The 55995-nt window shown below is 42.3% G+C and carries 63 protein-coding genes and 1 pseudogene (2 of these 64 running past the window's edge); 26 read left to right on the plus strand and 38 right to left on the minus strand.

Going from position 1 to position 55995, the window contains the following annotated elements; all coding sequences use genetic code 11:
- Nucleotides 1-751, minus strand: the 5' portion of a protein-coding gene (locus U859_RS0115440; protein WP_025144253.1) for a carboxymuconolactone decarboxylase family protein. It extends 302 nt beyond the left edge of the window; 751 of the gene's 1053 nt are visible here — the first part of the coding sequence; the start codon lies at nt 749-751; its stop codon lies beyond the left edge, outside the window.
- Between the two features lie 157 nt (nt 752-908).
- Nucleotides 909-1262, minus strand: a complete 354-nt coding sequence (locus U859_RS30470; RefSeq protein ID WP_205314405.1) for a hypothetical protein — start codon at nt 1260-1262, stop codon at nt 909-911.
- A gap of 186 nt (nt 1263-1448) precedes the next feature.
- On the opposite strand from U859_RS30470, the gene U859_RS0115450 reads away from it, so the two are divergent.
- Nucleotides 1449-2345: a helix-turn-helix domain-containing protein gene (locus U859_RS0115450; protein ID WP_025144254.1), complete on the plus strand. Its 897-nt coding sequence runs from the start codon at nt 1449-1451 to the stop codon at nt 2343-2345.
- Nucleotides 2346-2834: 489 nt separating this feature from the next.
- Here the strand turns inward: U859_RS0115450 and U859_RS0115455 are convergent, their stop codons facing one another.
- Nucleotides 2835-3083, minus strand: a complete 249-nt coding sequence (locus U859_RS0115455; RefSeq protein WP_025144255.1) for a DUF3253 domain-containing protein — start codon at nt 3081-3083, stop codon at nt 2835-2837.
- 117 nt (nt 3084-3200) lie between these two features.
- Between U859_RS0115455 and U859_RS0115460 the strand changes: the two genes are divergently transcribed.
- The 8 genes and pseudogenes from U859_RS0115460 (at nt 3201) to U859_RS0115500 (ending at nt 10916) form a co-directional block, all read left to right on the plus strand.
- Nucleotides 3201-3602, plus strand: a complete 402-nt coding sequence (locus U859_RS0115460; RefSeq protein WP_025144256.1) for a DUF5655 domain-containing protein — start codon at nt 3201-3203, stop codon at nt 3600-3602.
- 380 nt (nt 3603-3982) lie between these two features.
- Nucleotides 3983-4324 carry a hypothetical protein gene (locus U859_RS32385; protein WP_025144257.1) on the plus strand — a complete coding sequence of 114 codons (342 nt, stop codon included), beginning with the start codon at nt 3983-3985 and terminating at the stop codon, nt 4322-4324.
- 158 nt (nt 4325-4482) lie between these two features.
- Entirely contained in the window at nt 4483-5865 is a 1383-nt protein-coding gene (locus U859_RS0115475; protein ID WP_162799942.1) for a hypothetical protein, read from the plus strand.
- Nucleotides 5866-6282: 417 nt separating this feature from the next.
- Nucleotides 6283-7038, plus strand: a pseudogene (locus U859_RS32220) (epoxide hydrolase family protein); the annotation flags it as partial.
- Between the two features lie 320 nt (nt 7039-7358).
- Nucleotides 7359-7481: a hypothetical protein gene (locus U859_RS32490; RefSeq protein WP_262496797.1), complete on the plus strand. Its 123-nt coding sequence runs from the start codon at nt 7359-7361 to the stop codon at nt 7479-7481.
- Between the two features lie 96 nt (nt 7482-7577).
- Nucleotides 7578-9317 carry a glycoside hydrolase family 15 protein gene (locus U859_RS0115490; protein ID WP_025144259.1) on the plus strand — a complete coding sequence of 580 codons (1740 nt, stop codon included), beginning with the start codon at nt 7578-7580 and terminating at the stop codon, nt 9315-9317.
- Between the two features lie 9 nt (nt 9318-9326).
- Nucleotides 9327-10148 carry an SDR family NAD(P)-dependent oxidoreductase gene (locus U859_RS0115495; protein WP_205314407.1) on the plus strand — a complete coding sequence of 274 codons (822 nt, stop codon included), beginning with the start codon at nt 9327-9329 and terminating at the stop codon, nt 10146-10148.
- A 6-nt stretch (nt 10149-10154) separates the two neighbouring features.
- On the plus strand, nt 10155-10916 hold the full coding sequence (locus U859_RS0115500; RefSeq protein WP_162799943.1) for an alpha/beta fold hydrolase: 762 nt from the start codon (nt 10155-10157) through the stop codon (nt 10914-10916).
- A 55-nt stretch (nt 10917-10971) separates the two neighbouring features.
- Here U859_RS0115500 and U859_RS0115505 read toward each other — a convergent pair whose 3' ends face one another.
- The 6 genes from U859_RS0115505 to U859_RS0115530 all read right to left on the minus strand — a co-directional run bounded on the left by U859_RS0115505 (nt 10972) and on the right by U859_RS0115530 (nt 17008).
- Entirely contained in the window at nt 10972-11871 is a 900-nt protein-coding gene (locus U859_RS0115505) for an SDR family oxidoreductase (RefSeq protein ID WP_025144262.1), read from the minus strand.
- 742 nt (nt 11872-12613) lie between these two features.
- Complete coding sequence (locus tag U859_RS0115510) at nt 12614-13651, minus strand: zinc-dependent alcohol dehydrogenase family protein (RefSeq protein ID WP_025144263.1); 1038 nt, start codon at nt 13649-13651, stop codon at nt 12614-12616.
- A 58-nt stretch (nt 13652-13709) separates the two neighbouring features.
- On the minus strand, nt 13710-14063 hold the full coding sequence (locus tag U859_RS0115515) for a VOC family protein (protein WP_240183060.1): 354 nt from the start codon (nt 14061-14063) through the stop codon (nt 13710-13712).
- 466 nt (nt 14064-14529) lie between these two features.
- The gene (locus U859_RS0115520) at nt 14530-15267 is read right to left on the minus strand and encodes a DUF92 domain-containing protein (RefSeq protein ID WP_025144265.1); all 738 of its coding nucleotides are present in this window, start codon (nt 15265-15267) and stop codon (nt 14530-14532) included.
- A 251-nt stretch (nt 15268-15518) separates the two neighbouring features.
- Nucleotides 15519-16346 carry a transporter gene (locus tag U859_RS0115525; RefSeq protein WP_025144266.1) on the minus strand — a complete coding sequence of 276 codons (828 nt, stop codon included), beginning with the start codon at nt 16344-16346 and terminating at the stop codon, nt 15519-15521.
- Between the two features lie 401 nt (nt 16347-16747).
- Nucleotides 16748-17008, minus strand: a complete 261-nt coding sequence (locus U859_RS0115530) for a response regulator (RefSeq protein WP_084153079.1) — start codon at nt 17006-17008, stop codon at nt 16748-16750.
- A 334-nt stretch (nt 17009-17342) separates the two neighbouring features.
- Between U859_RS0115530 and U859_RS0115540 the strand changes: the two genes are divergently transcribed.
- Nucleotides 17343-17699 carry a PleD family two-component system response regulator gene (locus U859_RS0115540; RefSeq protein WP_025144268.1) on the plus strand — a complete coding sequence of 119 codons (357 nt, stop codon included), beginning with the start codon at nt 17343-17345 and terminating at the stop codon, nt 17697-17699.
- Between the two features lie 993 nt (nt 17700-18692).
- Nucleotides 18693-18923: a hypothetical protein gene (locus U859_RS0115550; RefSeq protein ID WP_162799944.1), complete on the plus strand. Its 231-nt coding sequence runs from the start codon at nt 18693-18695 to the stop codon at nt 18921-18923.
- Between the two features lie 610 nt (nt 18924-19533).
- Here U859_RS0115550 and U859_RS31615 read toward each other — a convergent pair.
- Together U859_RS31615 and U859_RS0115560 are read right to left on the minus strand one after the other, a co-directional pair.
- Complete coding sequence (locus tag U859_RS31615) at nt 19534-19728, minus strand: hypothetical protein (RefSeq protein ID WP_051584710.1); 195 nt, start codon at nt 19726-19728, stop codon at nt 19534-19536.
- Nucleotides 19729-20184: 456 nt separating this feature from the next.
- Entirely contained in the window at nt 20185-20541 is a 357-nt protein-coding gene (locus U859_RS0115560) for a PleD family two-component system response regulator (protein WP_025144271.1), read from the minus strand.
- Nucleotides 20542-20760: 219 nt separating this feature from the next.
- Between U859_RS0115560 and U859_RS0115565 the strand changes: the two genes are divergently transcribed.
- The 3 genes from U859_RS0115565 to U859_RS0115570 are packed head-to-tail and all read left to right on the plus strand — an operon-like array spanning nt 20761 to nt 22865.
- Nucleotides 20761-21456 carry an AraC family ligand binding domain-containing protein gene (locus tag U859_RS0115565; RefSeq protein WP_162799945.1) on the plus strand — a complete coding sequence of 232 codons (696 nt, stop codon included), beginning with the start codon at nt 20761-20763 and terminating at the stop codon, nt 21454-21456.
- A 12-nt stretch (nt 21457-21468) separates the two neighbouring features.
- Complete coding sequence (locus tag U859_RS32660; RefSeq protein ID WP_410477227.1) at nt 21469-21642, plus strand: helix-turn-helix domain-containing protein; 174 nt, start codon at nt 21469-21471, stop codon at nt 21640-21642.
- A gap of 8 nt (nt 21643-21650) precedes the next feature.
- On the plus strand, nt 21651-22865 hold the full coding sequence (locus U859_RS0115570; RefSeq protein ID WP_025144273.1) for an FAD-dependent monooxygenase: 1215 nt from the start codon (nt 21651-21653) through the stop codon (nt 22863-22865).
- Nucleotides 22866-23352: 487 nt separating this feature from the next.
- On the opposite strand, the gene U859_RS0115575 is transcribed toward U859_RS0115570, so the two are convergent.
- The 4 genes from U859_RS0115575 to U859_RS0115590 all read right to left on the minus strand — a co-directional run bounded on the left by U859_RS0115575 (nt 23353) and on the right by U859_RS0115590 (nt 27689).
- Nucleotides 23353-23715 (minus strand): response regulator transcription factor, encoded by a 363-nt coding sequence (locus tag U859_RS0115575; RefSeq protein WP_025144274.1) that lies wholly within the window; start codon nt 23713-23715, stop codon nt 23353-23355.
- 59 nt (nt 23716-23774) lie between these two features.
- Nucleotides 23775-25931 carry an ATP-binding protein gene (locus U859_RS31125; protein ID WP_025144275.1) on the minus strand — a complete coding sequence of 719 codons (2157 nt, stop codon included), beginning with the start codon at nt 25929-25931 and terminating at the stop codon, nt 23775-23777.
- Nucleotides 25932-26106: 175 nt separating this feature from the next.
- The gene (locus U859_RS0115585; RefSeq protein WP_025144276.1) at nt 26107-26712 is read right to left on the minus strand and encodes an RNA polymerase sigma factor; all 606 of its coding nucleotides are present in this window, start codon (nt 26710-26712) and stop codon (nt 26107-26109) included.
- Nucleotides 26713-26858: 146 nt separating this feature from the next.
- Nucleotides 26859-27689, minus strand: coding sequence for an alpha/beta fold hydrolase (locus U859_RS0115590; RefSeq protein ID WP_025144277.1), 831 nt, complete (start codon nt 27687-27689; stop codon nt 26859-26861).
- 514 nt (nt 27690-28203) lie between these two features.
- On the opposite strand from U859_RS0115590, the gene U859_RS0115595 reads away from it, so the two are divergent.
- Both U859_RS0115595 and U859_RS0115600 read left to right on the plus strand, forming a co-directional pair.
- A complete protein-coding gene (locus U859_RS0115595; RefSeq protein WP_025144278.1) occupies nt 28204-28761 on the plus strand; it encodes a ferritin-like domain-containing protein in 558 nt (185 codons plus the stop codon).
- A 31-nt stretch (nt 28762-28792) separates the two neighbouring features.
- Nucleotides 28793-30349 carry an alpha-amylase gene (locus tag U859_RS0115600; protein ID WP_240183062.1) on the plus strand — a complete coding sequence of 519 codons (1557 nt, stop codon included), beginning with the start codon at nt 28793-28795 and terminating at the stop codon, nt 30347-30349.
- Between the two features lie 863 nt (nt 30350-31212).
- Here U859_RS0115600 and U859_RS0115605 read toward each other — a convergent pair.
- The 4 genes from U859_RS0115605 to U859_RS31130 all read right to left on the minus strand — a co-directional run bounded on the left by U859_RS0115605 (nt 31213) and on the right by U859_RS31130 (nt 34067).
- Nucleotides 31213-32289, minus strand: coding sequence for a DUF932 domain-containing protein (locus U859_RS0115605; protein WP_025144280.1), 1077 nt, complete (start codon nt 32287-32289; stop codon nt 31213-31215).
- Nucleotides 32290-32293: 4 nt separating this feature from the next.
- Nucleotides 32294-32473: a hypothetical protein gene (locus tag U859_RS0115610; protein ID WP_025144281.1), complete on the minus strand. Its 180-nt coding sequence runs from the start codon at nt 32471-32473 to the stop codon at nt 32294-32296.
- A 56-nt stretch (nt 32474-32529) separates the two neighbouring features.
- Entirely contained in the window at nt 32530-33159 is a 630-nt protein-coding gene (locus U859_RS0115615) for a hypothetical protein (RefSeq protein ID WP_025144282.1), read from the minus strand.
- Between the two features lie 275 nt (nt 33160-33434).
- The gene (locus U859_RS31130) at nt 33435-34067 is read right to left on the minus strand and encodes a UPF0758 domain-containing protein (RefSeq protein WP_051584712.1); all 633 of its coding nucleotides are present in this window, start codon (nt 34065-34067) and stop codon (nt 33435-33437) included.
- Nucleotides 34068-34220: 153 nt separating this feature from the next.
- Between U859_RS31130 and U859_RS32010 the strand changes: the two genes are divergently transcribed.
- Nucleotides 34221-34628 carry a hypothetical protein gene (locus U859_RS32010; RefSeq protein WP_025144285.1) on the plus strand — a complete coding sequence of 136 codons (408 nt, stop codon included), beginning with the start codon at nt 34221-34223 and terminating at the stop codon, nt 34626-34628.
- Nucleotides 34606-35403, plus strand: a complete 798-nt coding sequence (locus U859_RS0115635) for an outer membrane beta-barrel protein (protein WP_025144286.1) — start codon at nt 34606-34608, stop codon at nt 35401-35403. The genes U859_RS32010 and U859_RS0115635 overlap by 23 nt, the downstream gene beginning before the upstream one ends.
- Nucleotides 35404-35418: 15 nt before the next feature.
- Here U859_RS0115635 and U859_RS0115640 read toward each other — a convergent pair whose 3' ends face one another.
- From U859_RS0115640 to U859_RS0115660, 5 genes are read right to left on the minus strand one after another with little or no spacing between them, the layout of a single operon-like run.
- Nucleotides 35419-35919 (minus strand): hypothetical protein, encoded by a 501-nt coding sequence (locus tag U859_RS0115640; RefSeq protein ID WP_025144287.1) that lies wholly within the window; start codon nt 35917-35919, stop codon nt 35419-35421.
- Nucleotides 35916-36539, minus strand: a complete 624-nt coding sequence (locus U859_RS0115645) for an alpha-ketoglutarate-dependent dioxygenase AlkB family protein (protein ID WP_025144288.1) — start codon at nt 36537-36539, stop codon at nt 35916-35918. The genes U859_RS0115640 and U859_RS0115645 overlap by 4 nt, the downstream gene beginning before the upstream one ends.
- 43 nt (nt 36540-36582) lie before the next feature.
- Complete coding sequence (locus U859_RS0115650; RefSeq protein WP_084153084.1) at nt 36583-37263, minus strand: SOS response-associated peptidase; 681 nt, start codon at nt 37261-37263, stop codon at nt 36583-36585.
- Between the two features lie 22 nt (nt 37264-37285).
- Nucleotides 37286-38530 (minus strand): Y-family DNA polymerase, encoded by a 1245-nt coding sequence (locus tag U859_RS0115655; RefSeq protein WP_025144290.1) that lies wholly within the window; start codon nt 38528-38530, stop codon nt 37286-37288.
- Nucleotides 38514-38942, minus strand: coding sequence for a LexA family protein (locus tag U859_RS0115660; protein WP_025144291.1), 429 nt, complete (start codon nt 38940-38942; stop codon nt 38514-38516). The genes U859_RS0115655 and U859_RS0115660 overlap by 17 nt, the downstream gene beginning before the upstream one ends.
- 193 nt (nt 38943-39135) lie before the next feature.
- On the opposite strand from U859_RS0115660, the gene U859_RS0115665 reads away from it, so the two are divergent.
- The 4 genes from U859_RS0115665 to U859_RS0115680 all read left to right on the plus strand — a co-directional run bounded on the left by U859_RS0115665 (nt 39136) and on the right by U859_RS0115680 (nt 42226).
- Complete coding sequence (locus U859_RS0115665; protein ID WP_025144292.1) at nt 39136-39456, plus strand: hypothetical protein; 321 nt, start codon at nt 39136-39138, stop codon at nt 39454-39456.
- A 196-nt stretch (nt 39457-39652) separates the two neighbouring features.
- Nucleotides 39653-40579, plus strand: coding sequence for a tetratricopeptide repeat protein (locus U859_RS0115670; protein ID WP_025144293.1), 927 nt, complete (start codon nt 39653-39655; stop codon nt 40577-40579).
- Complete coding sequence (locus U859_RS0115675; RefSeq protein ID WP_162799947.1) at nt 40479-41594, plus strand: hypothetical protein; 1116 nt, start codon at nt 40479-40481, stop codon at nt 41592-41594. Before U859_RS0115670 ends, U859_RS0115675 begins: the two co-directional genes overlap by 101 nt.
- Before the next feature lie 41 nt (nt 41595-41635).
- Nucleotides 41636-42226 (plus strand): hypothetical protein, encoded by a 591-nt coding sequence (locus U859_RS0115680; protein WP_025144295.1) that lies wholly within the window; start codon nt 41636-41638, stop codon nt 42224-42226.
- A gap of 101 nt (nt 42227-42327) precedes the next feature.
- Here U859_RS0115680 and U859_RS0115690 read toward each other — a convergent pair whose 3' ends face one another.
- From U859_RS0115690 to U859_RS0115705, 4 genes are all read right to left on the minus strand, one after another.
- Nucleotides 42328-42552, minus strand: a complete 225-nt coding sequence (locus U859_RS0115690) for a hypothetical protein (RefSeq protein WP_025144296.1) — start codon at nt 42550-42552, stop codon at nt 42328-42330.
- Between the two features lie 99 nt (nt 42553-42651).
- Complete coding sequence (locus U859_RS0115695) at nt 42652-43455, minus strand: ImmA/IrrE family metallo-endopeptidase (protein WP_025144297.1); 804 nt, start codon at nt 43453-43455, stop codon at nt 42652-42654.
- Nucleotides 43424-43777, minus strand: a complete 354-nt coding sequence (locus U859_RS0115700) for a hypothetical protein (RefSeq protein ID WP_025144298.1) — start codon at nt 43775-43777, stop codon at nt 43424-43426. Before U859_RS0115700 ends, U859_RS0115695 begins: the two co-directional genes overlap by 32 nt.
- Complete coding sequence (locus U859_RS0115705; RefSeq protein ID WP_025144299.1) at nt 43764-44429, minus strand: sigma-70 family RNA polymerase sigma factor; 666 nt, start codon at nt 44427-44429, stop codon at nt 43764-43766. The genes U859_RS0115700 and U859_RS0115705 overlap by 14 nt, the downstream gene beginning before the upstream one ends.
- A 214-nt stretch (nt 44430-44643) precedes the next feature.
- On the opposite strand from U859_RS0115705, the gene U859_RS0115710 reads away from it, so the two are divergent.
- From U859_RS0115710 to U859_RS0115725, 4 genes are read left to right on the plus strand one after another with little or no spacing between them, the layout of a single operon-like run.
- Nucleotides 44644-45657: a CBASS oligonucleotide cyclase gene (locus U859_RS0115710; RefSeq protein WP_025144300.1), complete on the plus strand. Its 1014-nt coding sequence runs from the start codon at nt 44644-44646 to the stop codon at nt 45655-45657.
- Nucleotides 45658-45669: 12 nt separating this feature from the next.
- Nucleotides 45670-46158, plus strand: a complete 489-nt coding sequence (locus U859_RS0115715) for a hypothetical protein (protein ID WP_025144301.1) — start codon at nt 45670-45672, stop codon at nt 46156-46158.
- Nucleotides 46158-47033, plus strand: coding sequence for an AAA family ATPase (locus U859_RS0115720; protein WP_025144302.1), 876 nt, complete (start codon nt 46158-46160; stop codon nt 47031-47033). The genes U859_RS0115715 and U859_RS0115720 overlap by 1 nt, the downstream gene beginning before the upstream one ends.
- A 2-nt stretch (nt 47034-47035) precedes the next feature.
- Nucleotides 47036-48832 carry an SAVED domain-containing protein gene (locus U859_RS0115725; protein ID WP_025144303.1) on the plus strand — a complete coding sequence of 599 codons (1797 nt, stop codon included), beginning with the start codon at nt 47036-47038 and terminating at the stop codon, nt 48830-48832.
- Nucleotides 48833-49079: 247 nt separating this feature from the next.
- Here the strand turns inward: U859_RS0115725 and U859_RS0115730 are convergent, their stop codons facing one another.
- From U859_RS0115730 to U859_RS0115775, 10 genes are all read right to left on the minus strand, one after another.
- Complete coding sequence (locus U859_RS0115730; protein ID WP_162799948.1) at nt 49080-50738, minus strand: hypothetical protein; 1659 nt, start codon at nt 50736-50738, stop codon at nt 49080-49082.
- Between the two features lie 12 nt (nt 50739-50750).
- Complete coding sequence (gene traM, locus U859_RS0115735) at nt 50751-51392, minus strand: conjugative transposon protein TraM (RefSeq protein ID WP_025144305.1); 642 nt, start codon at nt 51390-51392, stop codon at nt 50751-50753.
- A gap of 192 nt (nt 51393-51584) precedes the next feature.
- Complete coding sequence (locus U859_RS0115740) at nt 51585-51848, minus strand: hypothetical protein (RefSeq protein WP_025144306.1); 264 nt, start codon at nt 51846-51848, stop codon at nt 51585-51587.
- Nucleotides 51849-51855: 7 nt separating this feature from the next.
- Entirely contained in the window at nt 51856-52071 is a 216-nt protein-coding gene (locus U859_RS0115745) for a hypothetical protein (RefSeq protein ID WP_025144307.1), read from the minus strand.
- Entirely contained in the window at nt 52068-52685 is a 618-nt protein-coding gene (gene traK / locus U859_RS0115750) for a conjugative transposon protein TraK (RefSeq protein ID WP_025144308.1), read from the minus strand. Before traK ends, U859_RS0115745 begins: the two co-directional genes overlap by 4 nt.
- Nucleotides 52686-52723: 38 nt before the next feature.
- Nucleotides 52724-53911 carry a conjugative transposon protein TraJ gene (gene traJ / locus U859_RS0115755; protein WP_029985824.1) on the minus strand — a complete coding sequence of 396 codons (1188 nt, stop codon included), beginning with the start codon at nt 53909-53911 and terminating at the stop codon, nt 52724-52726.
- A gap of 16 nt (nt 53912-53927) precedes the next feature.
- Complete coding sequence (locus U859_RS0115760; protein ID WP_025144309.1) at nt 53928-54551, minus strand: hypothetical protein; 624 nt, start codon at nt 54549-54551, stop codon at nt 53928-53930.
- Complete coding sequence (locus U859_RS0115765) at nt 54544-55191, minus strand: hypothetical protein (RefSeq protein ID WP_025144310.1); 648 nt, start codon at nt 55189-55191, stop codon at nt 54544-54546. Before U859_RS0115765 ends, U859_RS0115760 begins: the two co-directional genes overlap by 8 nt.
- Nucleotides 55178-55912 carry a conjugal transfer protein TraI gene (locus tag U859_RS0115770; RefSeq protein ID WP_240183063.1) on the minus strand — a complete coding sequence of 245 codons (735 nt, stop codon included), beginning with the start codon at nt 55910-55912 and terminating at the stop codon, nt 55178-55180. The genes U859_RS0115765 and U859_RS0115770 overlap by 14 nt, the downstream gene beginning before the upstream one ends.
- Nucleotides 55913-55933: 21 nt before the next feature.
- A protein-coding gene (locus U859_RS0115775; RefSeq protein ID WP_025144312.1) for a hypothetical protein crosses the window boundary here: on the minus strand, nt 55934-55995 show its end. 316 nt of this gene lie beyond the right edge of the window; 62 of the gene's 378 nt are visible here — the last part of the coding sequence; the start codon falls outside the window, past its right edge; it ends in the stop codon at nt 55934-55936.

Below are 55995 nucleotides of genomic sequence, written 5' to 3' on the forward strand. Positions count from 1 at the left end.
TCTCAGAAATGCGTACCATCATCTCTGGTTTAACTAGGGGAACCAACTGTTTTCCAATTAGTTGTCTAACCGTGTTTGCCTGGGTAATGCTTACTTGTATTTCAACCAGATTTGCAAGCTGTTCCAGTTGGGCCACTGTAATGCCTGTATTTTTCCCCATGTTGATATGGGACTGCAATTGACCATCAACACCCGGTATCGAGGCCAAAGCAGCAATGGTGACCAGCTCTCTTTGCTGATAGCTCAGCACATCACTCACAAAAATATCGGCAAACAAATGTTCCTTTAAAAAAGCATCTATCCGGGGCGCAAACTCTCCAAAACCCGGTGCGGGTTTTAATTGTGCCGTTCGGGTAAGTTCTTCCAGCATCTTTCTCCCTTGTTCATATTTATCAGAAGGAGTATTTATAACGATGATTTTTTTGCCGTCAACATCCTTTATGCCTTTAGCTTTTCTTTCCTCAACAACAGTCTTAAATGTATTAATTGCATTTAAACTTCGTGGAAAACCGCAATAAGCATACAGTTGTACCAACTCCTCTTTTATTTCATTAATAGTCAACCCGTTATCCAATCCCTTATTTAATTGGATTTTAAGCGGTTCAAGTTTTCCTACAGCCGTTAATGCAGAAATCTTTATCAGGCTTTGCTGTTGAATATCTAAACTATCTTTACTCTGTGCATTCATAATTGTTGTAGTTAAAAAAACGACAAATAGCGTCATCATCCATTTCCACTTCTTTGTTACCATTATTTTTTAATTTGATCATTAGCTTCATTGAAAATTTCATCTGTTACAGGTTCAAGCCAAACGTTTTCATTGATTGTGGGATTACAAGTTATGCCTAAATGTGAAAACCAGCTTTTTGCCGTTGCTCCATGCCAATGCTCCACATTAGCTGCAATTTCTACAACATCACCGACTTCAGGTGTCGCGAAGGTTTCCCTCTCTCCTGGTAAAGTCCTTCACCCCCTACTACAATTAAAATCTGTCCACCAGTGTGCTTGTGCCAATTATTTCTACAGCCAGGTTCAAAGGTTATATTAGCAAGGGGAACGTTCAAATCCTTGTTAGTTGTAAGTGTTGCCAGATAAGATCTGCCTGTAAAATATTGCGCAAATCCCGCATTTTCTTCCCCAGGAGGGAAATCGCTGATTTTTGGAATTTCTATATTCATTTTTTCTGTTTTTTTATTGTTACATGATAGCATTGCCAGTAAATAGCAAACAATGATTAATATTTTTTGAAGGTTCTTATTCATTTTAATTTAATTGACAGTTTCCAACGCTTCGGTTCCTCAACGTTTATATAACTACAAAAGTCAATAGTACAAATGTCGCCAGTATGCTTAGCTTCGGCGTTATACATACTACGGTATTATTTACCACTTTTACTGATATCGCATTGGCATTAGTGCTCAATAGTTTAGGTTTATTAAGTTTGTACTATGAAAGACGTAGAAAGGATTGATACGGTAAGGCAATACAACGAATCTATGGGTGTGAATACGCTGCATCCATTGGTAAGCGTGGTTGATTTTGATGAGATCCCAACTTATCATCAATTTCAAAGATATATGGGCATCTATGCTGTATTCCTGAAATACATCAAATGTGGGGATATGCGATACGGCTGTCAACCGTATGATTATGAAGATGGCACCCTTGTGTTTATTGCACCCGGCCAGGTGTACGGGATAGACAGTAAAGGGGAAATCATCAAACCATCAGGTAAAGCGCTGGTATTCCATCCCGATCTCATTGTCGGTACCCATCTTGGCAACCACATTAAGGATTATTCATTTTTCTCCTACGATGTTAATGAAGCGCTCCACCTTTCAAAAAAAGAAAGAGAAACGATTAATGATTGCTTTGCAAAGATCGCATCTGAAATCGACTCCAATATCGACAAACACAGCAAGACACTAATTGTATCAAATATTGAGCTTTTTCTTAACTATTGTATGCGTTTCTACGACCGTCAGTTTATCACTCGCACCAATGTTAATAACGATGTGCTTGTACGGTTCGAAAACCTATTAAACGGCTACTTCAAATCTGACCTGCCTCACAGTTTGGGCTTGCCAAATGTTGCCTGGTGCGCCGATCAACTGCATTTGTCGCCAAATTACTTTGGAGACCTGATTAAGAAGGAAACTGGGAATACTGCATTGAACTACATCCAATCAAGGATCATCGAAGAAGCAAAAAACAAGATATTTGATCCTAGAAAATCTATAAATACTATCTCCTCCGATCTCGGCTTCAAATACCAACAACACTTTACCCGCCTTTTCAAACAAAGGACAGGAATGACACCCCTTGAGTATAGGAACTTGAATTAAATACGTGAGGAACCACGAGTTTCACAGCTCCGTTCTATTTACATTAATCTTCTCACATAGCAAAATGCAAGGAAAGGGAACGTTGTAATTCTTTATAAAGTTAAACAAGGCTGAAATAGCAAAAAATAAAGATTTTCGCATAAAAAAACCGGACTTCGAAGAATTCAAAATCCGGCTGTACCCCGAAGAAAGATTACTTTACACAGCTAGACGAGCTCTGCACCGTTTTAGAACCAATTATTCAAGATTTAAGGAGTAAAGGATTTATAGAATAGTTGATAAATTTGCCTTGCGGGAGCACCGCAAGGCAACAAAAAAAGAACTATACTTTTTGGCAGGATAGTGACATTTTTTGTATGACCGCATTCCTTTGAGATCTGAAAAGACTTGATGAAGAAGATCGGTCGCAGGACAAATCGGCGCTCAGATTCAGGCTAGACAGATAAAGGATGCGATACCTGTAGATTATGTTTGAATATTTTTCTGCTCTTATATCAGAGTTTTGTTCCGGATGGCCCCTTTGATGTTCCCAGTGTCTATGGGCATTGCCTTTTGGGTGATGAGGCCCAAGCCCTGTTTTTGATGGGCAATGGCGCCTTCCCGAATGATTGCCACCTGTGCCCGCCAGTGGCCTGGAAATAATTTTCTAGCAATTTCTGAAGGGCAGGTGCTTTTTTCCGGTCCGCGAAGTGCAGCTTCCTTGAGTATGGCGGCTTTGATGTTTGGCTGTAGATCCATTTACTGACAACAAAATTCCCACTGGATTGATTTAACGAACGGTGAATGCTCATATGCTTTGGGATTCTATTTTTCTGAGCTCGGCATCATTTTCGCTGTGATTACTAAAAAAAGATAATGAGCTGGACCTGCCCGAATTGTGACCGTGAACTGCCTTGGAATAACTACCGCCACCATTGCCAGCGGGTAGATTTGGACAGTTTGTTTTTGGGGCGTTCTGCTGAACTGGTGTTGGCGTTCGATAAAATTCTGGCCGAGGTGTCCGGCTGGCCGGATGTACTGATCGGGGTAACGCCAAACTGTATTGTATTTACCAAAAAGGTTGGTTTTTTGATTATCCGGCCAATGAAAAAGGAACTGGACATCAAATTCTATTCAGCGGTAGTACATGCAGAAAAACCTGTTATTAAAAGTATTCCTTCAGGCAAAAAATTTGAGAACCATATCCGGATCTCCAGTGCGGAAGAGGTCCGCCCGGGGCTGTTTGTTTATCTTCGGGAGTCCTACGAACTTCAATAGGCCTAGTTTATCATTTAGCCTTCCTGATGAGTTCAATACGAGCTGATTTGACATGGCCCGGTCCTATGCGTTTCGAAGCTGATAGCGGGCAGACTGAAGACGGGATTTGGGCTGCCGGGCGCTTTGTTTTGTTATTCTTCTATTAATTTTAAACTTAAGTTACTGGATTGGCCTTGAGTTCCATTAATGCTAAGTTGTTAATCGTTTCCTGCTACCAACACATTATGATGTGAATTATAATAGAGAACTAGCTTCTTTATCTGGCATGCGAGGGTTTTTCATATGATGATGTGAGATTCGTCAGCAAATGTATTTTTGGATCAAATGATAATTCACTTATGGATTCAGGTGAACTTTGGCATCATTAATAAAAAAAACCTATGAAATTTTTGCCATTGCTAATGGTTGTTGTGCTGATCTGTTGTCTTTTTTTTGGTGTGAATGCCCAGGAGCGTAAAGGTCTTCCGCCTAGCTTTGCAACGGTAACCAAGCCTGAAATGCTTTATCTGACAATCATTCATAACCGGCATTACCGGATGAGGCCGGTCCAGGCGGACAGTCTGGTAAAGTTGGGACAGGTAAAGGATTTGAAAGTGATGACTGTTTCTGAAGGGGCGGCAATCTATGGCTACCGGGCGGCATACGGGGTGGTACTGGTGGAACTCAATCCCCTTGGTCGCAAAGCGTACCGGCGTTTAAAAGCAGCATTGGAAAAGTTTTGATGGAACTCAATTCACCGGTTTCCGGTGCTTGGAATAATGGCTTTGCAGATGAGTCAGTCAGCTTAATTAGAGGTAACATTTATATACCTTTTGATTGTTTTTACGTAAAAGGACAGGAATAAATAATAGTTTAGGCGTTCATTTAAATCATCACGCTCATGCCCTTTCCCCTACGTTTTATACTGAACTCCTTAGTTTTGTTTTCTTCTGTTCTTGCTTTTGCTCAAGTTACGCCAGCTAAAATCAGCGGCAAAATCACCATCAATATGGGCCAGGGGCTTGTAATGGCAGACCTTGAACTTTCGAACCTGCCTAAACTGGATACAGGCTTCAGGATTTTGCTCAACAGGGGAATGAACATGAAATTCTTTAGGGACAGTACTGGCGTGCTTCGCTATAATGATAGCCCGGGTGATGATGTACTCAAGTACCGCATCCATAACGGCAAAAATTATATCCCCCTGCCTGAGAAGCTTAAGATTAACTACTCCGGCGCTTTTCCGGTCTATCAGGATACCCTCAGCTTTTTTGATTATAAGGGGGTGATTGCCTTCAACGGCAAAACCCTGAGGGCTTCTGAGCAGAGCAAATGGTATCCGGTCATCTATGATGTGAAGGCAGACCGGGAAATCACCTCACTGGCTTATGACATCACCATTGACTGCCAGGATTGCAAGACGATATATTTGAATGGGTCTACGCCACAGGCGGGTCCACTGGCCAGATTTAATAGCGAAAGACCATTTGAACTCTTGCTTTTTACCGGGGATTACCAGCAGCAGGCTTTCGCCGGGAGTGATTTTTTAAATGCGGAGATCCCAGCGGAGGTGGCCGGGCAATTTGACAGCCAGATTTTGGGCATTAAAGATTTTTATGCAGGCAAGCTCGGTATTCCTTACTCACAGAAAATCACCTTTATTCAGCATAAGGCGATTGAGCCCTTTGGTCCCAACCGTTCCTGGGGATTTGTGACTTTTCCGAGCATTGCAGTGGCTGGCGGACAGTTCAAAGGGGAAATCGTCAAGGAGACCGGTAAATTCAACCACATCTTAAAGTATTCCTTTTACGCCCATGAACTGGGGCATTATTACTTCGGGCACCTGCTCTCCCCTAATTCTACGATGTGGCTTTTTCTATTGGAATCCCCTGCGGAATATTTGTCGGTTAAAGCCGCGGCCGCTGAGTACGGAAAAGATTCAACAATCGCTTACATTAAAAACAAGCAGAAACTGCTTAAGGATAAAAAAATAGTTCCTTTATCCAAAATTACCAGGGCTGAACAGATTGACGATGCATACCGCTACAGTTATGGCCCGCTGATCCTGCTTGCCTTTGAGCAGCGCTTCGGGGAGAAACGAACCTACAAATTCCTGACTACCATGATCAGACATGCTGGTGAGCGGACCGATTATGCCTTTTTGGGCAAGATGGCCAGGGAATCGGGCCTCTCTGAAAAAGAATGGACAAGTTTTGAACTGGAGGTACTCGGACTGGAGGATGCTGAGGTACTTCCTGCAAAACTGCTCGGAGATAAATCATAATGCCTGAGGTGTTTAGTTTTCACTGATCTTTCCGCGTTTCTTTTACTCTTCTGCCCGATTATTCTTTCAGGTGTTTTTGATCGAGCCCCCGAAGTTTGCGGTCAATGCTTTTCCCACGACAATTAAACAGGAATATGAGCGAAAATCCTTACTGAGCTGAAAGCTGTTATGGGAGGTTGCTGATTTGGCCGCATATTGATTGGACATGCCAGCAGCCAGGCAATACATTTATGGCCAATCATAGAAACGCATATGGAAAAATCAAATTAGCAAAACTATTTTTCAGCTATTTCATTTTATCTCTATGGAAGAATTTAAAATCGAGCCTTACCAAATAGATGTTGATGAGAACAAGTTGGCATCCATAGATGCTAAAGTCAGAAATTTCGATTCGAGCATCCTACCCGATGTGGGGGCTGGGAAGCAGGCGTAGTTATCAAGGACCTCAAGCGGCTTACAGATTATTGGATCCAATCTTACGACTGGAACAAAACAGCGCAGCGAATCAACCAGTTACCGAACTTTTTAGCCAACATTGAAGGTGAAACCATTCATTTTGTGCACTATAGGAGCACTGGAAGCAAGCCCGCTATTTCACTGTTGCACGGATGGCCAGGTTCTTTTTTGGAGTCTGGAAACATTCCACAGCACCTTGTCAGCGATGGGCATGATGTCATTGTACCCTCTCTTCCAGGGTTTGCCTTTTCCAAACCCATCTCTGGCGTAATTGGACCACGTCGGGCAGCGGAATTATTTGCAAAATTAATGAGACTGTTATTTAAAGATGAGGATTACATTGTTCAGGGAGGAGATTGGGGTGCCCACATCGCCAGTTGGATGGCATATCACCAACCTATAGGATTGATGGGAATTCATATCAATATGGCTGCAATCTATCCAAGCGATATCCAAGCCAATTTATTGGAAGAAAAGGAAGTATTCTTTAGGCGTGAGGAAATTCTGGATTGGGAAACCGGGTACAACCATGAGCAGGAAACCAGGCCTCAAACACTTGGGGTAGCCATGGCAGATAGTCCGGTGGGACTAGCGGGATGGATCTTGGAGAAATTTGGGAAATGGACAGACCTTCTAAAGAAAAACGACGGCAGCCCTGATATATGGGAAAATTTTCGGAAGAACAACTCCTGGACAATATCATGCTGTACCTTGTAAACTCGGCTCAGGTAACTTCCATCTGGATATATTTGGGAAAAAGATTGGAGGGTTCAAGTGTATTTCCTCCAGGAACCTTCATCGATTTGCCAATTGGTGTAGCTGCGTTTCCCGATCCTGTCTTTATCCCCACGCCTCGGACTTTTTTGGAAAGGATATACAAAATTGTTCACTGGACAGACCTGCCATCCGGAGGACATTTCGCAGCTTTGGAGGAACCTAAACTCTTTTTGGAGGATATACGAAAATTTGTAAATACGGTTTATGATATATAGAAAGAATACAGTAAAGCGAAAATCGGGTCAGGCAACATTTTAGGCATGAGCGCTGCACTGGTAAGTTTTAGAGACCTGGGGTTTAAGGGAACACTTTCTTTGCAGAACAAAACCATTTGGAACCTGTTTAATAAAGATGAACAAAATCAAATCAGCTCATCTAAATAAATATCTCACCAGTGACCAGTCCCTTTTTGCGCAACCTGTTACTATAATCGGTTACAAATGGTATTATCCTGCAGAAGTTGAGGGAGCGATAACGGTATGTTAAAACAACCCGCAATTGCAGATTTGGGTGTAATCAGCGATCGCCATGGCTGTGCATTAGTGGCAAAAGATGCTACGATCCACTGGTATACCCCCAAACGGTTTGATGCGCCAGCAGTAATCTCTTCCCTGCTTGATGCCGAAAAAGGTGGCTTTTGGCAGGTAAATGCAGATAATTTGATCTTTCTCGACAGGCAATATCAAGACCGCAGCAGCATCCTTCGAACTTATTATGCAATGGGTGGTAAAGGGCTTACCATTACCGACCTGATGCCTCTGGGCACTTTAAGCAAAGGCATATTAAGGCTCTTTTCACCAGTGCCCTCAACGCTCTATAACACCCTGAAGCTTCGTGGAGATTATGGCTTGGAAGAACAGGAATGCCAGCAACTCGGTAACACAAAACTATTTTTTCCAAGCCTTGATCTTTACCTGCATTGTAGCCATGCATTAAGTGTTAATGGTGAGCTCATCTCTTTCGAAATCGAAGCAGGTGCAGATGGTTGGGCTTACCTGACGGATACAAATACATTTGATCAAAATCAGATCGCAGACTTACTCAGAGTAACGCTAAACAACTGGGCAAAGGTTGAGTCGCTGGTCGATTACCACGGCCCTTACGAAAACCAGGTGCGTTATTCGCTTCGGGCGCTGCAACAGATGGTTTACGAACCAACAGGGGGAATTATTGCCGCGGCAACGACTTCCCTGCCCGAAGAGATTGGTGGTGAGCGGAATTATGATTACCGTTATGTGTGGATGCGAGACGCGGCACTTATCACCTCCTCGCTTACCCAGATTATCACCACAGGGGAACTGGAAGAAAAATTCCTCGCTTTTATTGCAGGAGCGATGAAAAAAAATGGCCAGCAACATGTGTCCTGCTTTTATAGTATCGACCAGAATACGGTATCACCAACGATCCGGGAGCTGGATCTTTCCGGCTACCTGGAAAGCCGCCCTGTACAGATTGGAAATTCGGCTGCTGAGCAATTCCAGTTAGATGCAGAGGCCAATATACTCATTACCTGTAGCCTGATCTATCAAAAATCAGGAAAGGTAAGCCACTGGGATGTGGTGGGCGGCATTGCGGATTTTATCTGCAAACATTGGGAAAATAAGGATAATGGGATTTGGGAGGAAGAGCAACAACAGCACTACACCTCGAGCAAGGCTTTTGCTGCCCGGGGATTGGAACTAATCGCTCCCTATCAAAAAGATAAGGCTATCGCCGAACGCTGGTTAGCTAACGCGGCGATGATCCGCAACTACATTAACGAAAATTGTATAACAGCGAAAGGTGCTTATGCCGTGCATGCCGGCTCGCAGGATGTCGACCTCACCGCGGCCTTGTACGTCCCCTTTGGTTTTGACAAACCGGATAGTCTGGCGATGAAAAGTACTATCCTGGAAATCGAGAAAGGATATGCTGAAGGTGAGCTTTACAGACGGCACCTGCTTGAGTTCGATTCATCAAGGGAAGGCGTGTTTTTGGCGGGGAGCTGCTGGATGGCACATTACTATGCACTGGCCGGAAACCTGCCCAAATCCAAAAGTATTCTTGATGCGGTTTTGGCTTTGAGTAACGACCTCGGATTTTTATCGGAGGAGGCCAATACAATTACCGGAGAGCTGCTGGGCAATTTCCCACAGACCTTTGTGCATTCCTCGTTAATCTGTGCAGTGAATGGTTATAAGCTTGCCCTAAATGGAAAAGAAAGTATCGTAAAACTATAAGTCTACAAAATGACAAAACATATGGACTTAAACATCAATGGAAAAATAGCAGTGATTACCGGTGGAGATTCGGGCATTGGACTGGAAACAGCAAAAATCCTCGCTGATGCCGGGGCAAGAATTGTGCTGGCTGATCTGGAACTGGATAAACTTGAAAGTGCTGCTGCAACAATTAAAAATCACAGCCCCCAGGCAGAATTGCTTACCTTAAGCGTAGACCTGTCTAAAAATGACAGTGTGGTCAATTTCGCCCAAGAAATAAAAGCCAGTTGGGGCGCTGCTCATATCATCATCAACTGTGCAGGTGCAAGAGGTGCAGCCGGAGATTTTCTGAGTTTAACCGATGAGGACTGGCAGCAAACTATCGAAGTAGATTTGCTGGGTGCAGTTAGGCTTTGCCGTGCCTTTATTCCGCACTTACAGGAAAACAGATGGGGACGGGTGGTGCTGATTGCCTCAGAAAATGCTTATCAGCCTTATGAGGAAGAATCTCCCTACAATGCCTGCAAGGCAGGGATTATCAACTTGTCGAAATGCCTATCCCGATCTTATTCGAAAGATGGTATACTGTTTAATACCGTATCGCCTGCGTTTATTGCAACCCCAATGACCGATGCCATGATGGATGAGCTGGCGGAGCAGCAAGGAACAACACGTGAAAAAGCCATTGAGTGGTTCTTAGAAAACAAGCGCCCCAATCTGGCAGTGGGCAGACGTGGTAAGCCGGAAGAAGTGGCGCAGGTCATTGCCTTCCTTTCCTCGGAACTAGCCAGCTTTGTAAATGGCAGCAATTACCGGGTAGACGGAGGTGCAGTAGAGTCGGCATTTTAAATGGCTATGGTCTCGCAAACGGGTAAACAAGCAAGGACTTCAAAGCCCGTCCTGGTTTTTTTGCATTACTTTGGCGGATCAAAAGCGAGTTGGCAATGGGTTATTACAGCGCTCGAACCTGAATTTATTTGTTTGGCGATTAATCTCCCGGGATTTGGTGGCAGCCCTGGCCTTTCCTTACCCTCAATCGAAAATTTTTCGGATTATATCCTACAGGAGATTAAAGCTTCAGGATGCACAAACTGTACCTTAATCGGACATTCCATGGGTGGAAAACTAGCCCTGCAATGTGCCGCAACCGATGAGGGGGATTTAATTGAGTCGCTGATTCTGGTTACCCCCTCACCCCCTAGTGTAGAGCGGATGAGCAAATCGAAAGAAGAGAAAATGAAAGAAGATCCAGATGAGATTGCGGCTAAAAAATCGGTAGAGGAAGCTATTTGCCTAAAACTGGGAAAGGCCGAGATGGATACTGCTATTGCAAGTCCTCAGCAAGTTGAATCCGCTACCCGAAAATGGTGGATCGAACAGGGCATTCATCATTCCATTGCCGATTCAGCCAAGGCGCTAAGCCTGCCCATTCATGTTTTGCTCGCAGCGGGAGACCCTGCTATTACCATGGAAATGTCTGATCAATATACGCTTCCAAACCTCCCCATAAATACCCCGTGCATTGTGCACCCAACAAGCGGACACCTCATTCCGCTGGAAGATCCGCAATGGCTTTCCGAACAGATCCGAAAGATATGTACCTTAGATTTATCTTAAACTAAAAATTCCTGGCCTCGGGCCGGGAATTTTTAGTTTAGAACTTTATTTTTTTTTAAGGATGACCATTTCCTCCGGCAGCACCATAGATCTGACCGGTGGCATAACTGGCATCTGAATCTGCCAGCTGTACATAAATGGAAGCCAGCTCGGCCGGTTGTCCGGGGCGACCTAACGGAGTGACTTCCCCAAATTTTACGATCGCTTCCTGGGGCTGACCACCGCTGGTTTGCAAAGGCGTCCAAACTGGCCCCGGAGCTACGCCATTTACACGGATTCCTTTTGGACCAAGCTGTTTGGCGAGTGATTTAACGAAAGCAACATTAGCAGCCTTGGTCTGGGCATAGTCAAACAGATTTTCCGATGGGTCATAAGCCTGAACCGAACTGGTGGCAATGATGACCGATCCTTCTGGTAAATGGGGCAACGCCGCCTTGGTGATCCAGAACGGTGCATAAACATTGGTTTTAAAGGTGGTGTCGAAGTCTGAGGAGGAAATATCCGACAGCGATTCGATGGCTTGTTGATGGCCTGCATTGTTAACCAGAATGTCCAGCCCGCCCAGTTTTTCCACTGCCTGGCTAACGAGTTCCTCACAAAAAGATTCAATTGTGATATCTCCCGGGATCCCAAATCCCTGTCTGCCTTCTGCTTTGATCAATGCTAAAACTTCGTCTGCATCTGATTGTTCCTGTGGCAGGTAGTTGATCACCACATCGGCGCCTTCGCGTGCATAAGCAATGGCTGCGGCTCTTCCTATTCCAGAATCTCCTCCGGTGATGAGTGCTTTTCTGCCTGTTAGCCGTCCGCTGCCTTTATAACTCTTCTCCCCGTGATCGGGAATAGGATCCATTTTGGAAGCAAGTCCGGGAACATCTTGCGGTTGCTTTGGAAATGGCGGTTGAGGATATTTGGTTCTTGGACTCTCTAGTGTTTTTTTCATTGTTTCTGACATAGGTCGTATTTTTTGGGCCTTTAGCAATCCGTCCAGGTTTCGGGCCAGGAAGCCTGGATGGTTATTTTAATCTACACCATAAATGGCTCTTTAAGAACATCTGTTAAAGAATTTTGTTCCCTGGAATTGACAACCAAAGGTTTTAAGCCCGTTAACCGGGCAACTTAATGGAGTATTACTGACTGATTATGGATAATCCTGACTCATACCCTGACCTTTTTTTTATGTGCAAGGGAGATGTTCTGAAACCTACTTTACACCAGGGTTTCGCGTTGTTGAAATTAAAACACTGGAATTTCTTAAAATTTAGTTTCTATTCCGATGGGTGGTATGATTGCACAAACCGATTCATTTGCCCCCTTTCCGCCAATTCACTAAAATACTGACAAGCAAAATTTTACATCAAATTTATTTCTGGCGAGACGGGGGGCAATTCACTCTGGTTTATCCAATAAATATCATAAAAATCGACTAATTCAATTCTTCGAAAAAACATCGGTCTGGCGTAATTTATTCCGGTTCGATGTTAAGATCCGGAGACATAAAGCTTAACTATACGAAGGATTTTTTTTACGTAAAAGATCAAAAATAGCTCGCCGTATCATGCAAAAAGTCTCCAGAATTCGATTTTTAAATTAAACTTAGCAGGCTAACCAGGAAACTTTCAAATTGGCCGGTTTTTTTAATTGAAAGAAGACATGTAAAAAGGCTGTCTCAAATCAGCCTTCTTAAATCATCAACCTTATGTACTGATAATAACTTTCATGGCATTCTCCTTTGCAGCGTTCATGAAAACACCATATGCATCCATAATCTCGCTTAATTTAAAATGATGCGTTATCAGTTTATCCAGAGGCAATTTATTAGTAGAAACTGCCTTCAGGAGCATAGGTGTAGTATTGGTATTAACTAACCCTGTAGTGATCGTTAAATTTTTGATCCATAATTCCTGGATCTGAAAATCTACTTTTTTGCCATGAACCCCTACATTGGCAATATGTCCTCCAGGCTTTACTATCTGCTGGCAAATATCCCAGGTTTGTGGAATGCCAACTGCTTCAATGGCCACATCTACTCCCTCCTCGCCTACAATGTTTTTTATCTGGCTACTTAAGTTTTCACTAGCGGAATTGATGGTATGCGTTGCCCCTAATTGTTTTGCCAATTCTAATCGATTTTCGTCCAGATCTATCATGATAATAACAGCCGGCGAATAAAATTGGGCAGTTAGCAATACCGACATTCCAACTGGTCCGGCTCCTAAAATCGCTATTGCATCTCCCGGCTTTACATTGCCATATTGCACCCCAATTTCATGGCCAGTTGGAAGTATGTCGCTAATCATTACCGCTATATCGTCTTCAATGATTGAAGGTATTTTATACAAACTGTTGTCAGCATAAGGAATCCGAACATATTCTGCCTGGACACCATCGATCATATGTCCCAAAATCCACCCTCCATCTTTACAATGTGCATATAATTGTTTTTTGCAATATTCACAACTTCCACAGGAAGTTATACAGGAAATGATAACCTTATCACCAACTTCAAATTCAGAGACACTACTTCCAACTTCCTCAATAACACCTACTCCTTCATGCCCCAAAATAATCCCGTCTCTCATGTAAGGGTTTTTGCCCTTGTATATTCCCAAATCCGTACCACATATAGTAGTTTTGAGCACTTTGACGATCGCGTCAGTGGTTTTTTGCAGGGATGGCTTTGGTTTTTCCTCCAAGGCAATATTATGATCACCGTGATAAACTAATGCTTTCATAAAAATGAATTAGGTTATTATTAATCGTTTAACTTTAAATGTATTTCAAAATGGCTACTCAGCTTTTAGAGTAATCAGTCAGTCCCAACCTATTTCCAGACGGATCGGTAAATTCCACAGCAAGACCGGTCATGATATCAAAAGGTTCACTTAAAAATGTAACTCCTTTGGATTTTAGTGTTTGGAAGGCTTTTTGGACATCGTCAACCGTAAACCAGATTGCTGGCTTAGCATTTTCTACCGCACTGACAATGATAGCAGGTTCATTATTACCAATTTTAAATGCGGTCATCCCTTTATCGGCGAAATCAAACTTTATATCTAGCCCAAGTGTAATGTTATAGAACTCCTTCGCCTCCTCAAGATTCTCCGTTGGCAAAAAAAAGTTATCATAGTTATTGATGACATTCATAATTCTTAAAGTTTTATTTAAAAAAGCTAGACTCTATTTTTTCACATTGAATCTAATGAGGTAAATGTATTCACTATTACTGCCTACTGAAATGATCTTAATCATCTTTGATGATGATTAAATACATAATTTTGAGCGCTATTCTTCCTTCACAGTTCTTAATAATTTCAGTGAGAACAGGTTCAGTATTTGTAAATAAGTGTCAGTAGTTAATCCAGACTGACGCACATCGAATCAAAATTCGAAATTTGCCTCAATGACTTTTTAAGGGACCGACTTCCCAGCCATCCACAGGTTGGTAGGATTCAAAGTTTTTTAGTCTAATCACAAAGTAGAAGAGTACTTGCCTGTAAGGTTTAGTTGGATTGTGTTTTTAAATTATAAAAAAACTAAAAAAGAATAATGGCACCGAAATCCATTTTAATTGGCATGAAGCATCCTAACAGGCATCAATTAAAACGCTTAATCAAAGTGTAAATAGCAGTGCTACCAATCCTGCTGACAAGGTACTAAAAAAATTAACGGCGTCGTTTCCCATGAGACCCCGCCGCTCGAAAAGCGCACCGAAAACTGAATCCACCAGATTTCCTACCGTACCCGCAAGCACGATCCATAAGAAGCTTAGCCCGAATCCGTAAGTAAATGCATGCAGCAATGCAATAGTACAACTGCCTGTCAAACCTATTAGCGTACCTTCCAAACTTACTACACCATTACTGCCGCACTCATCAGGTTTCATGGTGATTACATTAAAAAACCGGCTACCATACAGTACGCCCAGCTCAGAAGATAAGGTATCAGCTGTCGCAGAAGCAAAAGCGGCAGCAAGAACAGGCAACATCAGTCCAGCTAATTGGGGGTAAACAATTATCACCAGCCCAACCAGGGCAGATACTCCGGCATTGGCGAGTACCTGGGAAAGCGTTCTCCCGTTTTTTTGCTCCTGAGGATCCAAAAATCTCTTTTTGCGCTGTATTCCGAAAGATGATGCTATTGAGGCCATTAAAAAAAAGGCGGTCATCATCGCAATGCCCGTCAACCCGGCAGCTTTGAAAATAATGAAGGCGATTACTGCACCTGCACAAGCGGCCGGCACGGTAAGTTTTTTCGCCAGGATACTATAAGCCATGCCACTAACAATAATTATTGTTGGTAAGTGCACACCCCAAGTGATGTTGTCCCAGTACTTAATAAAATGGCTCATCAACTGCCAAAGCTATGATTTTTCGCCAAAAGACTGTATCTGCACAAACCAATTCATTTGACCTTTCCGCCAATTCACTAAAATGCAGACAAGCAAATTTCACAACAGCTTTATTTCCAGTCAGACGGGGTCAATGCACTCAGGTTTTTTCAGCCGTATAACCCGGCACCTGCATCATTAAGTTTGTTGATTCCAGATGCTAATCTTCTCTTTCCATTCTAACATATATTAAATCATAGAACTTCGGTTTTTCAGAGCCTAAGTGAAAGCCCAACAAAACAACTCTTTTTAGCTTCATGCTGTACTCCATAATTAATCCCTCCATCGATAAGAAAATTTTTGCTAAGCTCATACTGTAGCGCGGCATTGATAAAGTTTTTGAAATGCGCCGTTTTTAACTCACAAGTGTAATATGTTTCCAGGATTGCATCGATCTTAGTACTCAACGGATGTGAAACAGTGAATGTCTGCAAAACCTCATTGTGATGCCCTGCACCTTCTTCATCCTGTAACCGGTCAGCCTCGAGCTGAACACCCAGCTTCCAGTCACTGTCGAACTTAATACTCATGGGCACAATAATCCCACCTTCATATTGACTTTCAGGATCAGCATGGGATGTTGGAAACTTCAGATAAGGAAGAAGCGCAAGCGCAAAATGACCCTTGTCATTACCAATTAAATTCTGTTTCAACCTGAGCGTCACATCCCCGAAACCGCTGCTGCGATCTTGCTTCACTCCGTCCTCAAAATCTAATTTTACAGAATAGGTTTCGAAATTAACCTGCATAGCTGTTGATCTAGTCAATCCAACTTTTATATTCATCTGATTAAACAGGTAATCATCAGTCCTACCCTGTTTAGAATTTTGTCGCTCTAAACGGAAAAGATCTGTCTCGAACTGGAAATGTCCGGCATCTACAGTTCTTGGACTTTCAGTTACATCAGGTCTATCAGTCTCAATTTCCCGAAGACTATCAGTCGGAACGGGTTTGAACAAGGAATAATTAATCTTGTGTTGGGCGTATACAAGCGAACAAAAGGAACCCAAAAATACGAGCGATAAAATAATTTTTTTCATAGAATACTTTTCACCTAAACACTATAGAAGTAAAAAAAGTTTAATATTACATTCAAGCTGCTTTATCCCTCAACCTTCACAATTTGAACCTCCCAGGTAAATAAATTGAAGATTGTAAATGGATTCAGGAAAAGTTCAGCTCCCAGAGCGATTAAAAATACCAACTTGATAGATAAGTCACTAGGTCAACTAAAGATCGATTATCAGATTAACTTAAAACCATTTTGCTATCTTATTTGTAGCTGTTATAATTGGGTAGATTATGATGTGGCACTGTATTCCCCGGTAAATGTGGGCAACGGATAAAATATTGATTAATTACAGTAAGTATTTTGAGATGGAAAGATTACACGAGGTAGAAGAACAACAACAAAATGTCTGCCCAATATTTTCTTTAGCTTTTATTCTGAATCCATCAGCAGATATATTTTCTCCAACAAAAGGTTTGTATTAAAAGGCTTGTCAATATAATCATCCGCAAATATCGGGTTTTCTGCACTTTCAGCATGAAAATTGTATACTCCGGACATTAGCAGAATGGGAACTTTTTTTAAACTATCTTCGGACTTTAACTTTTTACAAACCTCTCTTCCATCTTCTTTTCCCAATATCACATCTATCAAAAAAATATCCGGTTTTTTTTTTCCAACTCCAAATAAAATTCTTGCATGTTAAAAGCGGCACACACTTGAAAACCTTGTTTCAAGAATAGCTCGGTAAGTGAATTCACGATGTCGAGATCATCGTCCAAAATCAGAATATTGTACATGAGAGGTTAATCAATATCAATTCCGAAGCATTCAATTTCCTACTACAATTACTCAAGTAAGCGAGGTACACTTCAGAAAAATAAAACATTTTTCAGATTAAAAGTATTCAAAAATACGAAATTGATAATTATTTGGACCATTGAGGTTTACACCTACAGCTCATGGATTTTTTAATAAAAATCTTGCTATTTTTGATTATATTCGTAAAAAATAACGCTTTAAAAAGATGAGCAAGATACTGATTTTGGAGGATTATTATTCAAATGCAGAAATGATTGCAGATTTGTTTTCCGGCGAAGGACATCAGGTAAGTATCCTGTCATCTGGCGAAGGATTTATGCAAAAGGCTCTGTTTTTCCATCCTGATCTGGTGATCATGGATATCAAGCTCGATGGATATGACGGCAGGGATTTTTGCAATGCGATGGCTGCGAATGCACAGCTAAAATCTATTCCGGTTGTGACCATTTCGGCAATACTGGAATCAGAATTGAAGGACATTCCCTATCATCCCGCCTATCACTATTCTAAGCCCTTCGACATCAATAAACTTTACCACGATGCAATGAAAATCATTCATTGATTTCTTGCATTTCCGTTACTCTTATTTCGCCAAACTGGAGCATCCAAATCGATTTAACATCATCAGAAATGTTTTTTTGACGATTCATTTTTGATAATATAAAAACTGAATCTTGATAGATGGAGCAGGTTGAATGATTTGTGTTCCTTCTAATAAACAAACAGTCGTCATATAAGTAATTTTGGATAGAAGGGTCTAAATATCAACGATTTATATACACAAATAATGTCCTGATCATTTTAAGAAAGTACTTTTTTAAAATAATCCTGCCAGACCGTCTGTTCTAGGGTTACGTTTTGCCCAAATGATTAATTAATTTTTAAAAAAGATCTTGCTTTTGGCAGGATCTTTTTTAGTTAGCTTCAACTTCGCTTAATCTGTTTGAGCAAAGTCAAGTCTTTTTGTTACCTATCACCTAATTCCAAATTTTCCAGACGTTTCATCTCTAGCTAAATGTATTTGTACTCCATTAGATAATCAACTTTTCATAAATGAGGAATACAAAATTGAGTGAAAACAAATTACTTTTGCTGCCAAATCCAGATTGTAAGTTGATGATACCAAAAAACAAACACATCCTATCCTTTCCGAATTATTCCTAACAAAAGCAAAAGCTAGAAAAATTAGTTTACAGCGGTAGTAATATTAATCCTTACTTCTTCTAAATTAATGCAACGGTGGTGTAGTTTGGTTTAAAAACCGAAATCTATAACTACCTGTTTGTTGCGATCAAGTCGGCAGGCCTTGGAAATTGGTTAAAGGAAATAAGCTGTTTATACTAATTATGCAAACGAGAAGCAGACTAAGATAAACTCTTATCATAAAACTTCGCCGGTGTATATTGCCAGGCGTTGAGACAATTCTTTGTTTTCAGAACTGAGATATTAAAAAAGGAACAAAAAGAACACTACAACTGCTTGGAATATTATAGCTAAACACCTATATTGCTTTTAGTTAAGGACAATAATTATGTGGACAGGTCGTATAATTGCCATGAACAGCGACGGGCAGCACGGTCGTATCATGGATACCAACCAGCAGGAAATTGATTTTTTATTAACCCCTGGTGTCCCTCTTTTTCAAGTCGGCAATTGGGTTAGTTTTAATATTGAATTGGGTACCCACGGGCTATCTGCCACCAGACTGTCCATGAATATTGATCAAAGTGAAACAATCATTCAGGATACATCCTTGGATTGTCTTTCGAACCATTACAACAAATAAATCGGCGTAGCTTCGATGTGCCTAAACTTCTTACCCTTAAATCAAGAAATAAGGTGTTTTTACCCTTATGTAGCCGCATTCGTGCGGGTAATTTAAAGGGCTGGAATCGGCTTGTTTTTTTAACAAGCCGGGATAACAACCTACCAGTGATCAACCTTATTTCTAATAATGTATAACAAAAAAGCACTATAAAAATTGCAGCAGGACTTACCTGAAAAGAGCGGTGTTGAAGCCAAATCTCCTTCCAGTTTCAAAGACATTTCATATGCCATCTTCATCTCTACCCGCAGCTACATTAGTGAAACCACAATTGAGCGAGTCTTCGGTCTATTGCCCCATCGTGAAGATCCTCTACTGCGGTCATGGATATACTAAGCGCTTACGTGGGCTTTTGTAACTGGCAGCAGCTGGAAAGAATATCTAACAAAAACGATCCTGTAGCACCCTATTCACCTCGGTTTAAAATTGAATTTCTTGATATGGGATGAATCAAGTCAAGCAGGTATCTATGCAAAAATAGTGAACTGGTCTTTTAATGCTTTGTAAATCAGCTAGAAGATAGTTTTATTTCGAAGAACTATCTTACTAAGACAATACAAATGAGCTCTTATTAGAAGCTCTCTGTAATTAACACGGTCACACTGCCCGGGTTCTGAACATCAGCACTGTCCTCAGCAGTGATAAAGATTTTCGTGGGAACAGCCGTTAATACCGCACTAAATTTAGCATTTCTTTCCGTTGAAAAGTATGCCTCAGAACTGACAAGTCTGCCCAGGTTTTTATTTCCCTGATCTTTGGTTTGCATCCAAACCAGGTATACCTTTTTGCTTGGTGTTAGTCTTGAGGGATCAACCAAGTTTCTTACGTTCAGAATTAGTAAGAGATTTTTGTTACTGTCTTTAGTAAGTTTAGCCGTTCCGACTGCTGATGGTACAACTGCAGAATTTGCAAAGCGTACCGATGTCGAACATGAAGTGACAAATAAAAGACTCGCTGATAATAGAACCAACAAGTATACTGGTTTAATTGAATTGAACATGATTGGTTGAGTTATAATTTTTAGGGTAAATTTATCGCCCAACTACTGCAAGATATATCATGCCAGTGTACATTAATAGAAAGGTACATAAACAAAGACAATTATCATGCCGCTAAACACATGGACTGTTTTAAGTTGCTGAGTTATGCTAACATTTTGACAAATTCCATCCTTTGCAGTTCGCTAATCAGTATTTGGAAGATGGTTTCCATGAAGCGACTTTTAGAGCTGAGCTAAAATTCTTTCCTTAAGGTCCCTTACATCGGAAGGCTTGGCGATGAAATCATCCGGACTGTCCCGGAGATCTTCGGTAACAATCTTTCCATGCAGTGCAGAAAAAAGAATTACCGGGATATGCAGACTACCATCCGTGGCTTTTAGCTCATTGCATAAATCCTGGCCATCAAGCAGGCCCAACGCGATTTCCAGCAAAATTACATCCGGTTTCCATTTTAATACATGCTCAATTAAGTTAAGCCCGCTATTCAGGGTTTCAACCTCATAGTCTTCATACTGAAGAATCATGTTCGGTGCATCCAAAAGGGCTTGATCTTCGTCGACGATCATAATTCTTTTCATATATAAAAGTTACGAATAATTTAGTTTATAAATTATCAAATGTGCCAATTAAACGGCACCACTAAAAATTCACACTGAAAATTGTTGATATACCACGACAAAAAAACATTTCTACAGAATCTTGAGCATGTTCCATGCTTTGTCCTCTTATTACCATAATTGGTATGACAAAAGATGGTTTCGAATCCTGTAACTTTGAATTTTAAATGCAAACTTTTGATGAGCAAAGCGCAAATACATTTACTTGAGTTGGCCAGTAGCAGATATGGGATAGTGGTTTCGCCAATGCTTTCCTCTTTCCTGGACACTGAGGAAGCAGCACCAACATTGGGTCCGCATCGGCATGATTACCATGCACTATTCTTACTATCTTCGGGAGCGATAACCATGAGGATTGAAGGACAGATAATAGATATGAGTCCGTGTTCCATTTTAATTGTCCAGCCAGGTCAGATACACCAATATATTCACTCCTCAAATGTTTCCGGATGGATCATGTTTCTCGATGGTAAGATTCTGGACACTAAAGTTCGCACCGTTATTGAACAGTCAAAGAATAGCCCTAAAATCATACCTTTAAGTGGTGAGGAGGCGTTATTCTTAGATCAAATTCTATCCTCCATTAATCAGGCGGCGGTAGAAAAAATCCCCGGAAATTTTCAAACACAGATGATCCATGCATTAGCAAATACCTTATTTTATAAAACCGCTGACCTCCTTTTGCTACAGCAAAACAGTAACGAAGTCCTAACCAACAGAGCCAGTAAGATTGTCCAAGACTACAAAGATTTAATAAAACTCAATTTCAAAAAATTTACAAGACCGGCGGCTTATGCTTCGCTATTGCATATTTCTGTAAATCATTTAAATGATTGCGTTAAAACGCAAACTGGGTATTCCGCTACGCGTATTTGACAGCAAGAAATAATTGGACAAGCGCAGAAACAATTGAGGTATTCATCTAACGCAGTAAAAGAAATTTCAAGCGATTTAGGTTATACTGATTACAAATATTTCATTCGCTTGTTCACAAAAGCTACAGGAAAGTCTCCTTCAGTTTTCAGAAAAACCCAATATATTCCAAACATTCACAATCAGTAACAACAGCTATGAAAAATAAAAAGATCTTAATTTCTGGCGCAAGTATTGCCGGACCAACGCTTGCCTATTGGTTAAACAGGTATGGCTTTAATGTTACCATTATAGAACGTGCTCCAGAGCTTCGGCTTGGTGGTCAAAATATTGATGTAAAAGGCCCCGCCGAAAAAATTGCCATCCAAATGGGCATAGAAAAAAAGATCCGAGAAAAGAATACCACCGAAATGGGACAGCGCTTCGTGACAAAGCAAAATAAACTAATAGCTGAATTTTCAAAAGAGAGCGCGTTGAGCATGACTCAGGAATTAGAGATTCTTCGAGGCGATCTTGTTCAAATCCTCTACGATTCTACGATAGCGGATGTAAATTACATCTTCGGTGATTATATAACAAATCTTAAGGAGCATGAATCTGGGATTGCTGTCACTTTCTCTAGCGGAAAGAATACGTCCTTTGATTTATTATTAATTGCCGAGGGAATTGGCTCAAGCACACGAAAGATTGCATTTCGTAAGCAGCCTACTTTCAAATTCCTGGGATTATATACTGCCTACCTAACCATTGCTAAAGCACCAAGTGATAGTCAATGGTCACGCTGGTGTAATGCCGAAAAAGGAATAGTCTATCTGCTCAGACCTGATAATTACGGCAGCACCAGAGCCTCGATTACCTTCACAGCCCTGGAGCATGAATACACAGGTCTATCTATTGAAGAACAAAAAAACGTACTGGTTAAACGCATAAGTGGTAGTGGCTTTGAGTCGGAGCGTTTAGTAGAAGAGATTCAGAAATCCAAAGACCTCTATTTTGACAGGATTAGCCAGGTTAATTCACCAGAATGGAGTGAAGGCAGAGTTGCCATGATAGGCGATGCAGCATATTGCGCAACACCCATCGCGGGTAAAGGGACGGATTTGGCCATGGCAGGCGCTTATATATTGGCTGGCGAGCTATTTACTTCGGATAACTATCAGCAGGCATTTGAAAATTATGAAAACAAAATGCGACCTTACGTCTCTAAATGTCAAAAATTACCTCCCGGCATTCCAAAAATTGTGTATCCACAATCCAAATTGGGATTGCGCATTTTGAATACCGTAATATCAATTGTTGGCAGCAAGCCGACTAAATGGATAATGGGTTTTTTTGGGGCTGATAGAAAAAAAATAAAAACAGAAATAGAGTTGCCCGATTATACACTGATGAGGCAAGTAGTATCTAACTGAAGTATTAGAATTAAACAGCATTAACAATCAGCATACCGTCCACTGAATGAGCGGTAAAAAATGGAAAGTTAACTTTCTTAAAATGAAATTTATTTTGAAAGGGCGTTTGCGAAAAAATCTGAGCATCTCAACCTATGGATGTCCTTCACTGTTTCATCAGGTTCAAGGTTGATGGGAAAATGTCAGATTAGATTAGTAATTTGAAGAAAGTGGATTTCTGCATCTTTTTTATACCTGGATTGATTTGCAGTCAAAGGTTTGAAACGAAGTAAAAGATTATCTATAATAAAAATAGACAGATAACATCACAGTGTTGAGTATCATACGCTGATTATCTTGAATTCATTGAGTAGCAATAGACTTTCAATTTAGAATTAGCTCCGCATTTCTGAGCGAAAACCAGCTACATACACTACGAAAGCTACATGGTCAAGATACATGAATTCTCCGACCTTCAAAAGTTTAGCTCATATCATTATGCACTGGCTCAGTTTATGAAACTTTTGCTAACCTTATCAAGTAACTCATAAATATCAAAAGGTTTGGGAACAAAACCATCAGCTTGACAACTGAGCTCAATGAGCCTTTTGCTAGAATTCGCACTCATCATCAGTACCGGAATGTTCATCGTATGCTGTGTAGTTTTCAATAATCCGCAAACATCGATGCCACTACCATCTGGTAGCATTACATCCAACAAGAAAAGATCTGGTATATACTCAGTACTTCTTGCTGCAAAATCAGCAATACTGGCATAAGCGGTCACCTCATAATTTTCCTCACTCAGCAGAATGGTTATAATTTCCCTAATGTTCTCATCATCCTCCAGGATGCAAATCCGTCTACCCATCTATACTGTATAATACTGTCCACTAATAACCTGATTACAACGGCTTTGTTTTATTTTTCCTACTCCCCCAAGGAAAGACCAACTTCAGGTAGGATTGGCAGGGTGAACCAAAAAGTACTACCTTCCCCTATCACACTCTCGGCTCCGATGCGACCGCCATGCTTTTTGACGATTTCTGAACAGATATATAAGCCCAATCCCAATCCCGTATAAGCCTTTCCTGAATGGTCAACACGGTAATAGCGATCAAAAAGATTCGGCAGGGTATCGGGCTTGATGCCGGGACCAAAATCCTTTACAGCGACTTTTACTTCCGTTTTTCCCACCTCAAGCAACAGTTCGATTACCCTTGAATCCGGCGCGTACTTCACCGCATTATTAACGAAATTAATCACCACTTGATCTATTCGGTGTTCATCGGCATTGACCATCAAATCCTGCTCACCGATTAGCTTCAGTTCATGACTACCTTCCAGACGCACATGGTTACAGCTCATAGATAACATCTGGTATAGATCAAAATTACTCCGGTCTAGCTGCAACTGGTTTTCACTCATGCGGTTCATATTGAGCAGATCATCGACTAGAACCCCCATTTTTTCAACGCTCTTACCTGCCTGCTCGATTAGCCGTGTATGCAATGGTGAAAACGGTTTATCCTTCATCCGGTCCAGCAATTGCAAAGACGCCTTCATAGCGGTAATTGGCGTTTTAAGCTCATGACTGGCAATGCTCAGAAAATCATCCTTACGCTGCTCAAAATGTTTTTCTTTGGTAATGTCTGAGGTCATGCCTACAATCCGGTCGGCGGCACCTAAATCATTATACCTTGGTCGTCCATGCGCCTTGATCCAGTGTAAAGACCCATCGCGCCATCTGATCGGATATTCGGCATGGTAAACAGTATGATTGGCAATCGCTTGCTGCACCAGCCCCCTGACCCGTTCCCGGTGGTCTGGAAGGATGGCTTCAAAAAGATCATCATAATCAAACGCCTCACTTGCCGAAAAGCCAAAGTTTTTTTTGAACTGATCATTACTGTCCATCTTTCCCGAAGCAAAGTCTACTTCCGTTGACCCCAGATTGCTGGCGTCCAATGCGATTTCCAAACGGGTATTCACTTCCTGAAGCTGCTTTTGATAGGCCATGAGCTCATCATTGGAGGCGGTTAACTCTTCATTTATCACGGCCATTTCTTCCAAAATCTCTGCTTCCCGTATCCTGGATAACATATTCTGGGTAACATCGCTCGCCACCACGATGATACCCGAAACCGATCCGGCCACACTTGCGATCGGCTTGTAGATGACATCAAAATATCCCTGATGTACCTCTCCTTCCTGATTCGAAGGTCCTTTCACTCCATAGCCGGTGTGGGAGATCCCTTCATCAATGACCCTGCGGATCAGATCCACATAGGGATGTCCGGTCAGTTCAGGGCGTGCTTCAAGTAGCGGAAGTCCGATCACCCGCTCGGTCTGTCCCCAGATTTTAAGCATCTGGACGTTCGCCTGCTCAATGACCATATCCGCTCCGCGATAAATCGCAATCGCTACCGGAGCATTGTCCACCAGTGTTCTAAAACGGGCCTCACTGTCAGTAAGTTCAAGGTTAATCTGTTGCAGTTCTTGCTGGAAGATCATTAATTTTTCGTTCGCGAGCTGATATTCTTCATTTAGCACGGCAAGGGCATCGTTGGCGGTCTGATATTCCTCGTTGAGTGCAGCTAGGTCCTCATTGCTCGCCTGGTATTCTTCATTAATGGCCGTAAGCTCCTCGCTCAGCTGATGCTCGATCCTGGATTTTTCAGCCACGACAAGCTGAGCCGCCATACGGTCGGAAACCTCAAAAGCGGTATGCAGGATATAACGGGTACTCCCATCGCCGCCCAGGATAGCCTTGTACTCAAAATCGAAATAAAATAGTTGCAAGCGCCCATCCACGTGTAATTCTGAGGGCACATTTTTGTCCATATAGGTTTCTCCGCTAAGCCATACCTTTTTCAGTATGCCAACAAACGGCTGACCTTTTAATTCGGGAACCGCATCTTCCAGCGATTGGCCAATGACAGCCTTCCCCTTTCCCCATAATTTAAGCATCGCGGCATTTGCACTGAGAATATGAATATTTTCTCCGCCATATACCGCTGTAGCGTTGGGAGAAGAAAACAGAACACTTAAGAGATCTTCAGGTTTGATGTATTGCGGAGCATTCATATATTGCGAAAACGAATAGACCCAAATATACCGATATTTACCATTCTGACAAGTTAAGCCCATAGCGTATAAGAGTATTTAATATGGGAGGTTTCCAAATAGTGTGACTACGTGATCATTGCATCTTTACCAAATTCCATCAAAAGAAAAAGCTTGACTGCGAATCCTATTGCCCTTACTGGCCTGGGATTTGAAAGATACACCTCAGAGCCAGCACTGCCTGCCGAAGTGTCGTCTTGACACTACCCAGTGGCATATTGAGGTGTTCTGCAATTTCAGCGTGGGAGTAACCCTTATAATAACAAAGATCAATCAATAACCGCTGACGATGGGATAGGCCATCAATGAGTTTTTTCATTCCCAGGGTATCGGTATTAAATGAATAAGAATAACTATTTAATAACAGGGCTGCATCTTCCAGCACCATTCCACATTTATCCTGCCTGGTTGATTTTAGCCGCAGGTGATCAATTGCTGTATTGCGGGCAATATTAAGCATCCAGGTAAACAGCCTTGCTCGGCCTTCATCATAACTACTAAAATTTCTTTTGATTTTGATAAAGACATCCTGAAGCAAGTCCTCAGCGGTCTCCTGCTGATTGACGATTTTAAAAATCACACCAAATAAACTCCCGCAATACTGATCGTACAGCGTGTTGAAGACCTGGATTTGTTCAAGACGCAAGCCAGAGATCAGTTCGCGTTCGGTGTGGCGCTTAACCATAACAGTCGCTACAGCATTTTTATCTTTACTAATAGGGTCGGGAAAAACTTTAATCATCGCGTTATTATATAGCGATAACATAAAGATTGCCAATAAGTTTGTCCTACTCCTAAATGCTATTTCATTTTGCTTCAAAACAAAAAGCAGCGCTTACTGCGCTACCCTTGAATCTGTATGAATAAATGTACCGGAAAACTTTATTGTTAGCCAACAAAACTGATCAAATCCGCATTCAGCTGATCTTTGGAGGTGATAAAAAGCCCGTGTGGCTCACCCTGATAAACAATATATTTTGCGCCGGGAATCATTGCCGCAGCCTGTTCGCCAGTTGCCTTAATTGGCACCGTCTGATCTTCATCCCCATGGATAACCAAGGTTGGAACATTTATGGAAAGAATATCCTTCCGCAAGTCAGTTGACGAGAAAGCAACTGCACAACCCAAGGTAGATTTCAGCGTTGCCTGCATCGCAAACATAAGGTCCGTGCTTAGACGCTCTTCGCTAACCGGCTTATTTAAAAGCCCAACGCCATAAAACTGTTTACCGAAACCTCCTAGAAACCCCGGACGATCAGCCTGTATACCAGCCGCGATCTCATCGATTTTCTCCTGTGGTACCCCATCTGGATTGTCTTCGGTCTGAAGCATGTATGGTGCGATAGAACTCACCAGAACTGCTTTTGCAATACCTTTGCCCCCATGTCTGCTAAAGTATTTTACGACTTCGCCACCACCCATTGAAAAGCCAACCAGTATTGCATTTTCGAGTTGAAGGTCATCTATGATCGCCTTCAGGTCATCTGCTAATGTGTCGTAATCATAGCCTGATAAAGGTTTATCTGATTTACCAAAGCCTCTTCTGTCATAGGCTATGCAGCGATAACCTGCATCTGTCAGCGCGGCCACCTGGTAATCCCACATTTGATGATCCAGTGGCCATCCATGGATAAGCACAATAGGGGTACCCGCACCCAGATCCTGATAATATAAATTTACTTCCTGGCCATCCTGGCTTTTTGATTTTATAAATTTCATGTCTTTATTTTTAAAGGTTTAATCTTAAAATAAACAATCAAGTAAATATTATGTTTACAGAACAATACTTCAAAATGTTTTAAAACAGATTAAAAATCTATTTCACAATTAACTGTATAACAATGGCTTTACTAAAAAATGTGTGAAAACTATATGTTTTAATAATCAGTACCTTTAATGGTATTGAAAAATTCAAGTTGTTTAGACATAAATGAAATAATTAAAATGATCATGCAAAAAATTGAAGTACTGCTCTATGGATCAAAAAATTAGGCTATTATCTGCGAGGGTTTTCCACCTATGCTAACCTTTCGGGCTGGAAGCATGGATAGAAAAATCGTTATTCTAAACTAAATGGAAAAATATTTATTTTCATTCACCAGCAAATAACCTTTGGACCAGACCATTGCTTATTAAACTTTAAGATTTGCACAACTCGCTGATAATAAATAAGAAAAATAAAACTATTCACCTTTGTTTAGGTTACTTAAAGACATTTACACAACCTAATAGGATGGCCACAGCAAAAACAGCAGCGAAGACTGCAACGAAAAAGACGGGTAATACCGGTAAAATGGAAAATTCAGAATTTCATGAATTTTTTATTGATGAATTAAAGGATATTTATTGGGCGGAGAAACACTTGGTGAAGGCGCTTCCAAAGATGAAAAAAGCAGCAACTAGCGAAGGACTGGCATCAGCTTTTGGAAAACACACTTCGGAAACCCAGGAACATATCGCTACCTTGGAAGAAGTTTTTAACTTACTGGGTGAAAAAGCTGCTGCTAAAAAGTGTGATGCAATGGCCGGACTGTTGGAAGAAGCAGACAGCATCATTGAAGATACCGAGAAAGGAACAATGGTCAGGGATGCTGGCTTAATCTTAGCTGCCCAAAAAGTAGAGCATTATGAGATTGCAACCTATGGCACACTACGTGTATTCGCAGAAAGCATGGGGCATGATGATGTGGTAACCTTACTAACCAAAACCTTAGACAATGAAAAAGCGACTGATTTAGCGCTTACAGAGATTGCGGTAGGTGCAGTTAATGCCCAGGCAGCTGAGGAATAAAAGCAAACTGTTCCCAACAAAACTATAAGCTATGGTGCTGAAAAGAGCCATGGCTTTTTTTTTAGGAGTTCTTACAGATGAATTACCCAAACAAAACCTCAATATGGAAAATTTTACAATGTTACAATATTTTCAGTGGTATTATCCCGCTGATGGTAGTCTATGGAATAAGATGAAAACGGAAGCCGTCGAACTAAAAGCCTTCGGGATAGATACGCTATGGCTTCCACCCGCTCACAAAGGCATGGAAGGCAAGACTTCTGCAGGTTACGACGTTTATGACCATTACGATCTCGGTGAATTTGACCAGAAAGGAAGTGTGGAAACAAAGTATGGCACCCGGGAAGAACTGCTTGAAGCAGTAAAGACGGCACAGCGGGCGGGTTTACAAGTGTACATGGACATTGTGCTCAATCACCTTGGCGGCGCTGATGAAACTGAAAATGTGCAGGTGAGAAAAGTGAATCCGAAAAACCGTCTGGAATTCACTTCAGACACCTACGAAATCGAAGCTTATACCAAATTTACCTTTCCTGGCCGGGCTGGCAAATATTCGGCGTTTCAATGGGACTGGCAGTGTTTTACAGGCATAGATTTTGACCAGGCCAAGAATGAATCCGCTATCTTTTCAATTCAAAACCAGTTTGGTGAAGGTTGGCAGGACATACTGGATGAGGAAAACGGAAACTATGACTACCTCATGCTGGCCGATATCGATTTTAGGAATCCAAGTGTAACACAAGAGCTCAAGCAATGGGGTGAATGGTTTCACCAGACCGTAAATTTTGATGGGTTTAGGCTAGATGCCATCAAGCACATGCCAGCGAGCTTTTTTAATGATTGGCTTGATCATATGCGGGCAGTTACTCAAAAAGAACTTTTCACCGTTGGAGAGTACTGGTCACCAGGCAAGCTCGATGATATGCTAGCCTACATTGAGGCGACAGGCGGGCGGATGTCTCTTTTTGATGCCTGCTTACAGGGCAACTTTTCTCAGGCATCCAAACAGGGAAGCGAATATGATATTTCCAAAATTTTTGAGGATACGCTTGTACAAAGCCGCCCGGAACTGGCAGTAACATTGGTTGAAAACCACGATACCCAACCGCTTCAGTCTTTAGAGCAGACCGTGGAATACTGGTTCAGGCCCTTGGCTTATGCAATGATTCTGCTTCGGGGAACAGGCTATCCTTGTATATTTTATCCGGATTTATACGGAGCAAGTTATTGTGATGAGGGAAAGGATGGCGAAAAACACGAAATCACCCTGGAAGCAGTCCCCCAAATCCAGACGATGCTGGGACTACGTAAAAATAATCTTTATGGTCAGCAACGTAACTATCTTGATCACCCCAATTGTATTGGCTGGACTCTGGATGGCGAGGATGAAAGACCCGGTTCTGGAATAGCAGTTATTTTGTCGAATTCGGAAGAAGGTTATAAGGATATGGAAATGGGCGAAAAGTTTGCAGGTAAGGTATTTGTGGACAGATTGGGTAGTGTGGAAGCCGAAGTAACCATCAATACAGCGGGTTGGGGAAGATTTTATTGCAGTGGTGGCGCAGTCTCAGCCTACACGGCAAACTAGCGTTTATTAGAAGGCAAATATCCAAAAAACTTTTAGAATTGATTTGGGATCTTCTCATCATTACCCATTTTGATGAAAATAGCATGGCAAAACGAATAAATAATATTCAACAGATCAGGTAAATCACACGCTAGATACCCACTTGAGAAAGATCTGAGGTGCAAAGTACTAAATACAAACAAATCCGTATGCATGACCACAACACCTCGCCAAAAATTTATGTTCGTTAGGTCACTCTTCCAAAACTGTAAAGTATAAAAGTGTATAAGGAGCTTAAAAGGCGCTAAAAAAATCAGAGTTACAATTTTAATTGGAACGGCTTCGCATTACTAATAATTTTGATAAAAAGATGTTTTAATCAGTTGTCAAACTTATTCATCCTTTGTGCACGCGAGTGCCCGCCCGTCTGATGCGCAGCATCAGCGGGCGACCCGGGCTTCGGGGGCAAAGCCAAAAGCTGAAAGCAAAAAGCGTTCAGTCTTTAGTGAAGGTATTAACAAAAAGCAGGTCCACCGCTAATTTGAATTTTTCATCTGTGGACGCCTCCTGCGCGTATTTTACGATGCGGTCGGTCACAAAAAGCGAAGTATAAGAAAAGAAGAGTTTTTAGGAAAACAGCTTTCTATCTATCCGCAGCTGCTTTTCATACTTGCTTAAAATTTCGGCGGTCAGCTTGGACAGGCTGAGCCAATAACCAAAGGACATAAAGCCATGTGACCACTCCTTTTAGTAATGGCTTGTGTCTGCTGAAAAATGCGCACAAAACTCAGAAATATGGGCGAGCAAATCCCCGATTTTTCAGGGAAAAGTCCATGTATAAGGCAGGCTTTTGCATGGGCTGAAAGTTAGCCTGAGCGCTTCCATCAGTTTAGCATTTGTGGCCCATTTTTCGCAAAGCCCATACATAAATCAAAGGTGCTTTGGTTGTGGCGCATCCCTGACCCCTGCAACACCGATTTTAATTTACGCTCTTCATTACCATAATCCTTCACGTTCTGATGATATCCCGTCACTGCATTATAAGCCCCGAACAATGTGCCCTTGGTGGTATCCATTTTTTGGCTATCGCTTGTCAGGGCGTAATCCAAAACGCTATCCACGGTATTCAGGTAAAGCGAAGATAGGGCATCGGGGTTACCTATGCGCAAAGCTTCCACCGTTTCGGGATTTGGTGCAAGGGCTAACTGAATGAGCTTTTTTAACTGCGGGTCAGAAATTTTAACCCTGCTCCAATGGTTGAACACTTGCTCAAGTTCCTCTGCTAAGGCATTGCTCATCCCCATTAACCGATGCGCCTGTTTGAGCCTTTCCGATGCGCCAGTGGTATGGCGGATGCGAAGGGCATTTACATAATTTTTCATGGCGGCATTGAGCGTATTCTGACAGACAATGCGCACGGGGGTAAAAGCGGCGGTAATGCTGCCGCTTCCGTCATGGGTCGTGGATAAAAACAAATATTTCTCGATGCAATCGTTTCGTCCGATGCGGATATAATCAGGCAGTTTAGCGGTAATAAAAATACGCTCTCCCCGACCTAAACAGCCTGCGGTCTCGTATTTTATCCCGTCTCCACCCCCTACGATGGCATCAAAAAAAGCAAAGGCATCCCTGTTCTGCACGATTTGGTAATCCTTGCCCACTACACCCAAAACCTGCTGGGTGTCCGCCCGGACGGTGGCGAAGGCATCGTTTACTTTTATCGCTTCATGCTGATTGCCGAGATAAATCGTGTCCGTATTTTGGAGTAAATCCATACCCAAGGCATTGGGCGTAAATAGCGGGCGTTTTTCCACCTCAAAATCCAGTCCCGCAAAACCAATCGCTTCACTGCTGGTCGGGTAATCTTCCACGATGGTGCCAAGTGAATGCCAAGCCTTTTGCTTCACGGAGAAAAAAGCATGTTTTCCCGTCCGCTCATTATAATCTAAGTTGTGTCCCATGGCTTTAAAATTTAGGTTTGTCTTCACTGACATCAAAAAGGCGACCTTCCAAAAAGTCTACGTTTTTGGTATTGGGCAGAATGCAACGCCCATCGGTCAAGATTTCGTTAATGGATTGATGGATATTTGCGTGCGCCAAACTTAAGGTTGCCTGCAGCACGATGTATATTTCCTGCGTTTTCATAGCTAAAAAAATTAAGGTTGAAAAATTTGCCCCCGAATGCTCGGGGGCATATTGGATTATTGAGGTAATACCATTTGGCTTTCGATTTCCTCACGTTTTTGCAGGCAAAGGGTCTTCACCATTTCCGCCACCGTTTTAATGATGAAAGGGTTACGGGTGATAAACTTATTGCGCACATCATCCTCTAAAATCAGCTCACAGTTCTGAAATATATCCCCGTCGGTTTCCTCGGCGTTTTCCTGTTGCGCCACCTCGAACTTATCCAAGGTATCAATCGTTTCCACCAGTTTATCCCTTTGTTTTTTTGCTCGGCTCAACTTCTCCACGACCTTAATCGTTTCCTCCAAATTCAGCGCAGGCTTAGCTGTGGTGGCCAGTTCAGCCTTGATTTCCTTTTTTGAGGGTTCAATGGCGGGCTTATCCGCTGTTTTGGCTTCTGCCGCTTTTTCTTCCTTAACGCTAGGCGCATTCGGGTTTACAGGGTTCACGCTTGCAGGCGTATTAGACAATTGACCGTTAGATTTTCCGTTTTCAATGATTGTAGTTTTCATGTTTTTACTATTTAAGAATTTTAAAAATTGGTTATAAATCGCGAGCGCAAACTCGATGGTTTCCGCCTTTAGCACCAGTTGCGGGCTTTGGGCATTTTGTGAGGGTGGCGGGTCTCTCCCGTTTAGTTTTTCCATGGGCAATTATTTATTTAATGCACTCGGCAGGAGCCTCCTGTCCTTTTGATAAGCCCCTCACCTGACTACAATCCTATTCCAAGGCAAGGCTTTGCCGAAAAAAAACCTCGCGAAGCGCAGCGCAGCAGGGAAGATTTTTTTCGAGCAAACCCCTTCAGGGGTTCAGCCTTGACGGGAAAAAGGATTGTTCAGAAATTTGCTTACCCAAAAGGGCGGGTGGAAACACCCAATCAGCTTAAAGGGCGAAAGCCCGGAAGAAAAAAAAAATAAAAAAATCAGCTCCCGCTTACATAAAGAAAAGTATCCATACTGCGGATGCCTGAAGTAATGTTTGCGCTCACCCCCGACTGGAAAAAGCCGTAGGCCCTGCGCCCGAGCTCCAGCGCAGCAATAATGGAAGAAGATTTAGCAATCCCCATCCCCAAAAACTGGCAAAGTTTGTACTGATCCAAACTGCCGAGCCGGATCAGATCAAATCCAACATCTTCCAGCATCCGTTTCGATAATTCCACCGCCGATTCATCGGGTGTACCCGAACCAATCAGCATCGCCAGCAACTCTTCATCCGCCATCGACTCCTTACCATGCTCGAGCATTTTCTCCCTCGGACGCAGGCAGGGCGGCCAATCCTTAATCCTGTTGGAAGAACCAGAAGACTTCAAATCCTTCACATGCACATGCTCCCCGGCATAAGCCGCCGAACGGAACAGCGCTGCAAAGCAGCCGATCAAGAATTCAAAATCCTCCTGGAACACCCGAACGGTAGACCTTAAATAAGTCCCGTCCTTTTGCTCATCACTCCGGGTGATGCGGATATAATTGGTATTGTTCCGGGCCAGCATAAAATCCAGAAAGAAATGCCTGCTCCCGTTTGAAAAAGATTCCGTTGCGATTACTTTATTTTTCATGGCTTACTTGTATTGGTACAGCACAAATCTCTGTAAGCCATGAGCAAACAATCGGTACATATTGAAATTACTCGAAGCGTTAACCACTTACCCGATGCAGACAACAAATACTCGGTATAACCGTTTATCTATCAAATAATCAATCACTTAAACATGAACCCAGTTACAACTGAAGAAGAGCACCTCTGCGAAGAATGTGGTAAATCGCTTTTTGGGCGATCAGATAAGCGGTTTTGCAACGATGGCTGTAGAAACGCATTCAACCGCAAAAAAAGGGATGCGCAAAGGGAAAAAGAAACGCAGGACATGCCCGCGGTCTTTCGCATCATTAAAAACAACTACGAAATTCTAAAACGCTATGAGCTCTATACGCTTGAACAGGGAGAAAAGAAATTTGTCAGGAGATATGAACTGGAAAAACAGGGCTTTCATTTTGGCTACTGTACCAGCGCAAACAAAGTCAATAGCCAAGATACCTGGCTATACTGCTTTGAACTGGGCTACCTGGAAAGCGGTCCCAGCACGGTTTATCTTAAATATGAAGAATATAAAAGACGTTAACAAACACACTAAATCATTCAGCACCTGTAGCGAAAGATCACTGCTAAACGTTTCATTAATAAAAAATCAGAATCTAACCATGCGCTTTTCAAAACTACTTTTACTGATCTGCTTATTCTCCATCACGACCATCACCCAGCTGCAGGCCCAAATCCAGTTCGGCATCAAAGGTGGCGCGAACCTGTCCAGCGTTAGCATTAGCGGCAACGATGAACGACCAGGCAAAACCCAGTTTAACATCGGCAGCCAGTTCGGCATCAACCTCACCATTCCATTAGCAATGGATATTTACCTGCAACCTGGGTTTACCATCATCGATAAAGGTTACCGCCAGAAAACAGGTGGCTATAGTGGATACCTGGAAAACTTCAAAACCAGTGTAACTTATCTTGAAATCCCCATCAACATTCAGTACCGTCCACAACTCGGCAATGGACACGCTATACTTGGAATCGGCGCGTACGCCGGATACGGCACCGGTGGGAACTGGAAAGCAGATAATCCCCTGGTATCCGGAGACATCATACTGGATAATCATGGAAAGGTTATTTTCAGGGAGGATTTGATGGATGGCGAAATGGAAAAAATCATCTATGGTAAAAAATATGATTATGGTCTGGATATCCAGCTGGGTTATGATTTCAGTAATAAACTATGGCTCGAATTCAACCCCCAGATAGGCCTGCGCAACCTTTTGCCTGAAATTGGTGGCAGAAAACAATCAGGAAGCCAGAAAAACTACAGCTTCGCTTTATCGGTAGGTTATAAGTTTTAAAGAATGTCAGCAATATTACACCTGCCATTTTTCAATGCCGGCATAACCGCCAGGCGCTGCCTTAGCTTCCACGTTCAGCTCAAAATCCATGTCAAAGCCAGCATCAAAGACCTTAAAACTAAATAGCCCCTCACCTCTAATCAACCCAGAAATAAACTCCCGGAAAATACGCTCAAAAACCACAAAATCCCTGCCCAGCTTACATACCAGCAAATAATCACTCTCCGACTGTACCACCACTTCAGCCAGATCATCCGGCCACCTGGTAAGCAATACAGCAGGTAAAGTAGAAAATGCTTGCGCATCGATAAACCGGCCAACGGCCTGCAAAAATTCTTTCTCCACACAAATCTCCCCAACATTTAACCACCGCCCATTTTGCCAGGCCAACTCCCCCAGAATTTCGTCCTCCCGCAGAATCATGAACGGATCACCACTTTTTTCCTGCAAGAGCAGATAAGCAAAAAAGCCAAGCGCTGAAGTCGGGTCCTCATGGATATAATGTAACTTGATCATACACTTGGTGGATTAACAATCCGCCTGAAGGTCAAATTCACCCTCGGGCGCATAAAAGTCTTGGATTTGGCAACCCGGTGATCCCATTGCTGCTGCAGATCGCCCTTCATCAACAGCAGCGAACCATGCTCCAGACGCACCGAATGCTTCACCGCATGATCCGCCTTCAAACGGATATCAAAGCTGCGCACCTGTCCAAAAGAAACTGAAGCGATGATCGGATGAGAACCCATTACCGTTTCATTATCACTGTGCCAGGCCACAGAATCCTGCCCGTCCCGGTAATAATTCAGCAGTACGCTGTTAAACTCAATCCCAGCCATGGGTTCCACCAAATGCTTCAATGATAACAGCCTTTGCGTCCATGGCAAAGGCGCAGACTTTCCAATCGCGGTATAATCCACCTGCGAACTATCTCCATAAAAAGCAGACAAGCGTGGCGTCACCACCTCCTTATCATAATACCGGACCACCTTTTGTTTCCATGGCGTCTCGGCAATTAATGAATCAAGCAAGGCATCACTCATCCCGGCCGGAATAAAGCCCGCATGGTACTCCAGTACCTCCAGCGGCAATCCCGCCGTCTGCCCCGCTATCCCAAAAAAGCTCAGTTGCTCCATAACCAACAGAAAAACAAAAAATTAAACCAAAAACAAATAACCCTTAATTAAATAGCGAAAGATCAGGCCCCGAAGGCTTATTGTTATCCTCATCCTTATTCCGCGCATTATTCAGCTTAGAATCCACCTGCCAGCCCTTTAAGATATAATCATCCACCGGATGCAGCACCTTTAACCGCTCCGAAGCCGGCAGTTCCCTGTCCAGCCATATCGCGCTCTCACTTTGCGAAAGCAGACAAGGCATCCGGTCATGGATTTTAGACATAAAAGCATTCGCTGGCTGCATAATCATTGTGCAGGAAGGAATCACAATCGCCGTTTTAGGATCTTTCCAGCTGTCCCAGAATCCTGCTAACAGCATAATCCCTTTATCCACCCTTTCAAAGAAATAAGGCTGCTTGACTTTACTGTTCCTGTCCCATTCATAAAACCCCTCCACCACAAACACGCAGTGCCTGTGGCCAATCAGCTCCCGATAACTCGGCAAACTGTGCATCGTTTCAATGCGGCAATAAGTCGTCGCAAACTTCGGCACCTCTTTAGACCCCGAAGGAATCAGTCCCCATTTCACGTAGTGCAGCTTACCCGGCCTTGCATCCAGAATAATCGGCATATCCGTACCAGGCGGACGGTTGGTATCCTTTTCCTTCGCCTCGCCACCCAAGATCACCCCGGCCTTGGCCGCCATCGCTTTACTCTCTCCAATTAATGTTCTTCCACACATAATCTTTTTTCTAATCAGAATCCTATTTCACTTTTATAATATCGCTCCAACGGGTCGTGTAACCCTTGGACAAAAACTCATGTTTCAAACGCCACTTTTTTTCATAACCTTCGGTTGCCATCCTTAGCGTTCCCCGGCCATAAGCCAGGTTCAGTTTATCCAGCACCTCTGACACCCTATCCTTCTTTCCCCCATCGTGCGGAGAAAAGATATTCAGCTGCAATTCTGATTCCGGCACCAGTCCTGTCGCGATTATCCCCGCCTTGCGGTACTTCATGCCATACTTAAACAGCTTGCCCGAAACCGTAACCGCGATTTTCACCAGATCGGAAGTATTATTGCTTGCGATCAGCAGCTTATGGGTATGGGCGGGAAAATGTTGCGGATGATCCTCCCGGTTTTGGTTGGTATATAAAAACACCTGCAAATACAAACAACGAAGCCCCTGCGCCCGCAGCTTCTCAGCTAGTCTCGAAGCATAGAGCGTGACCGCTTCCGCCAGGATATCCGGTTGCTCGATATAATTCCTGAACGATCGGCTCACCGTCACACCTTTGGTGCTTTCCCTTAGCCCATCAATCGGTATCGCCGGCCTTCCCCACAGCTCATTCCACATCCGCTGGCCCATAATGGTCATGTGCTGCTTAAACCACATTTCTGGCAATTCCCTGAGCTGCCCAACGGTTTCAATCTTCAGCTCTTCAAACTTTTTATAATACTGCCGGCCCACGCCCCAAAGGTCATGCACCGGAAAATCCTGTACCGCAGCGGTTATCTTTTCATCGTTATCCAGCACCATCACCCCATTATTTTTCTTGGCCAGTTTATTGGCCAGCTTGGCCAATGTCTTCGAAGGTGCTACACCAATGGAAACCGGTATACCCGAATTCCGGACCACTGATCTTCTGATTTCGGGCACATAGGCTGCCAAATCCGAAACCCCTCCTAACCAACCAAAAGCCTCATCAATCGAATACACATCCAGCCTTGGAAACCACCTGGAAAGGCTATGCATCACCCGCTCACTCATATCCCCGTATAAGACATAATTGCTCGAAAACACCTGGATATTGAACTTCTTGATCAGGTCTCTTACCAGAAACTCCGGATCACCCATTTTAATCCCGCAGGCCTTCGCCTCCTCACTCCGGGCAATCACGCAGCCATCATTGTTGCTCAGCACCACGATTGGCAGACCGTTAAGCTCCGGACGGAACAAACGCTCGGCAGAAGCATAAAAGTTGTTGCAATCACAAAGCGCAAACATCCCTGTACCTCCCCTGCTTTAATCCTGCAGGCAGCATCCCCCTGCAAATCGCCGTCACTACCCCCCAAATGGAAACTTCCGCAATATCCCTTTCCAAAACATCCCCAGCATCATTACGCAAAGCCATCTCCCCACCAATCTGTACATACATCCTGCAGGAAAAACTGCCCGAGATAAACGCAATCACCATCGCCCCATGTAACGCCTGAAGCGAACGGTCTACTACCAAAATATCCCCGTCATCAATGCCGAATGAACGCATCGCCTCCCCCTCCATCTTAAAATAAAAGGTCGCATGCGGATCCACCACCAACTTTTCAGCAATATCCAGACGGCCTTCTAAATAATCCGCCGCCGGGGACTGAAACCCCGAAATCTTCTGCTCTGCTCTTTTCTCAAACGACCTGATCATAAACCCTTTGCTTTAACCGACAACAAATTTATACTAAATATTTTAGTAAAATAAATTAAACACTAAAATTTTTAGAACAATAAAACAACCAAAAGGAATAATCTTAAAAAGGCTTCGAAAGCTTAAAAGCACCAATCCGGTTTCCCGTAAAATAAAGCAAAGTGCCTTGCCTAATTTTAACACAAAAAAAATTATGAAACTAAGAATCAAAACCGCTAATCCTGGAGGATTAAAACAAGCAATTATCAAAATGATAAAGGACGGAAAACTTAATACCTGGACAATTCTTTCCCATGATGGCGTCGAGTATCTTCGTCACACACAGCAATGGGGTGATAAAGGCGTAATTAAGTTGACGGAAAATAAATTCGCAGCAGCACTGGAAGTTGAAGTTGTAAAGATCGAAGGTGTGAAAGAGGAAGTAAAAGATTTTGAAGGATACTATTTTGGCCGATTCTGTGAGATCATTTTCGTTAATTTTAAAGATCAGTTTACAGCCATCGAAAAAGCTTAATTAAAATTGATCACTGTTTCCGGAATCCAACATAAGAGTTTCCGGAAACATCATTTTATGGATTACAATAAAATTTGTATAGCTTTATTGCTAGACTAAACTACGCTCATCTTATGCTCAATATTATCTTGCCCAATCCGTGTGTTCCGGATGTACAATATATTTGTTCAAGCCTTTCAACCCAGCCAAAAGGGTTATGAAATACCTGCCAAAACTCATCCCGGAAAAGTCCAAGGTACTGCCTGAATATTTTAAACCCAGACCAGGAAAAGGCAAAATCAAGCCCGAAAAACATAAGCTTGCATTTTCTATAGTTGGCGCATTGTTCCTGGTCCTCGCCTTTTATTTTATCCGCCATCCCCTGCTTTTTATCTTGCTGGGATTTCTGTCCTTCATCTCTTTTCCATACGGCAAAAAATGGATGGAGCGAAAACTCGTATTCAAACTTAACCCATCCATACGCATGAGCACCTATATCGCTTTCATTGCCCTGCTCATTCCGCTGAGTATTCATTATAAAGCAGTCGACAAGGAAACTGGCCGCATCGCTCGGCTCAAAGCGCAGCAGGAACAGCAGGCCCGGGAACTGGCCGCAAAGAAAGAGCAGCTGAGAAAAGACAGCCTCAACATTTTTATTCTGGCTGCTGAAAGCGCCCAGAACGATACCGAAGCCGCCAAGCTACAGCTCAGCAAAGCCTCCCGTTTCCTGCTCACCGACAGCGAAACCGTTCGTTATGCCAATCTGGAACGCAAAGTCATCAACACTGCGGCCAGCCGTTACTTCAAAGCGAAACAGTATAAAAAAGCATTAAATGAATATGCCACGCTTATTTCCTTCGACAAAGCCAACCCAGAAGCCTACTATCAAAGGGCCTATTGCTATTATAAGCTTGGCAAGGTCAGAGAAGCCGTGTCTGACTTGAACCATTCCAAAGACCTCGGCTACGAATCCGCCTCCACCCTTTATAATAAAGTCAACCCCTTAAAGCGGCGCATTTCCTATTATGTTACCCGCTGCTGCGATGGCAGCACCTCCAGTGCCAAAGGCCGTGGTGCCTGCTCATGGCATGGCGGGGTCTGCAACTGGAATGATCCTGTTTACGAAGAATACCGAAAATATTAAGCCCATGATTGCGCCCTTTCAGACCGTATCCTTAAAGAAACCAAGTTTTCTGCAAAGCATCTTCCGGCAAGATCCCGAAGAAAATGCACTTATTGAACTCAATAACCTTATCGCCAGTGGTGGCATAGAAAGCATCAGCCCTGAAACACTGGAAAACATCGAAGCCAGATATGATTTGTCGCTAAGTGATAGGTTCGGCCTGAACCTGGAAGAATTTTATGCGGTGGCACTTAATTATTATTTAACCAACTTTAAAATGAGCGAACAGGAATCAGCCAAACTGAAACAACTCGCCACCATCCTGCACCTAAATGAAAAAACCACCGAATACTTCCACCTGGAAATCGGAAAGCTCGCTTACAGAAAATGCTTTATCAAAACGCTAAATAACAGTGAGTTTACAAAAGCCTCAGAAGACTACCTGAAAGACATCCAGCAACACCTGAACCTGCCCGAAGAAGCCGAAAAAGCCATATCCAAGGAAGTTCGCAGTCGGCACCTGCTCGATTATTTCCAAAAAATGGTCGCCGATCAGCGCTTGTCCCCGCAGGAAGAAGCCGCATTTAAACAAAAAGCCAAAAGCCTTAACATCAACTCTGAACATAATCCTGAAACCAGGCAACAACTCAAAAACTTCAGACACTACTGGTCACTGGAAAACGAAGCACTGACCGCCATAGAGAACATCTTTGAAATCCAGAAAAGTGAAACCTGCTACCTGGTCATCAACCGCATACAAATCTACGAACCCCGTTCCAACCGCTCCAAATACGGCGGCACCTATGATAAACTCATCGACAGCGGCACCCTATACCTCACCCAGAAAAGAATTTTCGTCATCGGCCTGGAAAAGAACTATACCATCAAACTCGACAACATCATCCAGGCACAAAAATCAAGTGATGGCATTACCATCCATAAAATGACAGGGCGTAACCCCACCATCAAAGCAAGCCAGCATGAGCTTATCCAACTGACCATCCTACTGAAAAGACTGGGCATTTACAGAAACTAATACCATCACAACCCACTAAAATATATCAAATTAGCATTTAAATGAAATCAAAAATTACCCTAATACTATTGCTCCAACTGGTCCTATTTTCAAAATTGCAAGCGCAGGTAGCGACCCCTTCTGCCCCGAATTATTATTGGTCTGCCAAGGAGTTCAGTAAAGACATTGCACTCTTCCGGGCAAAAGCCTATGTAGTGGGTACAATCTTAGATGCTTCTAACGATGTAGTACAGTTCGAAATGGATCCGCTTGCCGCAGCTTCTTCAGGAGAATTGACTTCGTTGGTTTATAAGTCCGCCAAGCAAAGTAAAGAAGGATTAATACTGGGATTTTTTGGGTCTAAATGGAATCCATCAGGCGTTACCTATCAGCCATACGCTTTCAAAAATCTACCCTCTGCAAAAGCAATTGAATTGCTGAATCTAATTGAAAAAGTGATTAAGGATAATACCAAGTACCTGAATACTGAACCCAATTCAAACAACATTACCTTTAAGTTCGACGATCTCACTTTCATCATCAGCTTCAACCTTGATACCAACATCAGGGTATTCTGGGATGATTTCGATGCCAATTGGGATGGCACCGCATTTAAAAGGACAAAAAGACGATTACTTAAAAAACTTGAATAGAATTGAGCGGACACGGTTCATTCAAAGCCCAAAAAAAAGTAGCAAAAAAAAAGCGGATGTAAAATCCGCCAAGAAAAAGATTAAAGAAAAAGTTTCCGGTACTATTTAGAAAACAGTTTACCAATTAAGAGAAAGGAAAGGATTACGCCAGCGATGACCATAATCATTTCAAAAAAATCTGTGTCAGATGAACCTTGCCGTATATTCCTAACGATCGCCACAGGTTTTTCATCCGATTGGTTTAAGCGCCCACCTGAATGGACACGCAGCTTTGCATTTAGTGCCGCACATTCTGCAGACACCACTTTAAATGGTTTATTGAACATAAAAAATGTTAAACCCTAAGATATGTTTTTATATAAGCAAATTCTGATTCCTTCTAAAAAAAATTGTAAAGCTAAAAAATAATCATTTTTGAACCCAACCTATTTGAACCAGATAAGAGTAACTAAATATCCATTAATTTCCGAGAAATAACATTGTTCATACATTGTTTTATTCGCTCTATTATCATTAATATAAAACCAACTTTCAGGATCAATCTCCTCAATTAGTGACTGGTAAGGAATAATTGGTTTCAAAAAATACCGTGCAGACAACGTATCTTTAGGAAGATTTAGTCCAACCTTAAAACGAAAAGGGAATTTTGGGAAATCGTGGCTTTTTGAAAACCACTTCACAACATCACTTCTAGAAACTACTACCATAAATTCTCTTGATCCAATATCAATAAACCTTAAGATTGAAGCGACCAAGCTAGTCTGAAAACTATCTGATATTGAATTAATTAAATCAAATGAAAATGGTTTTCGAGCACAAAAGGCTTTATACTTATTTTCAGGCATAAGTAGACAGCTCGCAAAATAATCAGCTTCATTCTCAATCAGAGATGTATGATTTAAGTTATTAAGAGATGGATGTGCTTGTAACAGACCATATTTTAACCCTATTCGATGTTCATCAATAAAAAAGTGTCCCAACTCGTGTGCTAAAGTAAATCGACCTCTTTTTGACGTTTTGGTATTTCCTTTATCAAGATTTATATGAACATGAAATTGCTGATCAAAATGAACAAGCATCCCATCAAAGCTACTTTCATAATGATCAAAATATATAGAAAGCGATTCTGAGTCAGCGGCTGCAATTAAATCAGTTAAATTCCCAACTGCAAATTCAGAAGATAAAAAATCAGCAAGTTCACTTATCCTCTTCTTTTTTGCTGGCGTCATTTTTATTCTGATTATTCAGCATTTTATTTAAAATATGCTCAGGTAGTCCATTTAAACCATTTCGTGCAACCATCTTATAGTCCGAAATTATCTGATTTTTGTCGTATGTCTGAAATGGTGTTCCTTCAGGAAATCGCATTACTTGTCCGGAAAATATTCTATCCAGTGAAACGTTCGAATCCGTCAGCTTAATATTATCACCATCATCAAAAAGTTTATTATACCTTTTTAATTCCAATTCATTTCTTGGAAATAAATAACCAGTAGAAGCTAGCCAATTTGTAATCTCTTCAGGATCAGTAAATAATTTACTTTGAGCCATAAATTTGCATAATTTGAGTGACAGTATCAGTTGCCATTTTTTTGTATATACGAATGGATGTCTGAGTTAATTCCAGTTCATCTCTTAGTTTCTCCAATAGATGTCTTGGTAACTTCATTCCTTTTCGCTCGTGTGCTTGGTATGTTAAATAAATAATTTTATGTTTTGGACCAAGCCTGTCCAGAGCTTTTTCAATCAGTTCAGCTCTTGACCTTATGTCCCTAGCCTTTTCAGCTGGTAGAGACAGATTTTCTAAACTTGGAAATTCAACAATAATCTCTTCATCTCCAGAATAGTCTTTACCAATTTTCTTTTCCTCTCTATTTTTATCACATAAAAGCCTCTGAGCTATCCTAAATATGTAGAACAGCAAGCACCTATCCAAATTATTTGCTTTGCATTGATCTGGATTAAAACGGTTGGCTTTTAGCCAAAACTTCTCTAGCGCTTGTTCTGAGATAATATCACCTACACTTTGATCATACCCCCATTTTACCGCAACAACGCGGCATTTTTTTGTTAATTCATTTTCAAATCTCAAGAAAAAATTCTCAAATGCACATTTGGCGGCTTCGATAAAATCATCTTTTCCTTGAATATATTCTATAAGTTCAGCGGTTGTAGCATGCTCGAGTTCGCTTCGATCCATCATATACTACAATTGATATACGGAAAACCGTTAGTAACGATTATCGTAGTTAATGAAAGGGCATTTGTTCTATTGTTCATTTGATTGAGAGTTGGTTGATTTATTTAAAATAAAAATAATAAAAACATGGAAAACAAAAAATTAAAAGGAACATAACTGAAAGTTCTAATGTCCCGTGAGAGTAATTAGTAGGTAATTAAATTAAAAAAAAATAAATATGAATGCATACAGTAACAAGAGTACGCTACATGGTAGAATCAAAAACTTTGTAGCATGGATAGCTCCTCCTAAAGAAAGCAGAGCTGCTATCAAGGATAAATCTGATGAAGTAAGAAAAAATATTAAGGAGAAGGCTGAAGCAGATGGCTTAACAATCATAGAAATGCCTCATTCCGGTTCGTTTGCTACTCGTACTGGATTGCGAAGACATATGCGTGGTTTAACAACAACTGAAGGTCAAGATATTGATTTACCTTTTGTAGTTGAAAAAGATAAAGAAACAGAATTTGAACCATTAATTCAAAGATTCAAAAAATACGCAGAAGATTGTTATCCAAATAATGAAATCGAGGAGACTAAAAGCTCCATTAAAATAATTTTTGAGGCAGATAAGCTAACCTTTGACTTAGTGCCGATGTTTCAAGGCAGCAAAAAAGGCGAACAAATTTTAATTAGAAATACCGGAGAGCAAATCACTACATGCATAGAGAATCATCGTGAATTTATCCGCTCACGCACTGCGGAAACAAAAAAAAATGATGGCATAGTTACTTTCAATGATATGATCCGTTTATTAAAATGGTGGAGGATTGTAAAAGAAAACGAAACAAATGACAAAATAAGTCTACCTAGTTTTTTAGTAAATCTTCTCGCAGCAAAGGCCTATGAGCAATGTGGTGACGATACCACTTATCCACAAACACTAGCTAATTGGTTTTCCTACCTGGCACATGTTGTTAAGAATAAGGAAACAATTTGGTTTAATGATTATTATCAGAGCATAACACCACATGCAAACCAAGAATGGTCTGTACTTGATCCAGTCATGGCTGAAAATAATATCGTAAAAAAATGGTCATGGTATGAGATTCAAGATCTTGCTGATTGGTTGCAAGAAGCGTCAGAAATCATTAACCGTGCAATTGTAGCGGATATTGATGGTAGAGATGGCGATAGTCTTGAACATCTGCAATCATTATTCGGTAAAATATTTTCATCACACTGCAATTAAAATACAAACAATATGAGTACATATACATTTTCAGGCACCGATTCTTATAGTGAATCGGATGTAAAGGCGGTTATGCAAAATACCTATGAGGATATTATTGGTTTTGCAAATAGAGGGATAATTACTTATGAAAGAGCAAAAAACTGGATTGAGGATATCACATATATGTTGAAAGAAAAAGTTCTTAATTCATTCGAGATACAACTCTACAATGCATCTGGAGAAAGATTTCAATCTTACAAATATACAGTAAGCAGCAATGGCTATTTATCAACCGGGAGTTTATCAGGAGGCATTAATTTCTGGTCGATTCCAAAAGATTCAAGTGTCGGGTTGTTTGTGGACATGAATTACAATCTTGCAAACTCCACATCTGTTAACTCTGAATTAGCGAGAAGAGGTTGGGGAACCAATGGCTCGCCTTTAGTTGGTAAAGAGACATCAGAAAGAGATTATATCAGTAATAATTTAAGATTACAACGTACGCTAATTACCAAATAATGGAAGTTCTACTACAACAAAATACCCATCCTGATAATGCCGCTCAAAAGGCTTTTGATCAGTTGATAGCTATTGATAAACAAAAAGATGCTTTATTGAATTCTCTGGAATTATTCTACAATCATGAAAAGATTGAGAAATGGCATAAAAAATATCATTCAAAAAAGCTAGCATTTTTTTCTAATATAATTTCTGGCACACCATTGATTATTTTATCTGGTGATGTAGGTTGTGGTAAAACTGCATTAGCACACAGCGTAGCCACTCCACTTGGTAAAATAATAGGGAAACGTATAACATGTTATGAAACGCCATCAAATATACGTGGCGGTGGCTTAGTAGGAGAAATTGGCAACAGAATAACGGATGCATTCGCTCAAGTAAAGAAAAGTGTAAAGCCAGGAGAAATGGGTATCTTGATCATCGATGAAGCTGATGATCTCGCAACAGACCGTGACCAAAACCAAGCGCACCATGAAGATCGTGCGGGGCTTAATGTTTTAATTAAGCAGATTGATCTTGTTTCCCGCGAAAAAATTGAGTTGGCCGTAATCTTAATTACGAACAGGTTAAAGGTGTTAGACCCAGCTATAATAAGGCGGGCTGTCCAGGTTATCGAATTTGAGAGGCCTGATTCGAAAGCACGGGAGCTAGTTTTCGAAAGCCTTTTCGAAGGATCAGAAATTAAGAAGGGGGACATACATGATTTGGTTCAAGCAAGTGAAAATAAAGATACGCCATACAGCTTTTCCGATCTCATACAAAAAGTTGGTAAGCAAGCATTATTTTTAGCAATTCAGACCAACCGCCCATTCTCAAAAGACATTTTTCTCGAAGTTTTAAAGAATGTGAAACCATCACCACTTATAAAATAATTATGATAAGTATAAAAACAATAGTTATAGCCCATTACGGGTTGGATAGAAAAATCACTGAAGCTGAATGTGTTTCAGCATTGGATGCAGAAGACGCAGAAAATATAGTTTTTATCGATTTTGAAGCAGGCAGCGCAAAATTGAGCGAACTATACGCTTTATCGTTTGACAATTTAGCGCTCTTTCAACAAAGGAAATATGTTGAAATTGCTAAGTCAATACTTGATGCAAATCCACAGGCAAGGATTGCATATTTTGGTTTAACTCCTATACCAGTGGCCTTTCATTTGGGTTACTTAATTGGCAATACTCATCCTTTATCCATATATCAATGGCATCATGTTGAAAGCAGGTGGTATAAAGAAACAGACAAGCCTTCACCTGATTACGATTTTTCAATCGTTCCATTCAGCCTACCTTCCGAGGTTCAAAAAGGAAAGGGAGATATAAGTATAAGGATAGCTACCTCATTCAACATTGACAAGCATACTACATATGAAGTAGTTCCTAATCCATTAAATGAATTTGACATCGCTCTTAAAACTCCAAAGGTAGATTCTCTTTATAGTCAAGAAACGATTAAGTCAGTTGTTAATACTTTTCAGGATATTCTAGACGTTTATGCCAATAAATTGAGCGACCGAGAAAAAATACATTTATTTATAGCATCCTCAGCTGGCTTACCCTTTGCACTAGGAACGAGGATCAATCCTAATATCTATCCTTTTGTTCAGACCTACCAATTTGACAGAAATGAAAGTCCTAAATATAAAGAAGCCATCTTGGTAACAAAAGAGATTGATAGTAGGATTGTTCTTTCTGAAAACAATAGAGAAGTAGCCAATACGATTAGAAAAAAATGGCAGGAGCAATTGGAAAATAACATAAAACCATTTATCAACACTATAGCTGGTAAGAAATCGGACAATTGGTTACAAATGGTTTGTTCAGACGATGCTGAATACAAAACCGTTTCTCAACATCTAAAGCATCCTTGGAACTTAGTGACTGATATAAATAGAACCAGTTTAAAACATGATAATATAGATATCGAAACAACTGACGTAGATGATGGCTTTGAATATATTGAAAAGACTAACAGTTGGCTCCTTGATGATGGTTTCCTTTTTGGATTAAGTAAAAGATTAACGACGAAACCTGAAACCGACATTATGCAGGCCTCGAGATTATTCTTTTTTCATGAAGCATTACATTACAGCAAAGAAGGGCATCGCCTAACAAAAGAAGTCGCTAACGGTATCGGCCAATTTCCTAAAGTGATCGAAGAAGCGGATTACCAGGCGGATGTTTGGGGATTACTGACTGAATACAAGTATTGTAGTATTTATGATTCTAAAAAACTGAATAATGGATTAAAGGCATTTTTTTGCAATGCCATTGAGACCGCTGTCGAAACCATGTGGAGTTTTGTTGATACAGGATCTGAATTAGGCATAATACAAGTTAGATCGATGAACCGTTTCTTAAATTGGTATTGGCAATGGGTTTTAATTGAAAATATTGATGGTAAAGGAACTTTGAAAGATATAATTTCCATTCTACTTGATAAACCTGTAATTGAATTCGCTGGTGCACCAATGGAATTACGAGGATATAGAACATTTTATAAACTCAATTCAAAATTTAATAGTAAATTACAGTTAGCGGCTTTTGCTAGGAATAAGGTTTATCGTTTTGCACCAAACCTTATTGATGATATTGTCGATGGATTCAAAAATCTGAACGGCGAAAAAATCAAATCAGGGTTAAAAAGTTTTCAGGTAAACCTAGGAAGCTAAAGGCATCACTTGAAAAAATTGTGTGTGCTCCGCATAGTCCTAGGAGAATTATCTGCAATTCAAATGGATGGAAAAACATTCTATTTTGCCATATTCAAAATAAGAAGGAATATATAAATACTATATTTCGAACTTTCTGCGCTGATTAGTCATAGGTAGGTTAAAAATTGGTAAACTCTAGTGTTCAACAAAAATAAAAATGGTCTGCCGGATTCCGGCAGACCATTATAATAATTAACTACTAAACCTACTCCCCGACACCTACGCTCTTCGACTTGGATTTAGCCTTCGACTTCTCCTTCCCATTCGCCTGCATCAGCCCTTCTTCCTTCTTGACCTTAAACTCCTCACGCTTCACCGACTTACCTTCTTTGTCAAAAAAGTTAATCTGCGAGTATCGCACCGCAGGCTCAATGAACAGGTTCTCCTGCTTGCCGTCCCTTTCCACGCTCACCTGAACCCTGTTCCCGTTACGCATGCTTTCCATCAAGCCCTCCAACACTTTTGCATCAGAAAGTTCCTTGATTTTATAACCCTTTAACACCGCTTTCAAATCAAAACCATAGCCACCCGTAAACTGCCTGGTCACCAGGTTTCCCGAACGGTCTCTCGGCTTATCCCTGTCCAGCATAATCCAGGCATCATAAGGATGACCCTTAGCCGAAATCATATTCTCCCTGTACACCGAACGCCCCTGCACTAAATTGCGGCCTTGCTCATAGGTAAAACCTTCACCCCTGTCCACATAAAACGTCTGTCTCTGATCCTCAGAATAAAAAGTCGAACGGTAACCCTGGTCCACAAAACTAATCTGCTTCCCTTCACGCATCGCCACCTCAGTCTGATAATCAAAGCTCTTGCCCACGCCCAGTTTCGCCGACTCCTCCAGCCCTTTAAAAAAATCAATCGCCGGACGCAGCTCCGAAAAAGTCCTAACTGATGCTTCCCCATCCTTTTGCTTATCTGGAAAATACACATATGCCTTTTCCCCCTTGTCCAGTTCCCTACCTGTAGGCACCGAAATCTCATACTTATTGAGGTAATAATAATCTGACTGCGTAGACTGCTTAAAATGCAGCGTCGTATCCAGCCTGGATTTATCCCCCTCTAGTCGTTCAAAAAGATTAAAGCCCTTCACACCGGACTTCATTTGTTTCTCCATCTCCAGGATCATCTTTTCCGGGAAACCCAGTTTTTTCATTTCCCCCTGAAGGTTCTGCAAATTGTTTAGATTCATAATCTCATTTTTTACTTGGTTACCAAAAGTGATTGTACTTAAATATTCCAGCTCAGCCGCCGTCCGTGGCCACTCGGCCACCACCGAAGCATGCAAAGCCGGGGTATAAGGATACAAATCATAAAATGTCGACCTGCGAAAATCAACGCTGGCCATGATAGATTCTTCCAGCGCCGTTCCCTTAAAATGTTTGAGCATCAGCGCATCGCTCATCTCGTTCGCTCGCTGCCAGCCCTGCTCATCCCACTCCCGATCCACCACCCCAAAACGGTACAGCATCGCCATCGTTCGTTGCATGCACTGTTCCTCTGAGCTTCCATCCAATTCTGACGATACCCCAAAGCCGTTATGCTTGGACCAGTCCACTTTACCCATCTCCACGTCCAGCACCAACGAATCGATTCCATTAGAAACGAAATGCTCCGGCATCACAAGCTTTTTATCCAGCATCAGCGTGTAGCTGGAAAAAGCCAGCTGCCCCTCGCTTAAATCCAGATTCAGCTCAAAGCGTAGCACATAATCCCCGAACTTTTTATCCACCAGAATAAGCGGATGGTTTACCGGATCATCATAAAAAGCCGCGATTTTCTCCGGCAGCTGATCCGAGCTCAAACCAACCGCCTCTACCGCTTCCAAGGCAGCCGCCACCTGCTGCCTTTTTTCCATCATTGGCGTCATGGCTTAATAGCGGTTGATTTTCAGCAGCACGGGCAAGCCATCACGCAACTTTACCCGAACCCGCTTCACCTTTCGACCTATCAGGTTCCTGGCCGCATCAATACCTGCTGAAGCCGCCTGCACGCCCAGCGAATTATCCATTGACAGCAGCTGCATCGAACCCAGCGCATTCACCGTCCCATCGCCCGCCACTTCACCCAACACCGCCTCCGGCGCATCAATCCCCATAATCCCGTCCAAAGAAAACACCGAAAGATTTACCGGAATAATTGAACTGCCCAGGCGGACATTAGAAATATTCAATATCAAACGCTGATTAACAATCGAGCAGGAACCATAGAGCAGCTGCCCTTTAGCCAGCAGCATACCTGATAAAGTGGCTGTATCTTTCAGCTTTAGCCTGACTAGTCCACCCTGCGCCACTTTCTGAAAACCGTCTACCACTGCCCGCAAGGCATGAAAAGCGCTATCACTCGCTGCAAGTTCGGCCTTTCGCTCCAGCAGCTTTTGCTGCACCATTCCCGGGTTCTGAATCGAAATGATCTTATCCATCACTTCCCCCAGCTGCTCCATCTCCTTATCCTCCGCCTTTCCCTGCTGCATGGATTTCATCAATAGCTCCAACCTATCCACATCGCTTTTCATGTTGCCACTATCATTGACATTTCCATAAACACCACTACCCCTCACGCCCGCACCAGAACCCACACCAGCCGCAGTCGAAGAGACCTGCGCATTAATCTGCGCCAGCCTTTCCTTGATTGCCTCCGCCTGCTGATCAGATTTCCTCTCATTAAAACCTATCCTTAAATCCCCGATTTTATCTTCCGCACTATCCTAAGGCATCACGCTGTAAATCGACATCTTATCTTCCGGCGCATCTTTTTTCAGCACCGCATCGGGCAGACTTGCATTAATTCCCTTTTTCTCTTCCTGCTTTTCCGCTTCCAGAATCTCATCCCTAAATACATACAGCAATCCACAAGTGCAAAGCAGCAGTACCAACACCAGCAGCAACACCGCCTTTGGCTTACTCAGCTTTTTCTTGCCCGCTGCATCTACACCAAAAAGCCCTTTCCAATCCAATTTTTCTTCTTTCATTTTCCCTTTATTTTAAGATGGCCCTGGCCATCATGATTAAAAAATAAACCGTTAATCCGGCGCTAAAGCCAAGCAATAGCCACCGCTGCCGTTCCAGATCCATTACCCAAAGCCTGCAGTTAAGCCAGTCCGCCATTCGCCTTTGCAAACGCAGCAAAGCCCTGCCAACCTGTTCGGCCATCCGTAACTGACCATCACTCAGATTTCCCTTCCGCTTTCTCATCTCCCAACCAGTGTATTGTCCCCGTTTTCTACCGTTTCCCAGCGCTCAATTAAAAAGCCATGTGGATTATTATCGCTCCTGGATACACTTCGTACCAAACCGCGGGTAACCAGTTTTCGAAATACCGTCGAAGAAGAGCGCACCAATTTTTGCGTGGCAAAACAGCGAAAGACATAAGGGTAGCTATTGATATCCAACTGCACCGAATCCACCTGCAGGCTTAAGGATATATTTGCCGAGATCAGGTTATTGTAAAAGCCCTGCTCTTTTAAATTATCATACGCCTTCCGGCCACTTTCATCCGCCAGGTTTAGCGCCTTTGCAATATTCCCCTGAATCACCTTTTCATCCGGGTCAAGCGTAAAAAACCAGTAATGGAACATCTTTATATGATCCCGAAGCTCAACCATCAGGTTATCTTTTTTCTCACCCGCGAAGACTTCCACCGCTTTACCATTAACCAGCACATATACCCTCTGCTGCGCATACCTGACCATCTCAAAAGCCTTCCAGAGCGTAAATCCCGAAACCCCAAAGCAGCAAAGCAGAAAAAAAAGGCTAAAACGCTTAATATGGCCAAAGGCCGAATCGATGTTCCTGAGTTGATTAAACATATTTCTCCTTTCCTTTAACTCCCACTAATCCTGTCCTTTTAATGGCTGCTACCGTTATCCTTATCCGGGAAATAATCATTGCCACCGCTTTGCGCCATTGAGCCGTTCATCCTTCGGTAAGCATCACCCATGGCATCCGCCGCCATGCCCATACCCGCGCCGCCATAAGCCATGGCATGTGAGCCACTACCTGCCACAATCATATTCACCTTTTGCAGCATCGCGTTACCCCCGCCCGCATTGACAATGTAATTGGCTACCGTCGGCACCGAGAAATACCCTACGATACCAATAATTAAAAAGATCAGATAACAGGTATCCGCGCCGGTAAAAAAGGTATCGCCACTGGCATCAATCTGCGAGATATCCAGCCTAATCATCTGCTCCTGGATTTTATTTAGGATGCTGCCAAAAATATTGGCTACTGGCAGCCATAAAAAAATATTGATGTAGCGCGCCAGATAAACCGTCAAAGTATGCTGAAAGCCATCAAAGACCGCAAAGCCCAGTACCAGCGGCCCCAATACCGCCAGGATAATGAGAAAAAAAGTCCGCAGGGTATTGATGCACAGCGAAGCTGCCGCATAGACCACTTCCAGTACTTCTTTCATCCATTGCTTGACGTTATTGCGAAAAGCATAACTCTGGCGTTCCATGTAAAAAGACAAATCATTGCCCAATCCATCTAAAAACGTTTCCCCACTGCCATCAGGATCTTTGGGATGCGAATAGCGGTACCAAAGGTCCCTATCCCCGCGGCCATCTTCCCCAACATACATCTGGTAATACTTCGATTTTTTCATCGCTTCCTCTTTCGCTTTAAGAAGCTTGGCAATCACTTCATTGCTGCCCGTAACCATGGCACCTGTTGCCGACACCGTCGGCTGCAGCACCCCATTCATCACCGCCATTACCGCTGGAAAAAGCAGAATGCACATCCCCAAAGCAAATGGTCGCAGCAGCGGATACACATCCACCGGTTCGGCGCTCGCCTGATGGCGATACACCCTGGCAGCGATATACCACATCGCCCCAAATCCCGCTAGGCCTCTACCCACGTCAATCAGCTTCGAGCACATTGGCAGCATCTCTGCATAAATCCGGTCCAGCACCGGCTGCATACCGGAAAGGCTTTCCGCCACCCCTTGCGCTGAAGCCCCCAGCGGCAAAACAAAGAGCAATAGCAGCCCCGTCAGCTTAAAAAAGCCGTTTAATTTCCTATTCATAAAAATCAAAATTTATTTACCTGTAGATAGACCTTAATTCCGTTAGCGAGCGCTTTTCCCTATCCCGCTGTCGCTTGACCGACCAGCCCTTTGTATTAAAATCCCTAAGAAAACTGAGCTTAGATTCCATCTGAGCAGCTAACCTGTCAATCGCGGAAAGCCGCTCCGCATCATTCATACGCAGTTCCCCCGAAGAAATTACCCGCAATAGCTCCTCCAGATGATCCAGACTTTCTGAAGCCAGCGAAGCATAGACCCTGGAAATATATTCCAGCTCACTGGCAGAAAAACTGCCCGAAGAAACAAAACCCTGGTAAGCCGACTTATATTCTCTGATCAGCCTGCCCTGCGCCGAAACGAGTTCTGCTATTTTATGGTACTTCATTACTTCCGGGCTCACCAGTAGCAACCCGTCTAGGAAAGTCTCATGCAGCGAAAAATTACCTTTAGCGATCCCCCGCACCGCATTATAGCCTTTGCTTAAGACCTCATAGCCCCGCTTCATATCAGATAAAATGTTTTTCAACTGGCTCAGCTTTTCCACGTTCAGCAATAACTGCTGCGCATCAGTGGACTGCGCAGAAACCCTGAAAAGCCCCAACCCAAAAAACAATATCACTAAAACCTTAAACTTATTCATACCACCTCCTTAATCTAAAAACCTCTGATTCTTCCGCTGCTTGCAATCTACTGAGCCTAAATACTTCTGCGACCAGTTGCCTTACCAAAACCAGCCGTTCCCTGAACCCCTCATGCAAAGCATCCAGTCTTTCCAATCGTTCGGCATCGCTCAATTCCACTTCACCCGAAAGCACAAGCGATAACAGTTCTTCGAGTCCCGCTAAGCTTTCCTTACTTAAACCATCAGCCACTGCCACCACATTTATCTTCGCCTCTCTTGCTAACTCCACCCGCCTCACTGCTGAAAGCAGCTTGACCATTTCCAGCTCCAATTCAATAATCCCGGTCACCTTCGCAGAAGAGCGTACCACCGGATTAACCCTGGAAAGTGAAGCAAAAAACAGCTGATGCACGTCCAACTCACCTTTGGATAAATCCCTGACCACGTTTACCCCACCACTCACCAGCTGATAGCCTTTTTTTACGTAACTTCCATACAGCCGCAAAGCTGCGATTTGCTCCAGCAGGTATCGCTCCTGGATTTTCTTTTGCCGGAACCACTCTGACCAGCTCTGCGCCATCACCTGCTGGAAACTCAAAGCAGAAAATGATAGCAAAACCACAAATCTTAACATGAAAGCCCTACTATTCCAGCCCATACAACTCCTTTAAAGTAACTACCTCATCATTTGATTTGGCCCTTGAAACGCTGATCGACATCTGACTGCGATTAAACTTTTGCAAATCCGTATAATTTTCATCCAGCCGTTGCGAAGCTTTTGCAATCAGCTCCAGCCTTTCTGCATCACTCATCTGCGTTTTAAAGCTGCTGATCACCAGTAAAATCTCATCCACATTCTTCAGGCCTTCTTCCAATATCCCTTGGTACACCTTTTTCATCTCTTCGAGCTCTTCCACCGAGAAATGCTTATCCTTTGAAAACAGCCCGAGCGCCCATTGGTATTCATCCACCAGCCGAAGCTGTTTTCCCGTCAGCTCGCGGATGCGCTTAAAATAAGTGATTGCCGATTTCACTTCCCAGAGCTCCTTATAATACTTTTCATAAAGCTCTTTTTGCCTGCCCGTCCAGTCCGCAATCTCGGTCAGCTTCAATTTAGAGAGCTGGTTTTCTAGCACCTTCTGCGCATTTTGCAGCCAAATCGTTTCATTCTGCAAACGCTGCACTTTCAAGTCAACCGCCTTGATCACCTTTTTTACTCCCGCCTTTATCACTTCCAATACCGCAACCTGCGCCTGCGCCCCCTTAGGCAAACTCACGCAAAGCGTCATTGCCGACACCGGCAGAATGATCATATAATTTTTCATAAGCCTTTTCATTTTCGCCTGAACCTTAGTCCACACGCCCAACACTCTTTTCATTTCCCTAACCTTTATTATTTCCTATCTATCCACCTTCTGATACACCCTGCGACCAATCACCAGCCGGGCTGAATCCACCTCAA

This window comes from Pedobacter jeongneungensis (assembly GCF_000633455.1).
Classification (GTDB): domain Bacteria; phylum Bacteroidota; class Bacteroidia; order Sphingobacteriales; family Sphingobacteriaceae; genus Pedobacter; species Pedobacter jeongneungensis_A.

What these genes read in the sequence shown, in the direction of transcription:
- U859_RS30470 (WP_205314405.1), bottom strand. Translation starts at nt 1,262, where the DNA reads ATGAATAAGAACCTTCAAAAAATATTAATCATTGTTTGCTATTTACTG.
- U859_RS0115450 (WP_025144254.1), top strand. Translation starts at nt 1,449, where the DNA reads ATGAAAGACGTAGAAAGGATTGATACGGTAAGGCAATACAACGAATCT.
- U859_RS0115455 (WP_025144255.1), bottom strand. Translation starts at nt 3,083, where the DNA reads ATGGATCTACAGCCAAACATCAAAGCCGCCATACTCAAGGAAGCTGCA.
- U859_RS0115460 (WP_025144256.1), top strand. Translation starts at nt 3,201, where the DNA reads ATGAGCTGGACCTGCCCGAATTGTGACCGTGAACTGCCTTGGAATAAC.
- U859_RS32385 (WP_025144257.1), top strand. Translation starts at nt 3,983, where the DNA reads ATGAAATTTTTGCCATTGCTAATGGTTGTTGTGCTGATCTGTTGTCTT.
- U859_RS0115475 (WP_162799942.1), top strand. Translation starts at nt 4,483, where the DNA reads ATGCCCTTTCCCCTACGTTTTATACTGAACTCCTTAGTTTTGTTTTCT.
- U859_RS32490 (WP_262496797.1), top strand. Translation starts at nt 7,359, where the DNA reads ATGAGCGCTGCACTGGTAAGTTTTAGAGACCTGGGGTTTAAGGGAACA.
- U859_RS0115490 (WP_025144259.1), top strand. Translation starts at nt 7,578, where the DNA reads ATGTTAAAACAACCCGCAATTGCAGATTTGGGTGTAATCAGCGATCGC.
- U859_RS0115495 (WP_205314407.1), top strand. Translation starts at nt 9,327, where the DNA reads ATGACAAAACATATGGACTTAAACATCAATGGAAAAATAGCAGTGATT.
- U859_RS0115500 (WP_162799943.1), top strand. Translation starts at nt 10,155, where the DNA reads ATGGTCTCGCAAACGGGTAAACAAGCAAGGACTTCAAAGCCCGTCCTG.
- U859_RS0115505 (WP_025144262.1), bottom strand. Translation starts at nt 11,871, where the DNA reads ATGTCAGAAACAATGAAAAAAACACTAGAGAGTCCAAGAACCAAATAT.
- U859_RS0115510 (WP_025144263.1), bottom strand. Translation starts at nt 13,651, where the DNA reads ATGAAAGCATTAGTTTATCACGGTGATCATAATATTGCCTTGGAGGAA.
- U859_RS0115515 (WP_240183060.1), bottom strand. Translation starts at nt 14,063, where the DNA reads ATGAATGTCATCAATAACTATGATAACTTTTTTTTGCCAACGGAGAAT.
- U859_RS0115520 (WP_025144265.1), bottom strand. Translation starts at nt 15,267, where the DNA reads ATGAGCCATTTTATTAAGTACTGGGACAACATCACTTGGGGTGTGCAC.
- U859_RS0115525 (WP_025144266.1), bottom strand. Translation starts at nt 16,346, where the DNA reads ATGAAAAAAATTATTTTATCGCTCGTATTTTTGGGTTCCTTTTGTTCG.
- U859_RS0115540 (WP_025144268.1), top strand. Translation starts at nt 17,343, where the DNA reads ATGAGCAAGATACTGATTTTGGAGGATTATTATTCAAATGCAGAAATG.
- U859_RS0115550 (WP_162799944.1), top strand. Translation starts at nt 18,693, where the DNA reads ATGAACAGCGACGGGCAGCACGGTCGTATCATGGATACCAACCAGCAG.
- U859_RS31615 (WP_051584710.1), bottom strand. Translation starts at nt 19,728, where the DNA reads ATGCAAACCAAAGATCAGGGAAATAAAAACCTGGGCAGACTTGTCAGT.
- U859_RS0115560 (WP_025144271.1), bottom strand. Translation starts at nt 20,541, where the DNA reads ATGAAAAGAATTATGATCGTCGACGAAGATCAAGCCCTTTTGGATGCA.
- U859_RS0115565 (WP_162799945.1), top strand. Translation starts at nt 20,761, where the DNA reads ATGAGCAAAGCGCAAATACATTTACTTGAGTTGGCCAGTAGCAGATAT.
- U859_RS0115570 (WP_025144273.1), top strand. Translation starts at nt 21,651, where the DNA reads ATGAAAAATAAAAAGATCTTAATTTCTGGCGCAAGTATTGCCGGACCA.
- U859_RS0115575 (WP_025144274.1), bottom strand. Translation starts at nt 23,715, where the DNA reads ATGGGTAGACGGATTTGCATCCTGGAGGATGATGAGAACATTAGGGAA.
- U859_RS31125 (WP_025144275.1), bottom strand. Translation starts at nt 25,931, where the DNA reads ATGAATGCTCCGCAATACATCAAACCTGAAGATCTCTTAAGTGTTCTG.
- U859_RS0115585 (WP_025144276.1), bottom strand. Translation starts at nt 26,712, where the DNA reads ATGATTAAAGTTTTTCCCGACCCTATTAGTAAAGATAAAAATGCTGTA.
- U859_RS0115590 (WP_025144277.1), bottom strand. Translation starts at nt 27,689, where the DNA reads ATGAAATTTATAAAATCAAAAAGCCAGGATGGCCAGGAAGTAAATTTA.
- U859_RS0115595 (WP_025144278.1), top strand. Translation starts at nt 28,204, where the DNA reads ATGGCCACAGCAAAAACAGCAGCGAAGACTGCAACGAAAAAGACGGGT.
- U859_RS0115600 (WP_240183062.1), top strand. Translation starts at nt 28,793, where the DNA reads ATGGTGCTGAAAAGAGCCATGGCTTTTTTTTTAGGAGTTCTTACAGAT.
- U859_RS0115605 (WP_025144280.1), bottom strand. Translation starts at nt 32,289, where the DNA reads ATGGGACACAACTTAGATTATAATGAGCGGACGGGAAAACATGCTTTT.
- U859_RS0115610 (WP_025144281.1), bottom strand. Translation starts at nt 32,473, where the DNA reads ATGAAAACGCAGGAAATATACATCGTGCTGCAGGCAACCTTAAGTTTG.
- U859_RS0115615 (WP_025144282.1), bottom strand. Translation starts at nt 33,159, where the DNA reads ATGGAAAAACTAAACGGGAGAGACCCGCCACCCTCACAAAATGCCCAA.
- U859_RS31130 (WP_051584712.1), bottom strand. Translation starts at nt 34,067, where the DNA reads ATGAAAAATAAAGTAATCGCAACGGAATCTTTTTCAAACGGGAGCAGG.
- U859_RS32010 (WP_025144285.1), top strand. Translation starts at nt 34,221, where the DNA reads ATGAACCCAGTTACAACTGAAGAAGAGCACCTCTGCGAAGAATGTGGT.
- U859_RS0115635 (WP_025144286.1), top strand. Translation starts at nt 34,606, where the DNA reads ATGAAGAATATAAAAGACGTTAACAAACACACTAAATCATTCAGCACC.
- U859_RS0115640 (WP_025144287.1), bottom strand. Translation starts at nt 35,919, where the DNA reads ATGATCAAGTTACATTATATCCATGAGGACCCGACTTCAGCGCTTGGC.
- U859_RS0115645 (WP_025144288.1), bottom strand. Translation starts at nt 36,539, where the DNA reads ATGGAGCAACTGAGCTTTTTTGGGATAGCGGGGCAGACGGCGGGATTG.
- U859_RS0115650 (WP_084153084.1), bottom strand. Translation starts at nt 37,263, where the DNA reads ATGTGTGGAAGAACATTAATTGGAGAGAGTAAAGCGATGGCGGCCAAG.
- U859_RS0115655 (WP_025144290.1), bottom strand. Translation starts at nt 38,530, where the DNA reads ATGTTTGCGCTTTGTGATTGCAACAACTTTTATGCTTCTGCCGAGCGT.
- U859_RS0115660 (WP_025144291.1), bottom strand. Translation starts at nt 38,942, where the DNA reads ATGATCAGGTCGTTTGAGAAAAGAGCAGAGCAGAAGATTTCGGGGTTT.
- U859_RS0115665 (WP_025144292.1), top strand. Translation starts at nt 39,136, where the DNA reads ATGAAACTAAGAATCAAAACCGCTAATCCTGGAGGATTAAAACAAGCA.
- U859_RS0115670 (WP_025144293.1), top strand. Translation starts at nt 39,653, where the DNA reads ATGAAATACCTGCCAAAACTCATCCCGGAAAAGTCCAAGGTACTGCCT.
- U859_RS0115675 (WP_162799947.1), top strand. Translation starts at nt 40,479, where the DNA reads ATGGCAGCACCTCCAGTGCCAAAGGCCGTGGTGCCTGCTCATGGCATG.
- U859_RS0115680 (WP_025144295.1), top strand. Translation starts at nt 41,636, where the DNA reads ATGAAATCAAAAATTACCCTAATACTATTGCTCCAACTGGTCCTATTT.
- U859_RS0115690 (WP_025144296.1), bottom strand. Translation starts at nt 42,552, where the DNA reads ATGTTCAATAAACCATTTAAAGTGGTGTCTGCAGAATGTGCGGCACTA.
- U859_RS0115695 (WP_025144297.1), bottom strand. Translation starts at nt 43,455, where the DNA reads ATGACGCCAGCAAAAAAGAAGAGGATAAGTGAACTTGCTGATTTTTTA.
- U859_RS0115700 (WP_025144298.1), bottom strand. Translation starts at nt 43,777, where the DNA reads ATGGCTCAAAGTAAATTATTTACTGATCCTGAAGAGATTACAAATTGG.
- U859_RS0115705 (WP_025144299.1), bottom strand. Translation starts at nt 44,429, where the DNA reads ATGATGGATCGAAGCGAACTCGAGCATGCTACAACCGCTGAACTTATA.
- U859_RS0115710 (WP_025144300.1), top strand. Translation starts at nt 44,644, where the DNA reads ATGAATGCATACAGTAACAAGAGTACGCTACATGGTAGAATCAAAAAC.
- U859_RS0115715 (WP_025144301.1), top strand. Translation starts at nt 45,670, where the DNA reads ATGAGTACATATACATTTTCAGGCACCGATTCTTATAGTGAATCGGAT.
- U859_RS0115720 (WP_025144302.1), top strand. Translation starts at nt 46,158, where the DNA reads ATGGAAGTTCTACTACAACAAAATACCCATCCTGATAATGCCGCTCAA.
- U859_RS0115725 (WP_025144303.1), top strand. Translation starts at nt 47,036, where the DNA reads ATGATAAGTATAAAAACAATAGTTATAGCCCATTACGGGTTGGATAGA.
- U859_RS0115730 (WP_162799948.1), bottom strand. Translation starts at nt 50,738, where the DNA reads ATGATGGAAAAAAGGCAGCAGGTGGCGGCTGCCTTGGAAGCGGTAGAG.
- traM (WP_025144305.1), bottom strand. Translation starts at nt 51,392, where the DNA reads ATGAAAAGCGATGTGGATAGGTTGGAGCTATTGATGAAATCCATGCAG.
- U859_RS0115740 (WP_025144306.1), bottom strand. Translation starts at nt 51,848, where the DNA reads ATGAAAGAAGAAAAATTGGATTGGAAAGGGCTTTTTGGTGTAGATGCA.
- U859_RS0115745 (WP_025144307.1), bottom strand. Translation starts at nt 52,071, where the DNA reads ATGAGAAAGCGGAAGGGAAATCTGAGTGATGGTCAGTTACGGATGGCC.
- traK (WP_025144308.1), bottom strand. Translation starts at nt 52,685, where the DNA reads ATGTTTAATCAACTCAGGAACATCGATTCGGCCTTTGGCCATATTAAG.
- traJ (WP_029985824.1), bottom strand. Translation starts at nt 53,911, where the DNA reads ATGAATAGGAAATTAAACGGCTTTTTTAAGCTGACGGGGCTGCTATTG.
- U859_RS0115760 (WP_025144309.1), bottom strand. Translation starts at nt 54,551, where the DNA reads ATGAATAAGTTTAAGGTTTTAGTGATATTGTTTTTTGGGTTGGGGCTT.
- U859_RS0115765 (WP_025144310.1), bottom strand. Translation starts at nt 55,191, where the DNA reads ATGGGCTGGAATAGTAGGGCTTTCATGTTAAGATTTGTGGTTTTGCTA.
- U859_RS0115770 (WP_240183063.1), bottom strand. Translation starts at nt 55,912, where the DNA reads ATGAAAAGAGTGTTGGGCGTGTGGACTAAGGTTCAGGCGAAAATGAAA.